A 55,113-nucleotide genomic window follows, 5' to 3' on the forward strand; every position below is an offset into this window, starting at 1 on the left:
GTGCGGCTCGAGGTCGGCCTGCCCGAGGTGACCCTCGGCCTGCTGCCCGGCGGCGGAGGCGTGACCCGCACCGTGCGCATGTTCGGCCTGCAGGACGCGCTCATGAACATCCTGCTCCAGGGTCCGCGCATGCAGCCGGCCAAGGCCAAGGAGATCGGCCTCGTCGACGAGATCGTCCCCGCCGACGAGCTGCTCTCCGCAGCGAAGGCGTGGATCGAGTCGGTGCAGGGCGACGCCGACGCGGCCACGCAGCCGTGGGACCGCCAGGGCTACCGCATGCCCGGTGGGACCCCGTCCAACCCGAAGCTGGCCGCCAACCTGCCCGCGTTCCCCGCCATGCTGCGCAAGCAGACCAAGGGCGCGCCCTACAAGGCGCCGCGCAACATCCTCGCGGCCGCCGTCGAGGGTGCGCAGGTCGACTTCGAGACCGCGAGCCGCATCGAGTCCCGCTACCTGGTGGAGCTCCTCGTCGGCCAGCAGTTCAAGAACATGACGCAGGCGTTCTTCTTCGACCTCGGCTCGATCAACGCCGGTGGCTCACGTCCTGCGGGCGTGGAGCCGAGGAAGTTCACCAAGGTCGCCGTCATCGGCGCCGGCATGATGGGCGCGGGCATCGCCTACGTCTCGGCGCAGGCGGGCATGGAGGTCGTGCTCAAGGACGTCTCGCGCGAGGCGGCCGAGAAGGGCAAGGCCTACAGCGAGAAGCTGCTGGCCAAGAAGCTCGAGCGCGGTCGCACCACGCAGGAGAAGGTCGACGCCTTCCTCGCGCGGATCACGCCCACCGACGACTACGCCGACCTGGAGGGCTGCGACCTGGTCGTCGAGGCCGTCTTCGAGTCGGTCAAGCTCAAGCACGAGGTGTTCGCCGAGATCGAGAAGGTCGTCGAGCCCGACGCCCTGCTCGGCTCCAACACGTCGACGCTGCCCATCACCGGTCTGGCCGAGGGGGTGGAGCGCTCGAAGGACTTCATCGGCATCCACTTCTTCTCCCCGGTCGACAAGATGCCGCTCGTGGAGATCATCGCCGGTGAGCAGACCGACGACGCCGCGATCGCCGGTGCGCTGGACTACGTGCAGCAGATCCGCAAGACGCCGATCGTCGTCAACGACAGCCGTGGCTTCTTCACCAGCCGCGTCATCGGCACCTTCGTCAACGAGGGCATCGGCATGCTGTCCGAGGGCGTCGACCCGGTCTCCATCGAGCGGGCCACCACCATCGCGGGCTTCCCCGCGCCGGTGCTCCAGCTCAGCGACGAGCTCAACCTCGAGCTGATGACGAAGATCCGCAACGAGTCCAAGGCGGCCGTCGAGGCCGAGGGCGGCACGTGGGTCTCCGACCCGGGCGAGCAGATCATCGACCGGATGATCGAGCTGGGCCGGCCGGGACGCCTCAAGGGTGCGGGCTTCTACGACTACGAGGACGGCAAGCGCGTCGGCCTCTGGTCGGGCCTGCGGGAGCAGTTCCCGACGGCCGACACGCAGCCCGACTTCGAGGACCTCAAGGAGCGTCTGACGTTCCGCATGAGCCTCGAGACGATCAAGTGCCTCGAGGAGGGCGTGCTGCGCACGGTGCCCGACGCGAACATCGGCTCCATCTTCGGCATCGGCTTCCCGGCCCTGCAGGGTGGCGCGATCCAGTACGTCAACGGCTACGAGGCCGCCGACGGCTCGATCGGCGTCGAGGCGTTCACGCGTCGCGCGCAGGAGCTGGCCGCCACCTACGGCGACCGCTTCGAGCCCCCGGCGCTGCTGCTGGAGAAGGCGAAGAACGGCGAGAAGTTCGTCTGACCACACCTCGACGAGGCCCCCACGACCGCATGGTCGTGGGGGCCTCGTCGTTCGGTGACGATCCGGTGTAGGACTTGCGTCACGTAGCCACTTCCGCTGAAGTGGCCCGATGGACGTCACCGGGATCGAACAGGCCATCGACGGATTCTTCGCCCCCGTGGCGGACTTCGTCTCCGGGATCATCTTCTTCGAGCTGACGATCGGCGGGGTCGCGTTCCCGCTCATCGTCTTCTGGCTCGTGGCGGGCGCACTGGTCTTCACCATCGCCTTCCGCGGCCCGCAGACGTGGGGGGTGGGACACGCGATCGAGCTGGTGCGCGGCAAGTTCGGCAGCAAGGACGACCCGGGCGAGGTCTCGCACTTCCAGGCCCTCGCCTCCGCGGTCTCCGGCACGGTGGGTCTGGGCAACATCGCCGGTGTCGCCGTCGCGGTGACCCTGGGTGGTGCAGGTGCGACCTTCTGGATGATCGTCGCGGGCCTGCTCGGCATGGCCACCAAGTTCGTGGAGTGCACGCTCGGCGTGAAGTACCGCGTGGAGCACGAGGACGGCACCGTCAGCGGTGGCCCCTTCCGCTACCTGCCCATCGCGTTCGAGCGGTTCGGCGCGGCGGCGGCCACGGTCCTGACCGGCATCTTCGCCGTCGCGATCTTCTTCTTCGGCGCGGTCGGCGGCAACATGTTCCAGGCCAACCAGACCTACGCGCAGGCCAAGAATGTGACCGGCGGCGAGGACGGCTTCCTCGGCTCCGACGGCGCGGCGCTCGCGTTCGGCATCGTCCTCGCGCTGCTCGTCGGCCTCGTGATCATCGGCGGCATCAAGTCGATCGGCAAGGTCACCGAGAAGCTGGTGCCCGCGATGGCCGCCGTCTACGTCCTCGCCTGCCTGGTCGTCATCGGCACGAACATCACCAACCTGCCCGACGCGGTCGGCCAGATCATCGGCGGTGCGTTCTCGCCCGAGGGCGTGACCGGCGGCGTGGTCGGCGTGCTGATCATCGGCTTCCAGCGTGCGGCGTTCTCGAACGAGGCCGGCGTCGGCTCGGCGCCCATCGCCCACTCGGCGGTCAAGACGAGCCGTCCGGCCAGCGAGGGCTTCGTGGCGCTCCTGGAGCCGTTCATCGACACGGTGATCATCTGCACCATGACCGCGCTCGTGATCGTGATCGCCGAGCCGCAGAGCTGGCTCGACGGCAAGGCCGCGGTGGCCGCCGGCGAGACGCCCAACCCGGACGGCGTGGTGCTCACCTCGGACGCGTTCGAGACCGTCGTCCCCTGGTTCCCGTACGTGCTGGCCATCGCGGTGGCACTCTTCGCGTTCTCGACGCTCATCACGTGGGCCTACTACACGCAGAAGGCCTGGACGCACCTGTTCGGCCGCTCGCAGTTCACCGAGCGCCTGTTCCAGGTGATCTTCTGCGTGTTCACCGTGTTCGGCTCCGTCGTCACGCTCAGCGACGTGATCACGCTGGCGGACTCGATGCTGTTCCTCTGCGCACTCGTCAACATCTTCGGCCTCTACCTGCTCCTGCCGGTGGTCCGCCGCGAGGTGCGCGAGTACTGGGCGGACAAGAAGGCCGACCGGCTGGTGCGAGCAGACTCCTGACGCGTCAGGGTGGTCGAGGGTGGGTGCCTACGGGGCGCCCGCCTCGACCTGGTGTGCGGGAGAGATGAGGCTGCCCTAAGTTAGTCTGGCCTACGGACCACCCACGAGAGGCCACCGTGACCAGCACCGCCGCACGCCCGACGACGTCGGACGCCCCGCCCCGCGGGCGCTCGGCGGCGGGTCTCGGACTGGGCGTGCTGGTGCTGCTCGGGGTACTCGCCGTCATCACGTTCGTCAGCATCACGATCGGCGCGCGCGGTGTGGGTCTGGGCACGATCTGGACGGCCTTCACCGACTACGACCGGGCGTCGGCCGAGCAGACCGTCATCCGCGAGCTGCGGGTGCCACGCACCCTGCTCGGCCTGCTCGTCGGCGCGGCCCTCGGGCTGGCGGGTGCGCTCCTGCAGGGCGTCACGCGCAACCCCCTCGCCGACCCCGGGATCATGGGCATCAACATGGGCGCGGCCACCGGCATCGTCGTGGCCGTCATGGTCCTCGACGGCATCAGCCAGTCCGCGTCGGTGTGGGTCGGCTTCGCGGGGGCCGGCATCGCCACCGTGGTGGTCTACGGCGTCGCGTCGTTCGGCCGCGAGGGAGCCACGCCGGTGAAGCTCGCGCTCTCGGGCGCCGCCGTGAGTGCCGCGCTCTACTCGGTCACGACCGGCATCACGATGACCGACGTCGGCGCGCTCAACGAGCTGCGCTTCTGGCAGGTCGGCTCGCTCAGCGGCCGGTACCTGCCGGTGCTCGAGCAGACCTACCCGTTCCTGGTGGCCGGCATCGTCGTGGCGATGCTGCTGGGTCGCGCCCTCAACGGACTGGCGCTCGGCGACGACCTGGCCGTGGCCCTCGGCCAGCGGGTCCGCCTGACCCGGGTGGTCATCTTCGTCACGGTCGCCCTGCTGGGCGGCGCCGCCACCGCTGCCTGCGGACCGATCGTGTTCGTCGGGCTGATCGTCCCGCACGTGGCCCGGGCGATCTGCGGACCCGACTACCGCTGGATCCTGCCCTACACGCTGCTGCTGAGCCCGGTCATCCTGCTGTCGGCCGACGTGCTCGGACGGGTGCTGGTGAGCCCCAGCGAGCTCCAGGTCGGCGTGGTGCTCGGGGTGCTCGGTGCGCCCGCGTTCATCGCGCTCGTCCGCTACAAGAACCTGGCCCAGCTGTGAGCACCGCGACCACGCCCCTGCGTCACGCCGTCCGCGCGCAGCGCCGCGGCCACCGAGCCCGGACGACGGCCATCACCGCAGGTCTCGCGGCTCTGGCGTTCGCGCTGTTCGTGGCGACCATGATGATCGGCACCTTCCGGCTCTCCGCCTGGGAGGTGGTCGGGAGCGTCTTCCGGCTCACGGACGACCCGAGCGTCGACTTCATCGTGCTCGACCTGCGCCTGCCCACGGCCGCCACGGCGGTGGGCGTAGGCCTCGCGCTCGGTGTCGCGGGCCTCGTCTTCCAGCGGCTGCTCGCCAACCCGCTGGCCTCGCCCGACTTCGTGGGCATCTCCGGTGGTGCCAGCCTGTTCGCCGTCTCGACCATCCTGTTCTCCACGTGGGGTGCCGTCGCGACGTCGGGCATGGCGCTGCTCGGGGCCGTGCTCGCCGCCGTCGCGGTGTACCTGCTGGCCTGGCGCGACGGCATCACCGGCTACCGTTTCATCCTCATCGGCATCGGCCTGTCCGAGCTGTTCGTGGCGCTCACCGGCTACGTGATCGCGAAGGCCGAGCTGAGCGACGCACGCGAGGCGATGACCTGGCTCGTGGGCTCGGTCGGCTCGGCCGGCCCGTTCGAGCTGCGCGCCCTGCTGATCGGCGTCGCGGTGCTCCTGCCGGTCGTGCTCGTGCTGTCGCGTCGGCTCGGCGCGCTCGAGCTCGGCGACGACGCTGCGTCGGCGCTCGGCGTCGACGTGGAGCGTTCGCGGCTCGTCCTCCTCGCGCTGTCGGTCGTGCTCGTGGCGCTCGCCACCGCCGCGGCCGGCCCCGTCGCCTTCGTGGCACTCATCTCCGGACCGATCGCGATCCGGCTCGTCGGCAACGCCGCCAGCCTGCCGGCGGCCGCGTTCGTCGGTGCCGTCATCGTGCTCCTGGCCGACCTCGTCGCGCAGCACGCTCTGCCCGTCGCCCTGCCCACCGGGGTGATCACCGGCGCCGTCGGCGCCCCCTACCTCATCTGGCTGCTCGCCACCGTCAACCGGGAAGGACGCGGAGGATGACCACCACCAGCACCGACCGCACCCATGAGCTGAGAGCGCAGGACCTCACGCTCGGGTACGCCGAGACCGACGTCGTGTCCCACCTCGACGTGGAGGTCCCGCCCGGCCGGATCACCGTCATCGTCGGCGCCAACGCGTGCGGCAAGTCGACGCTGCTGCGAGGGCTGGCCCGGCTCCTCAAGCCGCGCCACGGCACCGTCCTGCTCGACGGGACGTCGGTGCACGAGCAGCGCTCCACCGACGTCGCCCGCATCGTCGGCCTGCTGCCGCAGACGCCGGTCGCGCCCGACGGCATCACGGTGGCCGACCTGGTGGGCCGTGGCCGCTACCCCCACCAGGGGTGGTTCCGCCGCTGGGGCGCGGAGGACGACGCCGCCGTCGCCGAGGCGCTGGAGGCCACCGGCACGGCCGACCTCGCCGACCGTCCGATCACGGGTCTCTCGGGCGGTCAGCGCCAGCGCGTCTGGGTGGCCATGGCGCTCGCGCAGGACACCGACCTGCTGCTGCTCGACGAGCCCACCACCTACCTCGACATCAACCACCAGGTGGAGCTGCTCGACCTGCTCACCGACCTCAACCGCGAGCACGGCAAGACCATCGCGATGGTGCTGCACGACCTCAACCTCGCGTTCCGCTACGCCGACCACATCATCGCCATGAAGCACGGCGAGATCGTGGTGGAGGGCAGCCCGTCCGACGTCATCGACGCGGCCGTGGTGGAGGACGTGTTCGGGCTCGCCTGCCAGGTGGTGCCCGACCCCGTGAGCGGCACGCCGCTCGTGGTGCCGCGCAGCCGTCACCACGTCGGCGGGCTCACGTCCGAGGCTGAGTCGCCGGCCGCCGTCTGAGTCGGTCGACGTTCGTCCGCGGCTCACGGCACGTTCACGACCGCGCCCTAGCGTCGCCGCCATGGCCGGACTACGCGAACGCCTCGCCCGTCGGATCTGGACGCCACCGCCCCCACCGAAGCCTCCGCGCGACCCCGAGCTGGTCGCGCTCGACCGGCTGCGCGACGCGTGGAAGGACGGGCCCGTCCGTGACGACCGGATCAACGAGCACCTCGCGCTCGTGCTCGAGAAGTCCGGCGTCTCCGGCGGGCGCGTGCTCGAGATCGGCGGCCGAGGGCACCCGCGTCACCGGGTGTTCGACGCCGACCGCTTCGAGTACCTCGACCTCGACCTCGCCGAGACCGGACCGGGCGTCATCATCGGCGACATCACGCACTGCCCCGAGATCCCCGACGCCTCCTTCGACGTGGTGCTGAGCGTCGACGTCTTCGAGCACATCGACCGGCCGTGGCTCGCGGGCGAGGAGATCGTGCGGATCCTCAGGCCCGGTGGGCTCGTGTACACCTCGACGTTGTTCAGCTGGCGCTACCACCCCTGCCCGATCGACTACTGGCGCTACACGCCCGAGGCGCTCGCGTTCCTGATGCGCGGCACCGACACGATCGACCAGGGCTTCGACGCGACCGAGCGACGTCGCGACGTGCGCAAGAAGGCCGCGGAGGACCCGATGCCCTTCGACGCGCTGGGCGGCTGGCGCGAGAACGTGCGCGTCTTCCACGCCGGCGTGAAGCCCGCCTAGGCCTTCCCGGCGGCCTGGTCGCGACCCAGGCGCGAGTGGCTGCGTCCGTAGACGACGTAGAGGCCGACGCCCAGCACCATCCACACGAGGAACCGCAGCCAGGTCTCGACCGACAGGTTCACCATGAGCCACACGCACGCGGCGATCGCGAGGATCGGCACGAGCGGGACGCCCGGGACGCGGAAGGAGCGGTCGAGGTCGGGCCGCGTGCGGCGCAGCACGATGACGCCCGCCGAGACCACGACGAACGCGAACAGCGTGCCGATGCTCACGAGCTTGCTCAGCTCCGACAGCGGGACGAAGCCGGCGAGCACGGCCACGAACGCGCCGGTGATGATCGTGATCTTGTAGGGGGTGCCGAAGCGCGGGTGCACCTTCGCGAGGCCCTGGGGCAGGAGGCCGTCCCGCGACATGGCAAACAGCACGCGGGCCTGGCCCAGCATGAGCACGAGCACCACGGTCGTGAGCCCGGCGACCGCGCCGACGGAGATGATCTTGCTCGCCCACTCCAGGCCGTTGGCCGAGAACGCCTCGGCCAGCGGTGCGGCGGTGTTCATCCGGTCGTCGCTGTACTTGAGCATGCCGGTGACGACGAAGGCGACGGCCGCGTAGAGGACGGTGACGATCGCGAGTGAGCCGAGGATGCCGCGCGGCATGTCGCGCTGCGGGTTGCGGGTCTCCTCGGCCGACGTCGCGACGATGTCGAAGCCGATGAACGCGAAGAACACCACGGAGGCGGCGGCGATGATGCCGTAGATGCCGAACACGGTCGGCTCGACGCCGAAGACCGTCTGCAGGAGCGTGGAGTCCAGCCCCGACTCGCCGGAGCTGGGCTTCGACGGCGGCACGAACGGCGTGAGGTTGGAGGCCTTGATGAAGAACAGGCCGGCGACCACCACGAACAGCACCACGGCGACCTTGACCACCACGAGCACGCTGGTGAACCGGCCCGAGAGCTTGGTGCCGAGCACGCCCAGCGCGGTGAGGGCCACGACGATGGCGATGGCGCCGAAGTCGGGACGGGCCGCGTCGCCGGCGAGCCACGTCGGCAGGTCGAGCAGCGACTGGAGGTAGGCCGACCAGCCACGGGCGACGACCGCCGCACCCAGGGCGAGCTCGAGCACGAGGTCCCAGCCGATGATCCAGGCGATCAGCTCACCCAGCGTCGCGTAGGAGAAGGTGTACGCGCTGCCCGCGACGGGCACGGTCGACGCGAACTCGGCGTAGCAGACCGCGGCGAGCGCACAGGCGATGCCGGCGAGCACGAAGGAGATGACGATCGCCGGACCGGCGCTGCGGTAGGCCTCCTGGCCGGTCAGCACGAAGATGCCGGTGCCGATCATGACCCCCACGCCGAAGACTGTGAGGTCCCAGGCGGAGAGGTCCTTCCTCAGCCGGTGGTCGGGCTCGTCGGTCTCGGCGATCGACCGTTCGACGGACTTGGTGCGGAAGAGGCTCACCGGGTGATCCTGCACCCGACGATTGCAGCGCGCAACCGTACTCGGCGGTCAGGCGGTCCGCGCTGTGTCGAGCTGCTCCGCGGCCTTGGCGATGTTGCGCTGCATGGAGCCGAAGATGATGCCGTGGAAGGGCAGGATCGCCCACCAGTAGGCGTGCCCGAGCAGGCCGCGGGGGTGGAAGAGCGCGCGGTGGTGGAACGTCGTGGTTCCGCCCTCGGTCGAGCCCACCTGCAGCTCCAGCCAGGCCAGCCCCGGCACCCTCATCTCCGCCCGCAGGCGCAGGAAGGAGTGGTCGTCGGTGGCCTCCACCCGCCAGAAGTCGAGGGCGTCCCCGACCACGAGCTCCTTGTCGTTGCGTCGGCCACGACGCAGCCCAGGCCCGCCGACGAGCCGGTCCAGGATGCCGCGCACCCACCACGCGAGCGCCCAGGAGTACCAGCCGTTGCGTCCGCCGATGCCCTCGATGACCGTCCAGAGCGACTGTGGGGACGCGTCGACCTCGCGCGTGCGCTCGTCCTTGTACAGGGAACCGCCCGCCCAGTCCGGGTCCGACGGCAACGGCTCCGACGGCGCGCCGGCGGTCGCCGCCGACGACCAGCGGGTGGGGACGTCGAGGTTCTGGATCTTGGTGAGCGCGAGCTCGACGGCGCGGTCGAAGCCGATGAGACCCTCGGGCGGGTCGGGCACGTACTGCTCGACGTCCTTCTCGCTCGCGACCACGGTGTTCTTGAGCGACTCGACGAGCGGACGCGCGATGCTCGCGGGCACGGGGGTGATGATGCCGACCCAGTGGCTCGACAGGCCGGGCGACAGGATCGGGACGGGGAGCACCCGCCGCTTCGGCAGCCCGGCGACGGTGGCGTAGCGCTGCATCATCTCGAAGTAGGTGAGGACGTCGGGCCCACCGATGTCGAAGGCGCGGTTCACGTCGGCGGGCATGTCTGCGCTGCCGACGAGGTAGCGGAGCACGTCGCGGATGGCGATGGGCTGGATGCGCGTGTGCACCCACTTCGGCGTGACCATGACGGGCAGACGCTCGGTGAGGTAGCGGAGCATCTCGAACGACGCCGAGCCCGAGCCGATGACGATGCCGGCCTGGAGCACGGTGGTCGGCACGCCGGAGGCCAGCAGGACCTCGCCGACGCGCTTGCGGGAGGCGAGGTGCTCGGACAGCTGCTCGTCCTCGGGATCCATCCCGCCCAGGTAGACGATGCGGCTCACGCCGGCGTGCTGGGCGGCGTCGGCGAACGACTCGGCGATCCGGCGCTCGGTCTCGGCGAAGTCGTCGCCCGACCCGATCGAGTGCAGCAGGTAGTACAGGACGTCGACCCCGTCCATCGCGGCACGCACGTCGTCGTCGGAGGTCGCGTCGCCCTGCACGATCTCGACCCGCGGTGCCCAGTCGTGGGCCTCGGCCTTCTCGGGGCTGCGGACGAGCACGCGCACGTCGTGCCCGGCGTCGAGGAGCTGCGGGACGAGGCGCCCGCCGACGTAGCCGGTGGCACCGGTGACCAGGGAGAGCGTCATGTCTCCATCGTCGGGGACCCCGGGCACCGGGGCATCCCGACTGGTCCAGGTCGCACCGGCGTCCCCGGTGGAGTCAGCCGGCCCGGTGCAGCTGCTCGACGTCGTCGTAGGCGAACCGGTTGGGGAACTCCAGCGGCGTGGTGGGCCGGCCGGAGGGCTCGGCACGCTCGGGGTGCTCGACGTCGGCGCTGCACACCCGGTTGCCGCAGTCGTTGCGACGCACGAGCCGGTCGCCCACGACCGACCCGAGGTAGTGGCCACGCGCGTCGACGACGTCGGTGCCCTCCCAGGGCATCCAGCCGATCCAGCGGCCGGCCGTGTCGAACACGTGCTCGTCGTCCCAGGCGCGTCGGAACGCGATGACGTCTCCGTCGAGGTCGTACAGGTACACGCTCATGTGGTCAGGCTCCCGAGATGGTGCTGGTCTTCTCCCTCCTCGACGGTAGGACGACTCGATGATGACGCGGTGAGAACGCACCAAGATGATCCCGATGGACTAGTCAGTCCTGGCCAGCGCATGCTCGACGGCGGTCTCGACGTGGATCCGGGTGGTCGCGAAGACCGGCACCGGGCTGTCGTCGGCCGAGACGAGCAGCTCGATCTCGGTGCACCCGAGCACGATCCCCTCGGCACCGTCGGCCACCAGGCGGCCGATCACGTCGGCGTACGCGGCCCGTGAGGTCTCGCTGACGATCCCGCGCACGAGCTCGTCGTAGATCACCCCGTGCACGGTCGCGCGGTCGTCGGGACCGGGCACCAGGACCTCGATGCCGTGCCGGGCGAGTCGCTCGCGGTAGAAGTCCTGCTCCATCGTGAAGGCGGTGGCGAGCAGGCCGACCCGTCGGTGGCCGGCCTGCTGGATCCGTGCGGCGGCCGCGTCGGCGATGTGCAGCACGGGCACCGTCACGGCGGCCTCGACGACGTCGACGACCCTGTGCATCGTGTTGGTGCAGAGCAGCAGCAGGTCGGCCCCGGCGCGCTCGAGGCGCTGTGCGCGGTCGGCGAGGAGCGCGCCGGCCTCCTCCCACCGACCCGTCGACTGGAGGGCCTCGACGTCGGCGAAGTCGAGCGAGTCGAGCAGCACGCGGGCGGAGTGGACGCCTCCGAGCCGCTCGCGGACGAGCACGTTGGCGAGCCGGTAGTACTCCGCCGTCGACTCCCAGCTCATCCCGCCGAGCATCCCGATCGTGCGCATCGCGTCCTCGTTCCCGGGGCTCCCACCCCTGTTGCAGGATGGTGCCATGAGTGATGCCTCCGCGACCGAACAGCACCGTCAGGTGGGCCTGGAACGACTCGACCGCGGCCGCTACCGCGTCACCAACGCCCGCGGAGGGGAGATGGTGATCGGCGACGGCTCCGGCGACGCGTTCACGCCCGTCGAGCTGCTGCTGGCCGCGATCGCGGGCTGCACGGCCATCGACGTCGACCTCATCACCACCAAGCGGACCGAGCCGGAGCGGTTCGCGGTGACGGCGTCGGGCGAGAAGGTGCGCGACGACGACGGCAACCGGATGGACGACCTGCAGGTGCGCTTCGACGTGGCGTTCGGCGACGACGAGGAGGGCGCGAAGGCGTCCGGCCGGCTGGCGGACGCGATCGCGAAGTCCCACGACCGACTCTGCACGGTGAGCCGCACGGTCGAGCTGGGCACGCCCGTCGACACGCAGTAGCTAGAGACGCTTGGCGGGGTCGTGCGGACCCTTCGGCTCCACCCAGAAGTCGAGCGCCAGGTCCTCCTCGCGACCGCCGTTCAGGTAGACCGACAGGTCGGTGACGCCCTCGGCCTCGAGCACCTCGTCGTCGATGAAGAAGTTCCCCGTGCACTCCCGGCTGGGTCGCGTGAGGATCGCGTGGGCGGCGTCGGCCATGATCGCCGGCGTGCGTGAGCTGGTCTCCAGCCCGGCGCCCACGACGTTGCGCACTGCAGCCGTGTCGATCGCCGTGCGCGGCCACAGGGAGTTGCACGCGACGCCGTCCTCGCGCAGCTCCTCGGCCAGGCCGAGGGTCACGAGGCTCATCGCGTACTTGGCGATCGCGTACGCGGTGAACGTGCCGAACCACTTCGGGTCGAGGCTGATCGGCGGGCTGAGGGTGAGCACGTGGGGGTTCGCCGACGCGCGCAGGTGCGGGATGCACAGCTTGGACAGCAGGAACGAGCCGCGCGCGTTGATCTGCGTCATGAGGTCGTACTTCTTCATCGAGATGTCCTCGGTGCGGGACAGGTCGATCGCGCTGGCGTTGTTGACGACCAGGTCGATGCCGCCGAACGTCTCCACCGCCCGGGCCACGGCGTCCTCGACGAAGGCGTCGTCGCGGATGTCGCCCACGAGGGGGAGCGCACGTCCGCCGGCCTCCTCGATGGCAGCGGCAGCGGTGTGGATCGTCCCGGGCAGCTTGGGGTGCGGCTCGGACGTCTTCGCGAGCAGCACCACGTTCGCACCGTCGCGGGCGGCGCGCACCGCGATGGCCTCCCCGATCCCTCGGCTGCCTCCGGACATGATCATCGTCGTTCCGGCCAGGCTCATCGGGGGTCCTCTCGTCGTGGACGTGCGTCCTCGCTATCGTGCTGGGGACGGCAAGAACAGTCAAGGTTGATTGTTTCTCTGGAGGTGGCGGCACCGATGGCTCAGGACGTACCGGCCTGGTTCACGGCCGCCCTGGCGGAGCAGCCCGAGCACGCCTCGGTCGACGTCGGCGGCGCGCGCATCACCTACCGGGCGTGGGGCCCGGTCGACGAGCCCGTCACGGTGCTCGTGCACGGTGGCGCCGCGCACGCGGGCTGGTGGGACCACGTCGGGCCGCTGCTCGACGGCCGCGTCGTCGCCCTGGACCTGAGCGGGCACGGGGACAGCGACCACCGCGAGGTCTACGCCCTCGAGACCTGGGCGGCCGAGGTCATGGCCGTCGCGCAGGCGCAGGGCAGCACCCGTCCGCCCGCCGTGGTCGGACACAGCATGGGCGGGTTCGTGGCCCTCACCACGGCCCGGGACCACGGCGCAGCGCTGGCCGGTGCCGTCGCGATCGACTCGCCGGTCCGCGAGATGTCGAGCGAGGCGCGAGCGTGGATCGCCTCACACGGCGTCATCCCCGCCCCGAAGCTGCACCCCGACCGCGAGGCGATCCTCGCGCGGTTCCGCACGCTCCCGGCCGACGACGCCACGCTCGACTTCGTGCACCGCCACATCGCCGAGGGGTCCGTGCGCGAGGTCCCCGCGTCCGACGGTGAGCCCGGGGGATGGCGCTGGAAGTTCGACCCGCGCATCTTCCTGCGGTCGCGCATGGAGCCCGAGGAGCTCGCCGAGGCTGCCTGCCCCGTGGCGCTCCTGCGCGGGGACCGCGGCATGGCCACCACCGACATCACCGACGCCGTCGCCGAGCGTCTCGGGGGACACGTCCCGGTCACCGTCGTGCGAGACTCCGGGCACCACGTGATGCTCGACCAGCCGCTGGCGCTCACCGCTGCCGTGCAGGCCATCATCGGAGAATGGAGACGCCCGTGACGAGCGACCCGACCAGCACCGAGCTGCTGCTCGACACCACCGAGGGCATCCTCTCGATCACCTTCAACCGGCCCGACGTCATGAACGCGCTCGACGGCGTCATGCTCGAGCGGGCCGCCGAGGCCGTCGAGACCACCGACGCCCGCGTCGTCGTCGTGACCGGCGCGGGCCGGGCCTTCAGCGCCGGTGCGGACCTGCGTCGGCTGGAGCGGGGCGGCACGCACGAGAACGGCAACCGGCTCGTGCGCGCGCTGGTCTCGACGGACCGCCCGGTCGTGGCCGCGGTGAACGGCCCCGCCGCCGGCATCGCGATGTCGGTGGCGCTGGCCGCCGACGTGACCGTCGCCCACGAGTCGGCCTACTTCCTGCAGGCGTTCGTCAACATCGGCCTGATGCCCGACGGCGGCGCCACCGAGCTGCTCGCGGCGTCAGTGGGCAGGGCCCGGGCCAACCGCCTGTCGCTGCTCGGGGAGAGGCTGCCCGCCGCCGAGGCTGCGTCGATGGGACTGATCGACCGGTGCTGCGGCGACGACTACGCCGAGCAGGTGGCCGAGCTGGTCGCGAAGCTGGCCAACGGGCCCACGGCCGCGTACGCCGCCACGAAGCAGGCCATCACCGCCAACACGTTGCGCCACCTCGACGAGACGCTGGACCGCGAGCTGCGCCTGCAGCGGGAGCTCGCCGACACGGCGGACTCCAAGGAAGGCATCCAGGCGTTCCTGGACAAGCGCGCTGCTGGGTTCGTGGGCCGATGAGCGAGAGCCGGATGGAGGCCCTCGAGGCCCTCCTCGAGGAGCGCTGGAGCTGCCGCGGATTCACCGACGAACCGGTCGAGGCGGCCACCATCGAGCGGCTGCTGAACGCCGCGCAGCGCACCCCGTCGTGGTGCAACACGCAGCCGTGGCACGTGGTGGTGACGGCCGGGGGCGAGACCGAGCGGCTCAAGCAGGCCATGGCCGACGACGAGCGCTTCGGGCCCGACCTGACCTTCCCGGAGTCCTACGAGGGCGTGTACGCCGAGCGCCGGCGCGAGTCGGGCTGGCAGCTCTACGAGGCGGTCGGCGTGGTGAAGGGCGACCGGGCCGGGTCCGCCGCCCAGACGATGCGCAACTTCGAGTTCTTCGGCGCCCCGCACGTCGCGATCGTGACCACGACCCGCTCGCTCGGCGTGTACGGCGCGATCGACTGCGGCCTGTACGTGCAGTCGTTCCTGCTCGCGGCCCAGGCGCTCGGTCTCGGCGCCTGCGCCCAGGCGGCCCTGGCGATGCGCTCGGAGCTGCTGCGCGAGTGGTTCGACCTCGACGACGACCGCCAGGTGGTGTGCGGCATCTCCTTCGGCCACCCCGACCCCGACCACCCCACCGCCTCCTACCGCACCTCCCGCGCGTCGCTGGACGAGGCGGCCGAGCTGCGGCTCTGACGTCTCGTCCTGAGGGTGCGCGTCGGCGGGGTCGTGTTCTGCGGCGCCACTGCTCGGGTGGGTCTCGTCGTGCGGCTGCGCTGCCTCGGCTCCGCGTCGACCTGCGCTCCGAAAGGGGCCTCGACCGGTGGCGGGGTGCGTGCTCGGCCTGGGGTCTCGGGGCGCGGGTACGCCGGTGGTGCGTTCGGGTCGTCCTGACCACCTGACTGCCTCATCGTGCGTCGGTCGAGGCCGTCAGAGGTAGGTGGCGCGGGTTATCCGCAGGACGGAGGTAGGTGGGGCGCGGATACAGACCTCCAAACCGCGGGCCACCTACCTCTGACCCGCCGATTCCGCGGGCCACCTACCTCTGACCCGCCGATTCCGCGGGCCACCTACCTCTCACCCGGCCGGGGCAGTGAGAGGTAGGAGAAGCACCGAATACGAGTGCCTTGAGGTGCCTCACTCACCTCTGCCAGCCCGATTCGGTGCCTCACCTACCTCCGACGGCCCAGGACCAGCCCGCAGCACCGGGACTCGGCCGAGCGGCAGCCCATCCGCCGGTCGAGGCCCTCTCGCAGCGCAGGGCGAGACTCAGCCGAGGCAGCGCAGCCGCAGGTCCGGACCAGAGGCAGAAGCGCAGCCGAAGGACGAGACCCAGCCGGAGCAGCGCAGCCGCAGGTCCGGACGGAAGCAAGGAGCGCAGCCGCAGGCCAAGGCCCAGAGGAAGCAGCGCAGCCGCAGGCCGACCCCCACCCTCACCCCCGCAGCGCCCCCACGCCCAGCACCGCGGCGAGGCCGAGGGCCGAACGGGGGTGGTAGGCCGCTGTCCAGAGCCCGCCGTGGGCGGCGCCGCGCGCCTCGTCCTGCCACGGCTCGGGCTCGGCGGGCAGGTCGGCGCGGAGGTCGTGGACCAGGAGCGCGGCCATCAGGGTGTTCGACGTGGCGGGGTCGAAGATCTCGACGCCGAAGCGGTGCGCCCCGGCGTAGGCCGCCGCCAGGGCCTTGTTCTTCACGACCGACCGGGTGCGCGTGGCCGGCGCGACGTTGAGCGACACCGTGGTGCCGGCAGCGCGAGCCGTCGTGGCGCGCCAACGCTGCAGCCGCTTGGCGAACGCGTAGTTGGGACCCTGCTGCGGGACGAGGGCGTCGCAGATGCCCGGGTCGGCGCCCGGCGGGTAGTTCCGCTGCAGGAGCCGCCCACCGCTCGCCACGCGCGTGGCGTGGCGAGCCATCCGACCGAACCGTCCGGCGCGGTACGCCGCCTCCGACCGCGCCACGTCGTCGGCGCCGACGGCGAACACGTCGGTGGGCGTGGCCAGGAAGGCCAGCGCGGTGTCGGGGCGCTCTCGCACCAGGTGGTCGGCGAGCGCGTCGGCGGCCATCGAGACCCGGACGTGCTGCCCGCCGTCGGCGTAGCAGTAGTTGCCGAGCACGACGCGGGACTCGAGGGAGCTCAGCCAGTGGGCCAGCGCCGGCAGCTCGCGCACCAGGTCGGCGCCGACGTCGCTCCCACCGTCGGGCCGACCGTGGGTCACGATCCGGCTGGGCACGTGCACCCGGCCCGCTCCGCCCGTCGCGACCTCGGCGATGCGGCCCTGCACGTCGGCGCGGGGCAGGTCGACGGCGGCCACCTCGGCACCCCACCGCTGCAGCGCGCGGTAGGGACCCATCTCGGCCCCCGCCCCGAGCACGACGACGAGGTCGCCCTCGAGCCGCAGCCAGTCGGGGTTCGCCTGCACGGTGCGCACCGCGTCCGCGCACGACGGCGTGACCACGCCGCGGTCGAGCCAGTCGTCCAGCTGGCGCAGGAGCGCGTCGCCCCCCAGCCTCTCGCCGCGGTAGGGCACGGTCAGCTCGGTCTCCGGATCCGCCTCGCCCTGGACGGTGGTCGTGCTGAGCACCTGGTCGAGCGGTGTCACGGCCAGGGCCTCGTCGAGGGCGACGTCGTCGAACCGCATGGCGGCGTGGGCGCTGCGCAGACCCTCGGCCGCGATCGAGCGCGCAGCCGCCGCATCCCCGACGCCGGCCTCCACGGCTCGGCGGAAGTGCTGGAGGTACTGCCGGCGCCAGGCCGTCTCGTGCTCGACGGCGCGTGCACCGACCGGATCAGCGGCCCGCAGCGCGTCGGCCAGGACCTCCCTCGCCGTGGCGGACGTGCTCTCGGACCGGAACTGCACTCCCTCGCGCGTGGTCATGATGACAGCCTAGGAACCCTGTGAGCGCAGGGAAACTCGCGGCGAAAAGGTAACTGGGAGTGACACGGATCTTGTTCACGACACGCCGACGTGAACACTTTCTTGGATTCGGACCCATCCACGGCCACCACGGTCCCGAACTACGTGCATGAGCCACTCGATCGCCACCCAGACCACGCGGGCCACCGCTCCGTGGTGGACCGGTGCCGTGTCGGGCCTGCTCGCTGCGGTCGCAGGCGTCGCAGCCGGATCGGGCGTCGCCACGCTGCTGGGCGTCCCGACGCCGATCGAGTCGGTCGGCAACCGGGTCATCGACCTGGTGCCCCGCCCGCTCAAGGAATTCGCCATCGAGCAGTTCGGGACGAACGACAAGCCCGTGCTCATCGGCGGCGTCGCCGTGACCCTCCTGGTCGCCGCGGCCGTCGCCGGCTGGTTGGGCCTGCGTCGGCCGCGGCTCGCCCTCGGCATCACCGCCGTGCTCGGACTCGTGGCCCTGGTCACCGCGGTCCTCGACCGCACCTCGACGGCCAACGTCGTCGTCACCGCCATCCCCTCCGCCGTCACGCTGGTCGTCAGCGTGTTCCTCCTGATGCGCTTCCTCAGCGCCCTCGAGCTCGCACCGAAGGTCGGCGACGAGACGCCCGCCGGCTTCGACCGCCGCGCCTTCCTGCAGGTCGTCCTGGCCGCCAGCGCCGTCATGGCGATCGGCGGAGGAGTCACCCGCTTCCTCGGCTCCAGTGCCGGTCGTGAGTCCCGCGCCTCGGTGAAGCTCCCGAAGGCAGCCGTCCCGGCCAGCGCGGTCCCGGCCGGCGCCCAGGTCGAGCTGAAGGGCATCAGCCCCTACGTGACGCCGAACAAGGACTTCTACCGCATCGACACCGCCCTGCGCGTGCCGCAGGTCGACGCGAGCACCTTCAACCTGCGCATCCACGGCATGGTCGACAAGGAGCTCAACCTCTCCTTCGAGGACCTGCTCAAGGAGCGCCTCGTGGAGCGCCGCATCACCCTGACCTGCGTCTCCAACGAGGTCGGCGGCCCCTACGTGGGCAACGCCGCCTGGCTGGGCATCCCCGTGGCCGAGCTGCTGGCCCGCGCCGGCGTGAAGGACGGCGCCGACGCCGTCAAGACCACCAGCGCCGACGACATGACCATCGGCACCCCGCTCGAGGCGCTCACCGACACCGACCGCGGTGCGCTGATCGCCGTGGGCATGAACGGCGAGCCGCTGCCCCTCGAGCACGGGTTCCCCGTCCGCATGGTCGTCCCCGGCCTCTACGGCTACGTCTCCGCCACCAAGTGGCTCGTCGACATCGAGGTCACGAAGTTCTCGGACTTCAAGGCCTACTGGTCGACGCGCGGCTACTCCGAGGAGGCGCCGATCAAGCTGTCGTCCCGCATCGACGTCCCCAAGGCCTTCCAGGCGCTGCCCCGCGACAACGTCCGCATCGGCGGCGTGGCCTGGGCGCAGACCGTCGGCATCGAGCGCGTCGAGGTCAAGATCGACGACGGCGAGTGGCAGGACGTCGAGCTCGCGGACCAGGACGGCGTCGACACGTGGCGCCAGTGGTCCTGGACGTGGGAGGACGCCACCGAGGGGACCCACCAGGTGACCGTGCGAGCGACCGACGCCGACGGCACCACACAGACTTCCGACCGGGTGCCCATCGCACCGGACGGATCGACCGGCTGGCACAACGTCAGATTCCGCGTCGAGTAGCAGGAAACACCCAACCAAGGAGAAGAAACATGCGCACGACGACCAAGAGCAAGACCCTCGCGATCACCGCCGTGGCCTCGCTGTCCCTGTTCACTGCGGCCTGCGGCTCGAGCGACGACGACACCGCCGCGTCCGACAACGAGACCTCGGCGCCCGCGTCCGAGGACGCGTCCGACGCCGGTGCCGACCTCGTCGGCCCGGGCTGCGCCGACTACGCCTCGCAGGTGCCGGACGGCGCCGGCTCGGTCGAGGGCATGGCCCAGGACCCGGTGGCGACCGCCGCCAGCAACAACCCGCTGCTGAAGACGCTCGTCCAGGCCGTCTCGGGCGAGCTGAACCCCGACGTCAACCTGGTCGACACCCTCAACGGTGGCGAGTTCACCGTGTTCGCGCCGGTCGACGACGCGTTCGCCAAGCTGCCCGCGGAGACCGTGGAGACGCTCGGCACCCCCGAGGGCGCCAAGACGCTCGAGTCGGTGCTGACCTACCACGTCATCCCCGGCCAGATCGCTCCGGCGGACATCGACGGCACCTTCGAGACCGTCAACGGCGCCGAGCTGACCATCACGGGCGAGGGTGACAACATCCGCGTCGGCGACCAGGCCGGTGTGATCTGTGGTGGCGTCAAGACCGCCAACGCCACGGTGTACCTCATCGACACGGTGCTCATGCCCCCGGCCTGATCACCACGTGCCGATCACCTGAGGTGATCGACGGAGCGGTCGTGAACCCGACGTGATCGACCGCGCCGACGACTGATCGACGCGAGGCCCGGACCCTCCTCCAGGGGGTCCGGGCCTCGTGCTGTCCCCGGGGGCGGGGTCCCGTGAGGCTCGAGGCTGTATTCCTGTCAGTAATACGTGGCACGATGTCGCCATGACCACAGCGATCCGCACCGAGGGCCTCGTCAAGCTCTTCGGCGAGAACCGAGCGGTCGACGGTGTCGACCTGCAGATCCCGGCCGGAGGCGTCTACGGCGTGCTCGGGCCCAACGGGGCCGGCAAGACCACCACCATCCGCATGCTGGCCACGCTCATCAAGCCCGACGGCGGCCGGGCCGAGGTGCTCGGCCACGACGTCGTCGCCGAGTCGGCCGCGGTGCGCTCGAAGGTGGCCATGACCGGTCAGTTCGCCTCGCTCGACGAGGACCTCACGGGTCTGGAGAACCTCGTCATGCTGGCCCGGCTGTACGGGTACCGCGGTGCCGCGGCCCGCGACCGCGCCCACCAGCTGCTCGACGCCTTCGACCTCACCGATGCCGCGGGCCGCCAGGTCAAGGCCTACTCCGGCGGCATGCGCCGACGCATCGACATCGCCGGCAGCATCGTGGTGCGGCCCGAGCTGATGTTCCTCGACGAACCCACCACCGGGCTCGACCCGCGCAGCCGCAACCAGGTGTGGGACATCGTGCGCGCCCTCGTGTCCGCCGGCACCACCGTGCTCCTCACCACCCAGTACCTCGACGAGGCCGACCAGCTGGCCGACCGGATCGCCGTGATCGACCGCGGCACGGTGATCGCCGAGGGCACCACCGGTGAGCTCAAGGCCTCCGTGGGAGCGGGCGCGCTCAAGGTGCGCGTCGCGGACCAGGCCGACCGGCAGCGCGCGGCCTCGGTCCTGGCCGCGACCCTCGACGCCGAGGCCGTGCTCGAGAAGGACCCCTACGCCCTGTCCTTCTCGGTGCCGTCGCCGCAGGGCGTCCCCGACGCGCTCGTGCGTGTCGCCGAGCAGGGCATCGCGGTCTCGGAGTTCTCGCTCGGCCAGCCCAGCCTCGACGAGGTGTTCCTCGCCCTCACCGGCGAGCACGTCACCGACGTCGAGCCCGACACGACGGAGGTCCCGGCATGAGCACCACCATGGACGCCAAGGTCCGTGAGGCGGTCGGCAGCAGCGAACGTCCCGAGCCGGTGGGCCCGCTGGGCTCGTCGCTGATCTTCACGCACCGGGCCCTGCTCAAGATCAAGCACGTGCCCGAGCAGCTGTTCGACGTGACGATGTTCCCGATCCTGTTCACGCTGATGTTCACCTACATCTTCGGTGGCGCGATCGCCGGGTCCACCGGTGAGTACCTCGAGTACCTGGCGCCGGGCATCCTCGTGCAGACCGTCGTCATGATCACGATGTACACGGCCATGACCATCAACAACGACATCAAGAAGGGCGTCTTCGACCGCATCCGGTCCCTCCCGGTCTGGCGTCCGTCGCTCATGGTCGGGGCCCTGCTCGGCGACACGCTGCGCTACACGATGGCCTCGGTCGTGATCCTGGTGGTGACGATGCTCATCGGGTACCGACCGCCCGGCGGTCTCGTGGGCGTGGTGGCGGCCGTCCTGCTCCTGCTGGTGTTCTGCTTCAGCGTCAGCTGGATCTGGACGCTGCTCGGCATGAAGCTGCGCAGCCCGGAGTCGGTCATGGGGGTCTCGATGATGGTCCTGTTCCCGCTGACGTTCCTGTCCAACGTGTTCGTGCCCATCGAGACCATGCCCGACTGGCTGCAGCCGGCGGTCGAGAACAACCCGGTCTCGATCCTCGTCGACGCGGTCCGCAGCCTCATGGTCGGCGATCCGCACGGCGGGTCCATCGTCACGGTCCTCGTGATCTCGGGCGTGTTCGTGGCCGTGTTCGGGCCCCTCACCATGCGGGCGTACTCCCGCCGGTCCTGACGGGCGAACCCCCGTAGGCTGGGCGGGTGGAGCCGACCTCTGGGACCTTGCTCGCGGACGAGTTCGACCGCGCCGCACCCCGCTACGACCTGCTCACCTCGCTCAACCCCGGCTACGTCGACGCCTTGCGCGACGCCGCGCGCCGACTGGTGCTGAGCCTGCCGGTCACGGGCACGGCCCCCACGTTGTGGGACCTCGGCTGCGGCTCCGGCCTCTCCACCCAGGCGCTGGTCGACGCCGCCGGACCGGGGGCCCGCATCGTGGGCCTCGACGCGTCGGCCGGCATGCTCGCCCAGGCGCAGGAGAAGGACTGGCCCGACCACGTCAGCTTCGTGCAGGCGCGGGCCCAGGACCTGCCCGGTGTGGCCGAGGTGCAGCTCGACGGCCCGGCCGACGGCGCCTTCGCGGCCTACCTGCTGCGCAACGTGCCGCAGGAGCAGCGTGACGACGTGGTCGCGGCCATCGCCGACCAGGTGCGCCCCGGCGGCTGGATCGCGCTGCAGGACTACCACGTGAAGGGCTCGCGGGCGGCCGAGGCCGTGTGGAGCGCCGTCTGCTGGGGCGTGGTCACGCCGCTGTCCATGGCGGTGCGTGGCAACCCGGCGATCTACCGGTACCTGTGGCGGAGCGTGCTGCGCAACGACTCCACCGAGGAGCTGCAGGCGCGGCTCGAGCGGGCCGGCCTCACCGACATCACGTGGACGACGGCCGGCGGCTGGCAGCGGGGCATCCTGCACACCGTCCTCGCCCGACGTCCGCTCTGACGCGCGCCATGGCCTCACGTCCTGTCCCGCCCGGTCGCGACCGGAACGCCGTGCTCCACCGCGCTGCCCCCGGCTCCTCGCGGCTGGGCGACGACCGACACGTGGTGGTGGTCGGGGGCGGCATCGCCGGCCTCGGTGCCGCCGTGGTGCTGGCCGAGCGCGGCGCCCGGGTGACCCTGCTCGAGGCCTGCGACCAGCTGGGTGGCCGGGTGCGCGCCTGGCCGCTGGCTGACGCCGACGACACCGGATCCGGCGGGCCCGACGGCTCGCGCACGATGAGCCGCGGGTTCCACGCGTTCTTCCGCCAGTACTACACGCTGCGCTCGCTGCTGCGCCGCGTCGATCCCACCTTGTCGCACCTGGTGCCGGTGCCGGACTACCCGCTGCGACGCGGCGACGGGCTCACCGACTCCTTCGCGGCCCTGCCGGCCACGCCGCCGCTCAACCTGCTGACCTTCGTGCTGCGCAGCCCGACGTTCCCCGTCGCGGCCCTGCCGTCGGTCCACGTGCCGAGCGCCCTCGAGCTGGTCGACGCCTCGTACCCGGCCAGCCACGAGCGCTACGACGGGGAGTCCGCCCAGGACTTCCTCGACCGCCTGCGCTTCCCCGAGGGGGCGCGGCACCTCGCGCTGGAGGTCTTCGCCCGGTCGTTCTTCGCCCACCCCACCGAGTTCGGCGCCGGTGAGCTGGTCGGCATGTTCCACACCTACTTCACCGGCAGCTCCGAGGGACTGCTCTTCGACGTCCCCGACGACGACTACGACGCCGTGCTGTGGGCGCCGCTCGGCCGCTACCTCGAGGGGCTGGGCGCGCGGGTGCGCACCGGCGTGCGGGCCGACCGAGTCGCACCCGACGGTGCGGCACTCGACGGAGGGGGCTGGCTCGTGCACACGGGCGAGCAGGCCCTGCGGGCCGACGCCGTGGTGCTGGCGACCGACCCCCGCACCACGCGCACGCTCGTGGCCCCCCTGCCCACCGACGACGACGAGCGTCGCGACTGGCACCGCCGCGCTGCTGCCGGCCACAACGCCCCGCCCTTCGCGGTGCTGCGGCTGTGGCTCGACGGCACTGTGGCGGCGGAGCGGGAGGCGTTCCTCGGCACGAGCGGGTTCGACCTGCTCGACAACGTGACGGTGCTGGAGCGCTTCGAGCGCGGAGCCGCCGACTGGTCCGCCCGGCACGGCGGCTCGGTGGTGGAGCTGCACGCCTACGCCACCGACCCGGTACGTGACGCCGACCTGGCCGGCGACGGCGCCGGAGGTCTCGACGTCGCTCTGGTGCGGCAGCGGCTGCTGGCCGCCCTGCACGACGTCTACCCCGAGACCCGCACGCTCGGGATCGTGCACGAGGAGCTGCTCGTGGAGGACGACTGCGGACTGGTGGGCACCGGGCCGTGGCGCGACCGCCTGACCGTCGACACCCCCTATCCCGGGCTCGTGCTGGCTGGCGACGGGCTGCGGGTCGACTGGCCGATCGCGCTCATGGAACGGGCCGCCACCACCGGCGTGCTCGCGGCCAACCAGCTGCTCGCGGGGTGGGGCGTGCGGGGCGAGGACATCTGGACCGTCCCGCTCGACGGCCTGCTGCGCCGACGCCCGCGGCTGCCCTCGCTCTCGCGATGAGCGAGCCCACCCGGTCGCGACGTCGGGCCGTCCTGCCCGGCGAGGCGGACCACGGGACGGGAGTCCCGCGCGTGGAGCGGGTCGACGCCGGTGGCCGGCCCGGCGTCAGCACCGTCTGGCGGATCCGGTCGCTGGAGGCGGCGCGTCAGGTGCTGCGCGCCCGGCACGCCACGACCCAGGCGGGCTTCACGGCCGAGGCGATCCCGCAGGGCTACCTGGAGCACCACCCGATCCTGGTGTCCGACGGTCCGAAGCACGACGAGCAGCGCCGCAAGGTGGCGCGCTTCCTCGCACCGACCGTCGTGGCGGAGCGGTACACCGACCTCATGCACGCCGTGGCCGACCGGCTGCTCGCCGAGGCCGTCGCCGACGGCGGGTGCACCCTCGACGAGCTGGCGCTGCTGTACACGGTCGAGGTGACGGCCGAGGTCGTCGGGCTCACCGAGTCGTCCGTGCCGCGCATGGCGCGACGGCTGGAGGCGATGTTCAGCCAGCCGCCGTTCGACATCACCCGCCGTGACCTCGGCAGGTCCCGCCGGCAGTGGATGCAGGCGGCCTACCGCGGGCTGCTCCCCGTGGGCCGGCTGTTCTGGGCCGACGTGCGCCCCGCCGTTCGAGCGCGGCGCCGTGAGCCGCGCGAGGACATCATCAGCCACCTGCTGGCGGAGGGGTACTCGACGCCGAGCATCCTCGTCGAGTGCGTCACGTACGGCACCGCGGGCATGGTCACCACGCGCGAGTTCATCGTCATGGCCGCGCTGCACCTGCTCGACGACGACGCCCTGCGCGCCCGCTACCTCGTGGCACCCGAGGCCGAACGACTGGCGATCCTGGGCGAGATCATCCGGCTCGAGCCCGTCGTCGGGCACCTGTACCGGCGCGCGCAGCAGGAGATCGCGGTGACCGACGGCGACGACGCGTGGACGATCGAGCCCGGTGACCTCGTCGACGTGTGCGTGCGCCCCGGCAACGCCGACCCTCTCGCAGTGGTCGACGCCCCGCTCGACCTCTGCCCGGGCCGCTCCCTGCCCGCCGGCGTGGGTGACCCGGTGCTGGCGTTCGGCGACGGCGAGCACAAGTGCCCCGGGCAGCCGCTGGCCCTGCTGGAGTCCGACGCCCTGCTGCTGCGGCTGCTGGCGCTCGAGCCGCGGCTGGCTGCCGAGCCCGAGCTGGGCTGGGACCACCTGATCGCGGGCTACTGGCTCCGCGGGGCGAGGCTGGCCCTCGGCGAGGGCGGCAGTCCGCGACCCGGACCGCGCACCAGCACGTCGGCCAGGATCGCGACCTTCGTCCGCGGCCGGACCCGCAGGCGTCCCGAGAAGACGTCGTAGTCGGCCTCCTCGACGAGGTCGAGGATGCGCGAGTACATGCGCAGCGCGGTGGCCACGCAGCGTGCCCCGGGCTTCGGCAGCATGGCGACGCCCGGCGCCGCCTCGCGGTACAGCGCGCGGTTGCGCTCCACCTGCTCGGCCATCATCGACCGCCAGGCGGGAGTGACCCGACGCGTCCACGGGTCGGCGCCGTGACGCCTCAGGTCCTCCTGCGGCAGGTAGACCCGCCCGCGGTCGAGGTCCTCGCCGACGTCGCGCAGGAAGTTCGTCAGCTGGAACGCGTGCCCGAGCGCGCGGGCCGGTTCCCGCGCCGCCGGGGTGAGCGGCTGCAGGACGGGCAGCATCATCTCGCCGATGACGGCGGCCGAGCCCTCCATGTAGCCGTCGCGCAGGTCCTCCCACGTCTCCCACGTGGTGCGTGTCAGGTCGAGCTCCATGGCGCGGAAGAACCGGTCGAAGCACTCGGGGTCGGTACCGCGGCGCTGCAGGCTGTCGACGACGGCGGCCATCACGGGCTCGTCGGACCGGCCGGCGGCCACGCAGTCCCAGAAGTGCTGCTCGAACATCTGCAGCCGCACGCCCGGGTCGACCTCGCCGTGGCCCGGGACGGCCGGGTCGACGCGCTCGGGCTCGTCGACGATGTCGTCGGCGAGCCGGCACAGCGCGTAGACGGTGTAGACGTCGATCCGCTGCTCACGGGGGAGTAGCCGCGCACCCCAGTAGTAGGTGGTGCCGTGGCGCTTCGTCAGCTCGGCGCACCGCGCGTACCCCTCGGCCAGCCTGGGGTCGGGGTGCAGGGGGCGTGCCATGGTGCAGCCCAGCCTACTGAGGTGGGGGAGGATGGGCCGCATGACAACCGGTCCCGTTGACGTCGCGGTCGTCGGGCTCGGTCCGGCCGGCCGCACGCTCGCGTCGCGCTGCGCGGCCCTGGGTCTGCGCGTGCTGGCCGTCGACCCGCGGCCGGAGGCCGTCTGGACGCCCACGTACGGCGTGTGGGAGGACGAGCTGTCCGGCCTGCCGCCGACGGTGGTGCGGGCCCGGTCGGCAGCACCGCAGGTGCGGGCCACCGCCGTGCACCGGCTGCCGCGCACGTACGTGGTGCTCGACAACGCGGCGGTGCAGGCCGCGCTGCCGCTCGACGGGGTGGACGTGCGTCGGGACCGGCTCGACGACGTCGGCGTCGCGGCGCTGGCGGGGCAGGCCAGGATCGTCGTCGACGCACGTGGCGCCCGGCCCGATGGTCGGGTGGCCCACGACCCGGCGCCGGCGCAGACCGCCTTCGGCGTCGTCGTCCCCGCCGACGTGGCGGCTCCGGCGCTGCAGGGTGCGGAGTCGCTGCTGATGGACTGGCGCACCGACTGGGCGCCGGGCGGGGTGCCGCCCGCGGGTGCGACCCCCACGTTCCTGTACGCCTTCGACCTGGGCGACGGGACCGTGCTCCTGGAGGAGACCTGCCTGGCCGCCGCCCCGGGCATGGCCCTCGAGGAGCTGCAGGAGCGGCTGCGGCGTCGGCTGGCGGCCCGCGGTGTCGACCCCGCCGTGGTCGACGCTCCCCTGGCCCGCGAGGTCGTGCGGATCCCGATGCGGGGCCGTGGTCGACCACCGGTGCCGGGCACGCTCGCGCTCGGCGTCGCCGGCCGCGGCGGGCACCTCGTCACCGGCTACTCGGTGGCGCACGCGCTGCTGCGAGGTCGTTCCCTCGCCGAGGACCTGGCGGCCGGTCGCGTGCCGGACCAGGTCGACCCGGTGCGTCCGGTCGACGCGCTGCGCGAGGCGGGCCTGCGGGCCCTGCTGCGCCTCGACGTGGACGGCACCCTCGCCCTCTTCGACGGCTTCGGCCGCCTCCCCGCCCACCAGCAGCGTGCCTTCATGTCGCGCGACGCACCGCCGTCGGCCGTCGCCGGCGCCATGTGGACCATGTTCGGCCACATGCCGTGGTCGGGCCGGCGCGAGCTGGCCCGCGCCACCCTCGGCCGCTGACCCACCACCCCCGCCCTCACGTCCCTCCGTTTCGGACAGTTCCGGGGCACACGTGCCGCTCGGAATGCCCCGGACGTGTCCGAAACGCGAGGCCGTGCGGATGGGCGGGTCAGCGCAGGAGCTGGTTGACCCGCTCCGCGGCGAGGCGGCCCGACGGGAGCACCATCGGGACGCCGACACCGGGGACCGTGCCGGAGCCGGCGAAGACCAGGCCGGGGACCCGCTTGTCGACGTTGGCGGCGCGGAACGGGCCGGTCTGGGCGAACGTGTGCGCCAGCGCGAACGGCGTCCCGGCGGCCATGCCCTGCTCGTGCCAGTCCAGAGGCGTCACCAGCTCGTCGACGACGATGTCGGTCGGGTAGCCGGCACCCTCGAGGAACTCCATGAGGCGCTCCTTCATCGGCTCGCGCTCGGCCTTCCAGTCGATGCGGCCGACGTCGAGGTTGGGCGTCGGCTCCAGCACGTAGAGCGTGCTGTCGCCGTCGGGTGCGGCCTCGTCGTCGTCGAGGGAGTGGATGGTGACCAGTCGCGACGGGTCGCGCATGAGGGTGCCGCGCTTCATGAGGTCCTCGAACGCCCCTGCCCACTCGTGGCCGAAGTGGATGTTGTGGTGGGCCTTGCCCTGCGGCATCCCCTTGACGCCCACGTGCCACACGACGCATGACGGCGAATAGTCCCCACCGAGGCGTCCGCCGATGCCGCGGACGGCGCGGGGGAGCTTCAGCTCGGGCAGCAGCCACTCGTAGGCCGTGGGCAGGTCGATGGTGCACACGACGGCGTCGGCCGCGATGGTCCCCTCGCCCGTGGCCACGCCACGCACGCGGCCCCCGGAGTCGCGCACCAGCGCGGTGACGGTGGTGCCGTAGCGGAGGTCCGCGCCGGCGTCGGAGGCGGCGTCGGCCAGGGCCTGCGGCACGGCGCGCATGCCGCCCTTCGGGAAGTAGACGCCCTCGATGGAGTCCATGTACGTGATGACGGCGTAGAGCGAGAGCGCGTCGTCGGGGGCCAGGCCCGCGTACATGGCCTGGAACGAGAACAACCGGTGCAGCCGCTCGTCGGCGAAGCGTCGCCGGATCATCGGCCCGAGGCGGGTGAACCCACCCATCGCCAGCAGACGGGCGGCGGCCATGGGCCGGGAGAGCAGATCGGTCGGCCGGTCGAAGTTGCGGTCGATGAAGTGCGGCATCTCGGTCAGGTAGAGCTTGCGGAGCCACACCACGAACTCGTCGAACGCGGCCGCGTCGACGCTCCCGCACTCGCGGTGGATCTCGGCACGCATCGCCTCGTGGCCGTGCCGGACCTGCAGCGTGGAGCCGTCGGCGAAGAAGGCCCGGTACGCCGGGTCGAGCAGACTCAGCTCCAGCCGTTCGGCCAGGCTCGAGCCGGCGGCGCGCAGCGGCCGGTCGATGAGGTCGGGCATCGTCAGCACCGTCGGGCCGGTGTCGAACGTGAAGCCCTCGCGGGTCAGCCGGCCCGCGCGCCCGCCGGGCACGTCCTCGCGCTCGAGCACCGTGACGCGGTGCCCGTCGCCCACCAGGTGGCAGGCGGCGGCGAGGCCCGCCAGCCCCGCTCCGACGACGACGACGTGGCTCATGCGGACCTCCAGGAGATGGTGCGGGCGATGTCGCGCAGACCGACGACACCCTCCGCGCTGAACGGGGAGTCGAGCAGGACCTGCTCGGCTCGGTCGGTCTCGGCCCGGATGCGGTCCTCGACCTCCTGCTGCACGCCCGCGTCGGCGAGGGCCCGCTGCAGCAGCGCGACGTCGCCGTCGCGGGCGTCGGGGGTGCCGACGCGCGCCATGGCAGCGGCGGCCCCACCCGTCAGTCGCTCGGCGCCGAGCACCCAGATGAGCGTGGTCTTGCCCTCGCGCAGGTCGTCGCCCGACGGCTTGCCCGTGACGGCGGGGTCGCCCCACACGCCGAGCACGTCGTCACGCCAGGCGAACGCGCGCCCGAGGTGCGCGCCGAACCGTTCGAGCGCGTCGCGCTGCGACGCCGTGGCGCCGGCCGCGAGAGCGCCCAGCTGGAGCGGGCGGCCGATCGTGTAGGCGCCGGACTTGAGCGCGGCCACGGCCTCGGCGTGGGCCAGGTCGGTGCGACGCCCCGCGGCCCCGGTCAGGTCCGCCCGCTGGCCGACGATCAGCTCGAGGTTGAGCTCGTACCAGTAGTCGCGCAGCGCCAGGGGCAGCGTGTGGACGAGCCGGTCGGCCTCGCTGTGCGCGAGGTCGCCCAGCAGGATCGCGATGTTCTGGCCGAAGCGGTCGGGGTCGCCGTGGCCGCCGACCTCGCGGTGGCGGTGCGCCGCGACCACGTGGGCGGCGGCCGCACCCCGGCGCTCGACGGACTGGTCCATGACGTCGTCGTGCACGAGGGCGAACAGGTGCAGCGTCTCGAGGGCGGCCGCGGCGCGCACCACGTCGTCATGAGCGGGTGTGCCCACCTCGCCCCCCGCCGCCACGAAGCCCCAGTGGCACATCCGCGGGCGCAGGCGCTTGCCCCCGCCGAGCACCAGGGAGCGCAGCCAGCCGGGGAGATCGCCGGGACCTCCCGCGAGCGGGCCCGCGCCACCCGGAGGGACCAGCGCGTCCCACACCGACTCCACCCACGTCAGCTCGGCGGCGAGCAGATCGGCGACGGCCGTGACGGTGTCGGCGTCGGTGCCCGTCGTGGGTCCGACCGAGGTGGCGCTGTCACGCAGGGGGAGGTGGGCGCGGCGCGCGTCGAGCTGCGGCACCTGCAGCACCGACCACGGGCTGTAGACGCCTGGTGTGGCGGTCGCGGCGGCCACGAGGTCGGACCAGGCGACCCAGAGGTGCTCGCCCACCTCCGCCGGGTCGGGGGCGAGGCTGCCTCGTACTCGGCCCACGAGGACGGGGCAGATCTCGTTCTCGACCACGCCGCTGGCGTCGACGGCTCGGTACCGGAAGTCGGGGAGCACGACCTGCAGGTCGTCCACCTCGACCCCCAGCTCCTCGCGCAGACGTCGGCGCACGGCGTCCTCCAGGGCCTCGCCCGGTCGGGGGTGCCCGCAGCACGAGTTGGTCCAGACGCCCGGCCAGGTGAGCTTGCTCAGGGCGCGTCGGGTCAGTAGCACCCGGCCCTGGTCGTCGAACAGGTGCAGCGAGAAGGCTTGGTGCAGCGGGGTCTCGGTCCCGTGGACCGAGAGCCGGGGTGCCGTGCCGACCGGGGTGCCGTCGTCGTCGAGCAGGACCACCAGGTCCTGCCCTGACTCGACGTGTGCTGCCTCCAACGCGGTCACCGGCGTGTCGTCCAGACGTTCATGATCCCTCCATCTTCGACGCAGCGCGCCGACTTCGCAGCGCAAGCCACCCGGGCGGCTCCCGGCCCGCCGACCCGCTAGCCTTCCGAGGTGGGCGCCCTCCATCTGATCCGGCACGGCCAAGCCTCCTTCGGAAGCGACGACTACGACCAGCTGTCCGAGCGCGGCACCCGGCAGGGCTCCTGGCTCGGCATGGCGTGGGAGGCGTCGGGCTTCCGCCCTGACTGGTCGGTCGCGGGCTCCATGAAGCGCCACGCCCAGACCGCGGTGGCCGCGCTCGACGCGATCGACGGCGACCTGTACGACGTCGACGCCGGCTGGAACGAGTACGACCACCTGGCGCTCGCCGGCATGGACGTGACCCCGACGACGGACCTGCGTGCCTTCCAGCAGCGGCTCGACGACGCCCTGGGCGCGTGGGTGAGCGGGGCGCCGTCGTCGGTGGAGACGTTCGCCGAGTTCTCCGAGCGCGTGCTGCGTGCCCTCGACGCCGCCGTGGCCGAGGCCGGGACGGGCCGACGGGTGGCGGTGTTCACGTCCGGAGGACCGATCGCGCTCGTCGCCTCGCACCTGCTGGCCGGGGACTCGTCGCTGTTCGTCACCCTCAACCGGGTGGTGGTGAACGCCTCGGTCACGACGCTGATCGTCGGGCGCGGCGGCACCCGGCTGCTCACCTACAACGAGCACGGGCACGTGCCCGCGGACCAGGTGACCTTCCGCTAGCCGCGTGCCGAGCCTGTCGAGCTGAGATCGGGCGGGTCACTCCCACTTCATCGCGAAGCCGAACGCCGCGACGATGAAGCCCATGCCGATGACGATGTTCCAGTCACCGAGGTCGGAGTAGACCGGGATCTGGATGTCGGTGCCGGAGATGACGTAGAAGACCACGATCCAGAGCAGGCCGACCACGGCCGAGGCGATCATCAGCGGCGCGGCGTACCGGTTGCCGGTGGGAGCGCCCGGCTCGGGCTCCGGACGGGTGCGGTCGGCCACCGACGACGCGGCGAACGCGAGGACGGCGGCGATGGCGAAGTTCCAGCCGCCGAGGCGGAAGAGGCCGGGGATGGCGCCGACGTTGGGGAAGGAACGGTCCGAGACCGTGAAGAAGGCGCCGACCGCCCACGCGATCGCCGCCACCAGCAGCAGCAGGGCGAGCGGGTGCAGCCAGCCACCTCGGGGGGTGCGGACCTTGCTCGGGTTGCTGTTCTTGGCCACGGGGATCTCTTTCGGCTGCCTACGGGACATTCTGGGCTAGCGTAGTCGCCGACGTGGACATCGTCGGACTGGGGAGAGGGACACGCATGTCAGGGTCGCGTGCGCGGTCGCAGGTCCGGTCCCGCCGGGGCTGGTCGGTGGCGGTGCTGCTGGTCTGCTCGGTGGCCGGCCTGACCGCTGCTGCCGCCCATGCGACCTCCGACGGCGAGGACCTGCGCCCGGCGGGTGGCGACATCGCCTCGCTCGTCTCCGACCGCACGCTCCGGGTGGAGCAGCGCCAGCAGCAGGCCGACGACCTGCAGCGCGAGATCGACGACGTCCTCGACGCCGCCGACCGCAGCAGCGGCATCGACGCGGTCACCCGACAGCTGCGGGCGCTGCGCGACGTCGCAGGACTCAGCACGGCCCGCGGGCCGGGCATCCGGGTGACGCTCGACGACGCCCCGCGCAGCGAGGCCACCTCCGGGGTGGACCCCAACTACCTCGTGGTCCACCAGCAGGACCTCCAGGCGTTCGTGAACGCGCTGTGGGCCGGCGGGGCCGAGGCGGTGAGCCTGCAGGGTCAGCGGGTGGTCTCCACCACGGCGATCGTGTGCGTCGGCAGCACGGTCATCATCGACGGCCGGCCCTACTCGCCGCCCTACGTCATCGAGGCGATCGGTGACCGTCCGGGCATGACGTACTCGCTCGGCACGTCGCCCGAGGTCGTCAACTACGAGCGCTACGTGACCAAGTATCGACTGGGCATGGAGGTCGAGTCGAGCGACGACCTCGTGATCGGCCCCTACACCGGCACGACCGCGCTGCAGTACGCGCGCGCCGTGTCCTGAACCCGGCTACTGACCCAGACCGTCGGCCACACCGTCGGCGCCGGCATCGGCGTCGGCCTCGCCGTTCGCGTCGGCGTCACCGTTGCCCGGGCCCCCGTCGTCGCCGGGGTTGCTCGAGACGGTGATCTCGATCGACGAGCCCGGCGGCACGGTCTGCCCGGCCGGTGTCGACTGCCCGGTGACCTGGTCCTCGGGGGCGCTCGACGTCGGGTCCTCGGTAACGGAGACGTCGAGGTCGAGGTCCTCGAGCGCCTTCTGCGCCTCGTCGCGCGACATGCCGACGACGTTGGGCACGGTGACCTCGCCCTCGGACACGATCACGGTGACGGTGGCGCCGACGTCGACGCTCTGTCCGGCCGGAGGGTTGGTGTTGATGACGGTGTCCTTGGCCTCGTCGGAGGCGCGTTCCTCCTTCTTGACCTTCAAGCCCTCTCCCTCCAGGGCGTCCTTGGCCTCGTCGTAGTTCAGTCCGACGACGTTGGGGACCTGCACCTGCTCGGGCCCGGACGACACGACCAGCTCGATCTCCGAGCCGTCGGGAGCCATGGAGTCGCCCTCGGGAGTCTGGGAGACGACGTTGCCGCTCTCGACGTCGGCGTCGGGACGTTCCTCGGTCGTGACGGTGAATCCCTCGCCCTCGAGGGTGCGCTGGGCGGCCACGGCGTCCTGGCCGACCACGTCGGGCACGCGTACCTGGGCCGGGGCCTCGGGGTCGTTGCCGGCGAGCAGGAAGTACGCCAGGCCGGCGATGATCAGGGCGGCGAGGATGCCGAGTGCCCACCACAGGGCCTTGTTCTTCTTCTCCTCCTCGTCGTCGGCCACGGCGGGCTGGGTGCCCGTGGCGGCAGCGGCGGCGACGGCGGGGGCCACGGCGGTGGCGGCCGGGATGGCCGAGGTGGCCTGCGTGGGAGCGTCGACGTGCTGGCCGGCGATGGCGCGCTCGAGGTCCTTGCGCATGTCAGCGGCCGACTGGTAGCGGTCGTCGGTGCGCTTGGCCAGGGCCTTGGCGACGATGTGGTCGACCGGCTGCGACACGTCGGGGTTCAGCTGCGACGGGGGCCGGGCCTCCTCGCGGACGTGCTGGTAGGCCACGGAGACAGGGCTGTCGCCGACGAACGGCGGGCGCCCGGTCAGCAGCTCGTAGAGCAGGCAGCCGGTGGAGTAGATGTCGGAACGGGCGTCGACGGTCTCGCCACGCGCCTGCTCGGGGGAGAGGTACTGGGCGGTGCCGATGACGGCCGCGGTCTGCGTCATGGCGCTGGAGGAGTCGGCGATCGCGCGGGCGATGCCGAAGTCCATGACCTTGACCTGGCCCGACGGCGTCAGCATGACGTTGGCCGGCTTGATGTCCCGGTGGATGATGCCGGACCGGTGCGAGTAGTCGAGCGCGCTGAGCACGTCGGCGGTGATCGACAGCGCGCGCTCGGGCAGGATCTTGCGGTCGTCGCGCAGGATCTCGCGCAGCGTCTGGCCCTCCACGTACTCCATGACGATGTACGGGATGTGGTTGCCGTGCTTGTCGGTGGAGTCGCCGGTGTCGTAGACGGCGACGACAGCCGGGTGGTTCAGGGCGGCCGCGGACTGGGCCTCGCGCCGGAAGCGGGCCTGGAAGGTGTCGTCGGAGGACAGGTCGGCCCGCAGCTGCTTGATCGCCACGGTGCGGCCGAGACGCAGGTCGCGGGCCACGCGGACGTCGGCCATGCCGCCGCGCCCCAGCAGTCCGCCGAGCTCGTAGCGCTCGCCGAGCAGGATGGGCTCGTCGGGGGAACCGGTCATGGTGTCACTCTCCCTGAGGGGTCGAAGTCACTCACCGAGCACCGCCTCGATGACGGAGCGTGCGATGGGGCCGGCGAGACGTCCGCCGGCGATCTCGTTGCGGGCGGTGTCCGAGGACTCCACGACCACGGCGACGGCGACCTGGGGGTCGTCGGCCGGGGCGAGGGCCACGAACCAGGCGTAGGGGGGACGGTCCGCGGTGGACTGCGCCGTCCCGGTCTTGGCGCCGACGTCGACGCCGGGGATCTGGGCCGAGGTGGCCGTCCCGGACTCGACCGTGGCGACCATCATGTCGCGCAGCTTGGCGGCGTTGTCGGAGGTCATGGCCTCGCTGAGCTCCTCGGGCTCGAGGGACTCGATGACCCGGAGGCTGGGCGAGCGCACGGTCTTGACGACCTGCGGCTTCATGACGACACCGTCGTTGGCGATGCCGGCGCCGACCATGGCCATCTGCAGCGGGGTGGCCGCGACCTCGAACTGGCCGATGCCGCTCTGGGCGAGCTGGGGGGCCTCGAGGTCGGTGCCCTCGACCGTGAAGCGGCTGGCGTTGTTGCGCAGGCCCTCGATCGGGTCGGTGCCGAAGCCGAACTTGCGCGCCTGCTCGGCGAGCTTGTCCTGCCCGATCTTGCCGGCGAGGTCGCCGAAGGAGACGTTGCAGGAGACCTGCAGTGCGCGCTCGAAGGTGATCTCGTCGCCGCCGCAGTTGCCGCCGTTCTCGTTGGGCAGCGTGTACTCGATGCCGGGGAACGACAGACGCGCACCGCCCTTGACGTCGTCGTCGGGCTCCAGGCCCAGCTCGTCGAGCGCCGCCGCAGCGGTGACCAGCTTGAACGTGGAGCCGGGGGGCAGGATCTGCTCGGTGGCCCGGTTGGTGAGAGGGTCGTCCTCGTCGCCCTGCAGCGACTCCATGGCGTCGGCGACCTCGCCGAAGTCGTGGCTGGCCAGGGCGTTGGGGTCGTAGGACGGCTGGCTGACCATGGCGAGCACCGCGCCGGTCTTCGGGTCGAGGGCGGCGACGGCGCCCTTGGTGTCCTTGCCGAGCGCCTCGAGCCCGCTGGCGGCCACCTTCTGCGCCTGGGGGTCGATGGTCAGCTCGACGCTGCCGCCCTGGGGCTTCTTGTTGGCGAACAGGTCGATGACGCGGCTGACGAACAGCCGGTTGTCGTTGCCCGAGAGCACACGGTTCTGCGACCGCTCGAGGTTCTCGCTGCCGTACAGGTAGGAGAAGTAGCCGGTGAGCGGCGCGTACAGCTCGGCCTGCGGGTAGGTGCGCTGGTACTTGTACTGGTCGTCGCTCGGCTCGCTCTCGGCGACCGCCTCGTCGCCGACGAGGATGGCCCCGCGGTCGCGCGAGAAGTCGGCGTCGATGACGCGCTTGTTGCCCTGGCGGTCGTTGAGGTCGGTGGCCTGCACGAACTGGACCACGTTGACGTTGATGAGCAGCGCCGCGAACAGCACGAGGCACGCGACGGCGAGGTTGCGGATGGGCTTGTTCACGACAGCTTCACCACCTGGGTCTCCTCGTCGTGGTCGAACTGCGACACCTCGGGCGCGGGGCGTCGGGTCTGGTCGCTGATGCGCAGGAGCAGCGCGATGATGGCCCAGTTCATGACCACCGACGAGCCGCCTTGGGCCATGAACGGCGTCGTGAGGCCGGTGAGCGGGATGAGCCGCGTGACGCCGCCGATGACGACGAAGATCTGCAGGGCCATCGAGACGGCGAGGCCGGCCGCGAGGAGCTTGCCGAACGCGTCGCGGCAGGTGAGGGCGATGCGCATGCCGCGCTCGACCACGAGTCCGTAGATCACCAGGATCGCCATGAGACCCGTGAGGCCGAGCTCTTCGCCCATGGCGGCTGCGATGAAGTCCGAGAACGAGAACGGCGTGAGCTGGGGACTTCCCTGGCCCCAGCCGGTGCCGAGGATGCCGCCGTAGGCCATGCCGAACAGGCCGTTGATGATCTGGCCGTTGCGGTCGGGGTCGGCGAACGGGTCGAGCCAGGCGTCGAAGCGCACGCGGACGTGGCCGAACGCCAGGTAGCCGAAGTAGGCCCCGACCACGAACAGCCCGCCGCCGACCACGAGCCAGCCGGGGCGCTCGGTGGCGATGTAGAGCATGACCACGAAGAGGCCGAAGAACAGCAGCGAGGAGCCGAGGTCCCGCTGGAAGACGAGGATGCCGATGCTGATGAGCCAGCCGACGCCGATGGGTCCGAGGTCGCGGCCGCGGGGCAGGTCGATGCCGGCGAAGCGGCGACCTGCGAGGGCGAGCGCGTCGCGCTTCACGACCAGGTAGCCGGCGAAGAAGATGGCCAGGCAGATCTTGGCGGCCTCGCCGGGCTGGAAGCTGAACGGCCCGAGGTTGATCCAGATGCGGGCGCCGCGGATGTTCTGCCCGATCACCGGCAGCAGGGGCAGGACCAGCAGCGCCAGGGCGACGAAGCCGAAGGTGTAGGTGTAGGCCTGCAGTCGTCGGTGGTCGCGCACCACGAGGAGCACCACGGCGAACGCGACGATGCCGAGGGCCGACCAGATGAGCTGGGAGTTCGCGAGCGGCGCGTAGTCGCCGCCGAGGCACAGGTCCTCGCAGCCGAGGTCGATGCGGTAGATCATCGCGAGGCCGAGCCCGTTGAGGCAGATGACCAGCGGCAGGAGCACGGGGTCGGCGTAGGGCGCGACCTTGCGGACGAACAGGTGGGTCGCGATGGCGGCGACCACGAGGCAGCCGGCGAGCTTGAGGGCGCCCGCCGGGATGCGTCCCTCCGAGCCGAGGCCGACCGCGCAGTACGCGGCCACCCCGATGCAGATGGCGAGCAGCGTGAGCGTCAGCTCGGCCCCGCGGCGCTTGCGCGGGACGAGGGTGGGGGTGGACATGACCTAGGCCCCCTGCTCGTCGTCGGCCGAGGCGCTCGCGCTGGGCGTGGGGGACGGCGACGGCGTGGGCTCGGGCACGACGGCGAGGTCGCGCAGGTTCTCGACGATCTGCTCGGCGTTGGCGCGGCTGTCGGCCTCGAGCCCGCCCTCCACCTGCTCGGCGCGGAACGCCGGCAGGGTGTCGAGCTCGATGTCGGTCACCTCGTCCACGTGCTGCAGCGTGACGAGCGGGATGTCGGCCTGGACGCCGCGGTAGATCGTGACCTTGCCGTCGGAGGCGGCCACGTAGTACTGGTCCTGCGTCCACTGGTAGGCGTAGAAGAGTCCTGCGGCGATCGCGCCGACGACCACGGCGAGCGCCACGAGCCGACGCACCCAGCGCCACCTGCTGGGCGGGACCGGCGCGTAGCGCAACTCCTCGGGGTCCGGCTCGCGCTCGCGCTTGGCCTCGCCGCGGGTACGCGACTTGCCGGTGCCGCCGGAGGCCTGCCCGGTCCGCGGACGCGGTCCGCCGGACGCCGCGCCGACGAGCTGCGGCTGGCCGTCGGACGACGACAGGTTCTCGTCGGGCTCGCCGCCGGCCTCCACGAGCTCGCCGATGACGACCGTGACGTTGTCGTACCCGCCGTTCTCGAGGGCCGTGCGGACCAGCTCGGAGGCGGCGGCGTCGATGGTCTCCGAGGACAGGAGGCGCTCGATCGTGGCGTCGTCGACCATGTCGGACAGGCCGTCGCTGCACAGCAGGAAGCGGTCACCCGCCTGGCCCTCGAACCAGTCGAAGTCGGCCTCGTTGTCGTCGCGGCCGAGCATGACGCGCAGCAGGAGGGAGCGGTGCGGGTGCACGCGCGCCTCCTCGGGCGTCAGCTTGCCCTCCTCCACGAGGCTCTGCACGAAGGTGTGGTCGGTGCTGATCTGGGTGAGCTCGCCGTCGCGCAGCAGGTAGGCGCGGGAGTCGCCAATGTGGGCGGTGGCGAAGCGTTCGCCGTCCCACAGCATCGCCTCGAGCGTGGTGCCCATGCCCTCGACCGAGGGGTCGTCGCGCACCAGCTCGCCGAGCCGGTGGTTGGCGTGGGCGACGGCCTTCTCGAGGGCCTCGAGCGGGTCGATGTCGGGCAGCTCGCGGTCGAGCTGGCGGATGACGTTCATGGCCTCGGCGGAGGCGAGGTCGCCGGCCGCGGCGCCACCCATGCCGTCGGCGACGGCGATGAGCCGGCCGCTCGCGTAGCCGGAGTCCTGGTTCATCGATCGGCGCAGGCCGACGTCGGTCAGCGCGACGTAGCGCAGGGTCAGGGAGGTCATCGCCCTACTTCCGCAGCTCGACGATCGTCTTGCCCAGGCGGACCTGCAGTCCGAGGCCGACGGGCGTGGGTGAGGTGATGCGCTGGCTGCCCAGGTAGGTGCCGTTGGTGGAGCCGAGGTCCTCGACGAACCACTGCTCGCCGTTGGTGGCGAAGCGTGCGTGGCGCGTGGACACGTAGTCGTCGTCGAGGCGGATGGCGGCGTCGGTGCCGCGGCCGAGCAGCACCGGGCCCTCGCCGAGGGGGACGCTCTGGCCGGAGTTGGGACCCGAGACGACCTGCAGCTTGGTGGGCGAGCCGCGCGGGGTGCGCTGCTTCTTGCCGCCCTTGGCCGGCTTGGGCGCCGCCGCGGCCTTGGGCTGGCGCTTGGCCTTGGCGGCGGGGGCCTTCGCGCCGAAGATGTCGGAGCGGATGACGGAGACGGCCGACAGCACGAACAGCCACAGGACGGCGAGGAAGCCGATCTTGATCAGGGTGAGGGTCAGATCCGACATCAGGCCTCGCTCGTCGTGATGCGGATGGTGAGGGTGGTGTTGCCCAGGCGGATCTCGGACCCGTCGCGGACCGACGCGGTCTGCACGCGCTGCCCGTTGAGGATGACACCGTTGGTGGACTGCAGGTCGGTGACCGTGACGCTCGTGTTGCCGCCGGACTCGTGGACCTTGATGTCGGCGTGCCGGCGCGAGATGCCCGGGTCGTCGATGCGCAGGTCGGCCTCGCTGCCGCGCCCGACGACCACACCGGGCGGGGTGAGCGGGTGCTTGAGGCCGTTGACCTCGAGCACCACCTGCGAGCTGCGGACGGCGGTCTCGGTCATCCGCTGGCCCTCGACGGGGCGGACCGACGCGTTCGTGCGGCTGCGGACGCGGAACCGGCCGGTGCCCAGCTCGGTCGCCATCACCAGCTGGATGCTGAGTGGGCCCGCCAGCGTGTACCGCTGCTCGGTCACGTGCTCCTGCACGAGCGTGGACAGCTCGGTGGTGAGCGTGTCGCCGAAGGGCGAGAGTCGCTCGTGGTCGACGGCGGACAGCTCGACGGTGAAGTCGTTGGGGACCAGCATCCGCTGGCGCGACAGCACGTGGGCGGAGTTGTCGACCTCGCGCTGGATGGCGGCGGCGATCTCCACGGGCTGCACCGCGCTGCGGAAGGCGCGGGCGAACGCACCGGTGACGGCGCCCTCGAGTCGCTGCTCGAAGCGGCTCAGCACTCCTGCCATCAGGTGTCGCTCCTGCCGGGTCGGGTCGCGGGTGTCGTCGGTGGTCCCGACGATCGTATCGGCAGGGCCGCAGCACGCGAACTCGCACGCGAACGCGTTCCACCCCCTCATCGGTGGATTCGCAACATCAGGCCCTCCGGACGGCCCCCATCGGTGGATGTTCAACCCCAGCGGCGCGTCTGCGGTTGAGGATCCACCGATGACGGCGACGGTGGGCGGCCGCCCCGCGCCCCGCGGGAGATCCGACGGCACGCATCCTGTTAGACTCGGCGATCGGTTCCTCCGGGAACCATGCGCGAGTGGCGGAACGGCAGACGCGCTGGCTTCAGGTGCCAGTGTCCGCAAGGGCGTGGGGGTTCAAATCCCCCCTCGCGCACACCGATCGATCGGGCCCCGACAGCACTGCTGTCGGGGCCTCGTTCGTTGCAGTGGACCGGTGCTGGCGTGTGCCTCGAGGGTGCGGGGATGTGAGGAGAAGGTCGCTCAGCGACCGACGGAGTCCCCCTCGCGCACGTGAAAGTGGGAGATCTCCACCACCTTCGGGGTCGTGAGGATCGTCTGTTCACTCCCAGCTGGCGGTGCCGGCGACGAACTCGCCGATCTGGGTCTGTCCGTCCTTCTCGTAGACCGGCAGGACGGTCTCCTCGGAGTTCTTGCCGGGCGACTGCGCCGCAATAGGTGAGGGCGGGTCGTCGGCGTTGATCGCGAGGTTCCGGTACGACCGCGAGGGCGGGACATCGAATGTCGACTCGAGGGGCGACGTCGCTCTCGTGGGCCGGTCGTCCGGTCGTCCGGACCTCGGTCACGCCACTCCCCTCCGCATGAGTCTGGTGAACGCTGCACGTTGTCAGTCGAAGGTGAAGGGCTCGTCCTGCTTGTAGGTGCCGGGCGTGAACGTCGCTTCGGCTGCCGCTTGCCGGATGTACTCCTCCTGCTCGTCCGTGAGGTCCGTGGTCAGGGTGGCGACGAACTGAGCGAAGGATCCGGCGATCCTGGCGATGTTGTCGGTCCGAGGTGGCTCGTCCTCGTCGGCCTCCGCCTCGTGGTCCCAGAACCAGACCGAGCCGGCCTGCTCGTATCCGGTGTCGAGCAGGATGAGGTTGCTCGAGCTGTCGACGGCGATGGACAAGAACCCGTGGGGGTAGCGGCCGGCGTAGGTTTCTAGGAAGTGGGCGAGGTCGTAGCCGGCCGACCCCTGGGGGTCGTCGACGGTGAGGAACGCGCGGACGCTGGCACCAGAGGAGTCGTCAGGCAGGTGGGCGGACTCACTCAGTGCGCCACCGTTGTACTCGAGCATGAAGGTCCGATACTCGGTCGGCAGTCCTCGGCCGGCGATTTCGTCGAGCCGCGCGGCGTCGAGCGTCGGCCCGGTGCTGGAGAACGAGAAGGGCATCTGCGGTCCTTTACTTCGGTAGCTTCATCGCGGCGACGCCACCAGTGTGGCGGACCGCGTAGTGGATGTCCTCGGGCACGAGCTGCATCGTCCGAGCATCTTCGACGTGATGCCAAACCCAACCCCGGGGGACCTCGGGTAGGCCGTTCGGGAACGCTTCGCTGCGGTAGGCGGCGTTGGCGATCTTGGCATCAACGGTGTAGTCGCCAGTGAGTCTGCTGGAAGTGATGTCGCCGCGCGAGTAGCGGCTGAAGTCGGGGAAACCGTCGGCGGTGAAGGGGACTCCGTCGGGGTACTTGGCCTGGAGATCGTCGAACCATCTACGCGCACCGTTGCTTCTCCACTCGGGGCCGCCGTAGGTCTTGTCTGCCCATCGATAGTTCATGGGTCGGCGACCGTTGATGCGTGGGAGCCCGTCGGCGTGGCCGCGGGTGCTTGACCTCTCTCGTCGAGGGGCTGCGCTCGACGCCAGGCGCGCTGCTGGGGGTCAGGTGCTGAATGGCCTTCCCGGGCAGCCAGGCAGAGAGTGCGAGGGTGCCGGCGTCGAGCAGGAGTGATCCGGGCGCCGCGTTGGCCCAGTAGCGCTGGATGGTGCCGACGGGGTCGCGGATGAAGTCGGCCGTCTCGTCTGCATCGTCGGCAACGGTCCACGCGCTCGCGCCGAGGGAGAGTCCGGCGAGGGCTGTCGCGGTGCCTCGTCCGAACACGAGTGCGGGTAGGGCTGCGACGGCGCCGATGGCGAGGAATTTCTCAGGAGCTCGGTGTGGCGCAGGGCGTCGACCTATGTGGTGTGGCAGGCGGGACTACTGGCGTTCGTGGTCGTCGATCTAGCGCCGCGCTATACGCCTTCGCCCGGTAGCCGGGCCCAGGATGTCGCGGAGCCTCCGACGGGGCCTGTCAGTAGTGCGACGGCTCGACCCGAGAGAGTGACCGCGGCGTCGGCGATGATCACCGCTATGCGACGCAGCGGTAGACCTTCGTTGGGAAGGACCCCTGTGACGAGTCTCGCGAGTCGTCAAACGCGCCGGAGAGTCCTGCTCGAGATCCTGAGCCTCGCCGTCCCACTCGCATCTGCTGTGTTCTTCTCCGGCGAGAGTCTTGGCGATTGGTCGCTCTCCACGAGCTTGCTGGCCTCCGGTGTCACCGTCGCCGCATCAGCGACATTCCTCATCTGGCATCGAAAGCGGTTCCCGGCGGACATCAGCCCGTGGCCGAAGTCCGACGAAGCGGATAAGGACGTCGACAGTGAAAGTGGTTGGTGGGATCCGCTCACCATTCTGCTGTTCCTGGTGAGCGTCGTGGTCGTGGTAGTCGTGGGCGTCTTCGCCCGCTTCATCCACTCGATCCTGGTGATCGTGTTCTTTGCGGTGATCTACGGGCCGGCGCTTGGGGACGTCGCCGTCGTTGTGGGCGCGATGTTGGGTGTGTCGCTCGTCTTGGAGTTTGGCATCGCAATCCCGCTGTGCCGCTGCTGGAACTTGGATCCGGATCCCGAGCCTGAGTCGTTGGACCAGTTCTGCCCGACCCCGAGCCAATGACGCGAAGGGATGCACTCTTCAGCGAGAAGGACTCTCGTGCTTCCGGCCTGATGTCGGTCGACGATCGTCGGGACTTCTCCGCTGGCGCTGGGTGGGATAGGCGGTCCGACACTGCAATCGCGCCGATCGCGGAAACGGAGTAGCGCACCTGAAGTGGGAGATCTCCCAAATCTGCGTGTGTGAATCCCCCCTTCGCGCACACGACGGGATCGAGACTCGACAGCACTGCTGTCGGGGCTCGTTCGTTCCTGTGGCCCGTTTGTTCCGTGGGCTGGTTCGTTGCCGGGGCACGTCCACCGCGCGGCCCACCACGCCGGCGACGGCTGCCGTGTTTGGGACGGCACCCTCGTCAGTCGTCGAGTGCGTCCAGCTGCTCCAGCGCCTCGCGGGCCCGGGCGCGTCGGGCGTCGGGGTCGTCCTCCCACCAGCGCGGTCCGCGTTCGCCGAGTCCGTGCTTGGCGAGGTCGACCCGGCGACGCGCGGCGGCCACGGCCTGGTCGTCACCGGCCTTCTTCGCCACGCGGACGCCGGAACGGCCGCGGCCGAGGTGCGACGTGAGCGCCTCGACCACGTCGTCGGGCAGGCAGGGGTCGGTACGACGCCACCGCCGGCCCTTCACCACGAAGAAGTGGTCGTCCTCCACCGGCCCGTCACCCATGACGGCCTCGCCTCAGTGCGGGACCTTGACCGCCACGACCGGCGCGTCGGCCTCCAGCAGGATGCGCTGGGACGTGCTGCCGAGCACCAGCTTGCCCACGGGCGAGCGGCGACGCTGCCCGATGACCACGAGGGAGACGTCGTCGGCCTTCGCGTGGTCGAGGATCGAGTCGGCGGCCCCGCCGGCGCCGCGGAAGTGCACGACCTCACCGGTCACGCCCTCCTCGGCCAGGCGCGACTCGAGCGCGTCGATCTGCTGCTCCTCGGAGATCGCCTCATCGGTGTCGGCGCCGGGCGTGGCCACCACGACCACCCGCGAGCCGTCCCTCTTGGCCTGGGCCAGGGCCCACGCCAGCGCGGCCTCGCCCTCGGGGGTCGGGACGTATCCCGCCACGATCGTGCTCATGTCATCTCCTCGTCGTCGACGTCTCCCACCGTAGTCGCCGTGGCCACGCCGGTCGTGACGAAAGCCCACGGGCGTCCCACCGACGGGACCGGGAGGTAGCCCTGGTCGAGCCGGCCCGTCGCGAACCCGGCCTGCGCGAGGGCCTCGACGGGGTCGCGCGTGAGGTGGCAGCCTCCGAACAGCCGCTGCTGCAGGCCGTCGAGCCGACGCTGCCAGCGCACGACGCCGACGTCGGGAGCGAGTCCGTGCTCGACCAGGTGCAGGCTGCCGTCCGGGCGCAGCACGCGACGCGCCTCGGCCAGCACGGCGGCCGGGTCGTCGACGGTGCAGAGCGTGAACGCGACCAGCACCGCGTCGACCGACCCGGTCCCGACGTCGACGCGGGACCCATCGAGCCCCACACGACGGACCGCCGCCGTGCAGTCGGCACGCCGTCCGGCGGACCGCTCCCACGCCACGTCGGACGGCTCGACGGCCAGCAGCTCGTCCACCGCCGGGGGCAGGAACCCACAGCTCGTGCCCGAGCCGAAGCCGATCTCGAGCACACGGCCGCGCAGGCCGCGGGTGGCCCGCTCGCGGGCGTCGTCGAGCTGCACGTCACTGCAGGCGCGGTCGACGATCCGTGGCACGACGTGCCGGTCCCACCAGCCCATGGGGTCACCGTAGGCCGCCGCGGGTTTCAGGCGGGGCGGGAGTCAGGCGGGGCGGGGCCGCGCGAGCAGGGCGTCGACGCTCCAGCGTCCGGGCCCGACGAGCGCCAGCAGGAAGGCCGCGGCCGCCAGCACGATCACGAACTCGGCGCCACCGTCGGCCACGAGGAACGCCTCGCGGTGGGCGAACCAGGCCGCGCCCAGCATGGCCACGCCGAGCAGCGGTGCCACGACCGTGGTCAGTGCGCCGGCGACGAGCAGGGCGCCGCCCGCCACCTCGAGCGTGGCCAGGAGCACGGCGGTGACGTCGGCCAGCGGCACGCCCATCTGAGCGAACCCGTCCTGCGTGCCACCGATCCCGGCCGGCCACTTCTGCCAGCCGTGCACGACGAAGACGACGCCGACGACCACCCGTCCGAGGAGCAGGCCGGCGTCGCGGGCGACGGCGGGCCGGTGGTGGTCGAGCGTGCGAGCGATGCCGGACGTGGCCCGGGTCGACGTGGACTGCGTGGACTGCGTGGACATGGGACCCCCGAGGTCGTGTGGACGGTACGAGAGGTGGGACGAACGGCCCGCCTCGACCGTTCCGGGGGCCTGCGCCCACGCCGCCCAGGGCCCGGCACCCCTGCCGTGTGAGCCGAGTCGCGCCGACGCCGGCCTCGGCCCCGTCGGAAGCGGTCACGACCACGGTCGCGGGGCCCTACGCTCGTCCCGTGGCCACGTACCTTTCCTTCCTGGCGTTCGCGGCGCTGCTCGCCGTCGCGCCGGGACCCGACACCTTCCTGACCCTGCGCGCCAGCGTCGTGGGCGGGCGTCGGCGCGGGCTGTACACGGCCGTCGGCATCACGGCCGCCGGTGCGGTCCAGGGACTCCTCGCCGCGATGGGTCTGGGTGCGGTGCTCGCCGCCTCCGAGCCGGTGTTCCTCACGATCCGGTGGGCCGGGGTCGTCTACCTCACGTGGCTCGGGGTCACGGCCCTGCGCTCAGCCCTGCGCCGCGACGGGAGCGCCTGGGCCGTCGGATCGGGCCGCGCCCAGGTGCGACGTCGCACCGCCGTGCGCCAGGGCTTCGTCTGCAACATCACGAACCCCAAGGTGCTCGCCTTCAACCTCGCGGTGCTGCCGCAGTTCGTGGGCCGCGACCAGGGCGTGGCCGTGCTCGCGGCCTACGCCCTGACGCTGGTGGCGGTCGGCGCCGTGGTGCTGCTCGTGGTCGTGCACGGGGCGTCCGCCGCCGCGTCACGGATCGCTCGCCCGGGGTTCCGGCGCGGCATCGACGGCGGCACGGGTGTGGTCATGCTCGGCTTCGCGACCGCCCTGGCCGCCGAGTCCTGACGCTCAGGCGCCGGACCAGCCGAAGCTCGTGGGACCGTCCTCGAGGGCGGCGGCCACCCGACCGCGCATGTCGGCGGTCATGTCCGGCAGGTCGTCGAGGGCGAACCAGCGCGCCTCGGTGTTCTCGCCGTCGGCGGGGTGCGGCTCGCCCGACACCCACCGCAGGCCGAAGGTGATGTCCGTGTACTGGGTCCGGTCGCCGTTGGCGTAGACGACGACGTCGGTGACCCCCACGCGCGCGACGCGCACCGGCTCCGCCGTGACACCGGCCTCCTCCAGGGTCTCCCGCACCGCGGCGTCGGCAGGCTCCTCGCCGGGGTCGATGATGCCGGTGACCGGTGTCCACGAGCCGTCGTCGGCCCGGCGGACGAGCAGGACCTCGTCGCCGCGCGTGGTCACCGCCGTGACGCCGGGGAGCCACAGCGGGTCGGTCCCGATCTTCTCGCGGAGGGCGAGGATGAAGTCCGGGGTGCTCATGGGACGAGGGTAGGCGGCAGGACTCCGCGGGGAGCCTGGATGGAATGGTCCGCCGCCCTGGTCCGTTGACCATGACATGCGTGCCATGACCTATGCCCAGTACGGAGACAACGACGTCCTCGAGCTCACCGACCAGCCGACCCCCAAGGTCGGACCGGGCGAGCTGCTCGTGGAGGTGCGAGCCGCCTCCGTGAACCCCGTTGACTGGAAGCTCATGAGCGGTGGTCTGGACGCGCTCATGGACGCCCGGTTCCCCGTGGTCCCGGGCTGGGACGTCGCCGGCGTCGTGGCCCAGGTGGGCATCGACACGCCCGAGTTCTCCGTGGGCGACGAGGTCGTGGCCTACAACCGCAAGGACTACGTCCACGGCGGCACCTTCGCCGAGTACACGACCGTCCCGGTGCGCGCCGCCGCCCGCAAGCCCGTCGACGTGTCGTGGGAGGAGGCCGCGTCGCTCCCGCTCGCCGGCCTCACCGCGTTCCAGGCGCTCGAGCGGCTCGAGGTCGGCCCGGAGGACACGGTCCTCGTGCACGGCGCCGGCGGAGGCGTCGGCTCGTTCGCGGTGCAGCTGGCCGCGCGGGCCTTCCGCGCACGGGTGATCGGCTCGGCGTCCAGCAGCCAGCACGACCGCATCCGCGAGCTCGGTGGGGAACCGGTCGAGTACGGCGACGGCCTGGTCGAGGCCGTGCGCGGGCTCGCCCCCGACGGCGTCTCCGTGGTGCTCGACCTCGTGGGCGGCGTCGTCGAGCAGACCACGGCGCTGCTCGAGGAGGACGGCCGTCATGCCTCCATCGCCGACGACGCGGTGCTCGGTGCCGGCGGCGCCTGGCTCTGGGTCCGCCCCGATGCCGACGACCTGGGCCGGCTCGTCGGTCTGGTCGACGACGGCACGCTGCGCATCGAGGTGGAGGACACCTACCCCCTCGAGGAGCTGCCCGCGGCCTTCGCCCGGAGCCAGGAGGGCCACGTGCACGGCAAGCTCGCCGTGCGCGTCAGCACCGACTGATCTCGTCACGGCCGATGCGCCCTCCTCGCGGAACGATCGGCGGGGAGGGCGCCGTCGTGTCGGCGCGGCGGCGGTCACTATTCATTTCGTGAATACATGATGTGTATAGTGACACCATGGCCCTCTCCCACGTGCTGCTCGGCATCCTCGCCGACGGCCCCGCGCACGGCTACGACGTGAAGCGCGCGCACGACGCACGTTTCCCGGCGGCCAAGCCGCTCGCCTATGGGCAGGTGTACGCCGCGCTCGGCAAGCTCGCCGACGACGGCGGCGTCGAGGTCGTCGAGACCCCCGACGCCTCCGGTGGACCCGAACGGACCACCTACGCCCTCACCGACGCGGGACGCGAGCGCCTGCGGGCCTGGCTCGAGGCGGTCGAGCCCCCGGCGCCGACCGCGGCCGACGACGTCGTCCGCAAGACGATCACCGCCCTGCACGCCGGCGGTGACGCCGTCGAGTACCTGCGCCGCCAGCGGGACGCCCACCTCGAGGCCATGCGTCGTCTCGTGCGTGAGCGGGACGCGACCACCGACGTCGCTGCGCGGGTGTCGGTCGACCATGCCGTCGCCCACCTCGACGCCGACCTGCAGTGGCTCCACGCCGCCGCCGACCGCTTCGCCCGCACCTCGACCGCAGGAGAGACCCGATGACCGCCCAGCCCACCGACTCGCCCGCCTCGTCGTCCACCTCGGCCGAACGTCTTGCCGCACCCGTCGCCCGCCTGCGCGACGTCCACCAGTCGTACGGCCGAAGCCTGGCCCTCGCCGGCGCCGCCCTCGAGGTCGCACCGGGCGAGCGGGTCGCCGTCACCGGCCCGTCCGGATCGGGCAAGTCGACCCTGCTGCTGTGCCTCGCCGGCGTGCTCCGACCCCAGTCCGGCGACGTCGAGGTGGTCGGCCGCGACCTCTCCACCCTCGACGACGCGGCTCGCACCCGGCTGCGCCGCCGCGAGATCGGCCTGGTCCTGCAGTTCGGGCAGCTGGTGCCCGAGCTCACCGCCGTGCAGAACGTCGCGTTCCCACTGCTCCTGGAGTCGTCGGGTCGGGCCGAGGCGGAGGCCGCCGCCGTGCACTGGCTCGACCGGCTCGGCGTCGCCGACCTCGCCGGGGAGCGACCGGGGGCGCTCTCCGGGGGTGAGCAGCAGCGTGTCGCGATCGCCCGCGCGCTGGTCACGTCGCCGGCCCTGGTCCTCGCCGACGAGCCGACCGGCGCGCTCGACACCGTCACGGCCGAGGAGGTGCTGGCGGTCATGCGCGACGCGGCGTCGGCGTCGGGTGCCGCGCTGGTGGTGGTCACGCACGACAACCGGGTCGCGGCGTCGCTCGACCGCGAGGTCGTGCTGCGTGACGGTCGCGTGGTCGGCGACGAGGGATCGCGATGAGGACGTTGTTCCCGGCGCTCCTACGCGCCGGCGGCACCCGACGAGCGGGTGCGGTCGTGGCTGCCACGGCCGTCGCCACGGCAGTGCTCCTCGCGGTCGGATGTCTCGTGATGCTGTGGTTCGACGGCGTCCCCCGGGGGTTCCAGGACCTCGGCGACGGAGGCTTCACGATGGTCGCGCCCGACGTGAACGAGATCGTGGCCGATCCCGACACTCGTGTCGGCGTGCTCTTCGGTGCGCTCGTGCTCGTGCTCCCGCCGCTCATGCTCCTCGACCAGGCCGTACGTCTGGGCACCACCGCGCGGACGCGTCGTGACGCCGCACTGCGCCTGGCCGGTGCCACGCGGGCCGACGTGCGCAGGCTCGCGGCGCTCGAGGTGGGCCTGCCCAGCCTCGTCGGTGCCGTGATCGGTCTCCCGGTCTTCCTCGTGCTGCGCGCCGCTCTGGCCGCGCCGGGGTTCCTCCCCGCCTCGGGCTTCCCGCCCGCGTGGTGGGTGGTCGCCACCGTGGCTCTGGTCGCCCTCGTCGGTGCGGTGGTCGGTGCGCGATCGGGGCGAGCCGACGTGCTCGGCACGACGCGCCGCACCGAGTCCAGGTCAGGCCTCGGCTGGTGGGGGCCCGCTGCGCTCGTGGTCGGCGCCCTGCTGTACGTGTATGCCGTCCTCGGCTACGGACGTCAGCTCGCCGACGTGGCGGTCTTCGCGGGCCTCGGACTCCTCGTCGTCGGCCTCCTGGGGTGCGCGCCCTGGGCGGCCTACCTCGTGGCCCGCCGAGCAGAGCGCCGCGCCCGCACCGCAGCCGAGCTGCTCGCCGCCCGGCGAGTGCTCGTGGCTCCGGGGGCCGCCGGCCGAGCCGCCGCGGGAGTCGCGGCGGTCGGTCTCGCGATCGGGGCCGCCGCCGTGTTCTCGGCCGACATCGTCGCCATGGGCTACTGGGCCGAGTCCGGTGGGACCTACGACGACGGCGCCCTCGCCACCGTGGTCGCCGCCCTCCTCGCCCTCGTCGTCATCGCGGGGTCGCTCGCCGTGCACGCCGTCGAGACCCTCTGGGAGTCGCGACGCGAGCTCGCGACGCTGGCCGCCACCGGGACGCCGCAGCTCGACCTCGACGAGGCACTGCTGCGCCAGGTGCGTCTCGTGTCCGTGCCGCTCGGGACTTCGGGAGCGCTTCTCGGCGCCGGTGGCTACGCGGTCCTGGGTGGCGCGGACGCCATGGAGCTGGTCGCCGCCGCGCTCGGGGTGCTCGCCGTGTGGGCCGCCGTGCGGTTCGCCGCCTCGGCGGCCACGCGCCTGGTCAGGCCCGTTGCCCGCGCTGCGGCCGGCCCGGTCCACCTGCGCACCGAGTAGGCCCCCAGGCCCACCACGGCTGAGCCGCTCGACCCTCGCGCCGTCACGACCGGGCGCGACACAGTGGACAAGACGACGAGAGGAGGCACCGTGGAGCGCATTGCCGCACCTGCACACCGCAGGTCCGAGATAGAGCGACGCCGCCGCCAGGTGCGCCGCGTCGTCGCCACGGCCGCGCTCGAGGCCGCCCTCACCCATCCGGCGACGGCGGGACACCGTCGCCGGCCGACCGTGCTCTCCGGACACGGTCGTTCCTGAGGCCGCGTCGTCGCCCTCCTCCAGGGGGCGGCGACGCGTCCGGTCCGAGACGCCCGTCCGCATCGGGGGGACGGGCGTCGTGATGCGAGTCGCAGCGTCCGTGGCTACCGTCGGGATCATGCCGTCCAGTGCCCCGCAGAAGAAGCCCAGCACCTCCGCCAAGGTCCTCTACCGGCCCGTCGGGCTCGTGAGCTCCATCGTCGGCGGCCTGTTCGCCAGCATGATCTTCAAGCAGGTCTGGAAGCGGGTGAGCCCCTCGACGGACGACAGCGGCGACGTCCCCGGTCCGCTGCAGAGCGAGTACCCGTTCAAGGAGATCATGCTCGCCGCCGTGCTCCAGGGCGCGATCTACGCCGCCGTCAAGGCCGTCATCGACCGCCAGGGCGCACGCACCTTCGAGAAGGTCACCGGGGAGTGGCCCGGCTCCTGAGACTTCGACGACCCGAACGACGAGGCGCCGCCCGCTCCGTGGAGCAGACGGCGCCTCGGCGCTGTACGGGACGTCGTCGGGGGGTCTCAGCCCGCGAAGACCTCGACGAGCTTCGCGTCGAACGCGGGCAGGTCGTCGGGGTTGCGCGAGGTGATGAGGTCCCAGCCGTTCGCCGGGCAGTGGAAGACCTCGGCGTCCTGCCACGTACCACCGGCGTTGCGGACGTCGGTGGCCAGGGACGGGAACGACGTGAGCGTCTTGCCGGGCAGCACGCCGGCCTCGACGAGGATCCAGGGGGCGTGGCAGATCGCCGCGATCGGCTTGCCCGCGTCGACGAAGGCCTTCACGAGCGCGACGGAGTCGGCGTCCGCGCGGACCGTGTCGGCGTTCACGGTGCCGCCGGGCAGCACGAGCGCGTCGTAGTCGGCCGCCGCGGCGTCGGCCACGGCCACCGTGGCCTCGAAGGTGGCGTCCTTGTCGACGTCACCGACCATCGACTGCACGCTCGCGGCCTCGGGGGCCACGTGCACGGGCGTGCCGCCGGCGTCGAGGACGGCCTGCCAGGGCTGCTCGAGCTCGGGCTTCTCCACGCCCACCTGCGCGGTGAGGAAGGCGATGGTCTTGCCGTTCAACGGGGTGTCGGACATGGCTGTCCTCCTGTTCGTGTGGGTCGACGTCTCACGCGACGTCGTGGGTGCGTGGTCGACGCTCGAGGATCTCGCGGCGCTCGGCCTCGCTCAGACCGCCCCAGACCCCGTACGGCTCCTGGACGGTGAGCGCGTGCTCGCGGCACTGCTCGATGACCGGGCAACGGGCGCAGAGCGCCTTCGCCGCCTCCTCGCGTCGGGCCTTCGGTGTACCGCGCTCGGCCTCGGGGGAGAAGAACCCCTCCGGGTCGACGTCGCGGCAGAGACCGTCGTACTGCCACTCGTACGTCTCCTGCAGTGGCATGGGAAGTCGTTTGATGCTGACCATGATCGTGCCCCCTCTCGGCGGACGTCGGAAGCTCCGACCTGTCTCACCTCGATGGGCCCGAAGCGGTGTGCTCCACCTCGAACGCAACTTCTTCACAACCTATCCACCCGTCTCCCCGAATGGCAACCCTGCGCAAGAGGCCTACAGTGGCAGCAAGGCCCGACGCGGCCGGGAGGTGACGTGGTGAAGGACTCGCCGGGACGTCCCGACGAACCGCGCCCGCCGGCCGGGGAGTGGGTCGACGTCGCTCACGCCGGAGGCGATCTCACGTGGGGCGTCGGTGCCGTGTCCTCCCGCCTGGGCGTCGCTGCCTCCACCCTTCGCACCTGGGAGCGCCGCTACGGGATCGGTCCGAGCCATCGCACCCACGGCGGCCACCGGCGATACACCGAGCGCGACATCAGCCGGGTCGAGCTGGTCCGCCGCATGGTGGCCCGCGGGGTCTCCGCCCAGGACGCCGCCCGCGTGGCGCGCCACCTCGATCGCGACGACCTGTCGTCGGCCCTGCGAGGGGAGACGCCCAGCGAGACCGACCTCGCGACCGACGACCTGCTCGACTCCGTAATCGCCGCGGCCACGGCGGCGGACGAGCAGCGACTCCACGACCTGCTGCGCGCCATGCTGGTTGGCACCCCGGTCCTGGAGGTCTGGCGTGACGTGCTGTCGCCGACCCTCTGCCGACTGACCCACGAGGTGTCCCGCGGTGCGGTCACGGCGGAGTCCCAGACGATGGCCCGCAAGATCGTGCTCGAGCACCTGAACGACGTCCGCGGCGCCCAGGACGCAGGTCGCAACGGCGTCAAGGCGCAGGTGCTGCTCGCGACGTTCGTCGACGAGGCGAAGGCGCTGCCGTTCGTGGCGTGGGGGGCGGCGCTGGCCCAGGCCGACGTCGGCCTGCGGATCGTCGGCCCCGACGTCGACCTGCGCGAGGTGCTCGACCTCGCCACCCACCTGTCGCCCTCCGTGGTGGTCACGTGGGGTGCCCCCGCCGAGTCCGCGGCGCTGGTCCGCCGCCACCTCGACTCCGGCCAGTCCGGCTCCTTCATCCGGGCGTCCGGTGCCTGGCCCGACGAGATGAGCATCCGGTTCGGTCTGGAGGCCCCCGAGATCCCCACCGACGTCCACGGTGCGGTCCGGCAGGTCCTCGACCGCGTCCGCTGACGGTCGACCCGGCACTACCGGCGGGTAACCTGAGGTCATGACCAGTGCCGCCGTCACCACCCGCATCGAGGGCCACCTCGCCTACGTGAGCCTCAACCGGCCCGAGAAGCTCAACGGGGTCGACTTCGGGGTGCTCGACGGGCTGCTCGAGGCCGCTGCCGGGGTGCGCCGCAACCGCGACGTGCGCGCGGTCGTGCTCCAGGGCGAGGGCAGCTCCTTCTGCGCCGGGCTCGACTTCGCGACGGTCAGCCCGCAGCGCAAGAAGGTCGCCGCGTTCTTCCTCACGCCGCCGTGGCGGGCGACGAACGGCTTCCAGCAGGCGCTGTGGGCGTGGCGGGAGCTCCCTGTGCCGGTCATCGCCGTGACGCGGGGCCACGTGTTCGGGGCGGGGATCCAGCTGGCCCTCGCAGCCGACTTCCGGTTCACCACGCCCGACGCGCAGTGGTCCGTCCTGGAGGCCAAGTGGGGGCTGGTGCCCGACATGAGCGGGACGGTGCCCCTCGTGGAGCTGGTGGGCGCCGACGTCGCCAAGCGGCTCGCCATGACGGGCGAGGTCGTGAGCGGGTCGGAGGCGGTCGAGATCGGCCTGGCGTCCGGCGTGGCCGACGACCCGCTGAAGCCCGCTCTGGAGCTGGTCGACGCCATCGTCGCCCGGTCGCCCGACTCGGTCGCCGCGACGAAGAAGCTGCTCAACGACGTGCGGCTCGGTGGCCTGCGGTCGGCGTTCCGGCGTGAGCGGGTCTACCAGCTGCGGATGTTCCGCTCGCCCAACACGGCCATCGCTCGCCGTGCCGGCATGAAGCGCGAGACCCCCGAGTTCGGCCCCCGCACGTTTGGCTGAACCCGAGCGAGCGCAGCTGGGGGCACCTCCCGCTTGCGGGGGCGCGAGCGGTTCAGCCACGTGGAGCCGTCGCAACCAGGGCGTAGCCGCGACGGACGAGTGGTCCACCGGCGAAGCCGGTCCAGCATGGAGCCGCCGCATCGAGGGCGTAGCCGCGGCGGAGATCGAGATCCAGCAAGCGTCCAGACCCAGCCGCCGACACGTCAGCGCCGCTGAACCCGTGCCGAGTGGTCTCGCTCCGTCGCGGCTACGCCCATGGTGCGACGGCTCCATCGCGTCGACGAGCTCGCTGGCGCTCGCCGTCGGCGCTACTCGACCAGCGGGAGCGGTGGCTGCGCTACTCGACCAGCGGGAGCGGTGGCTGCGCTACTCGACCAGGGGGAGCGGTGGCTGCGCTACTCGACCAGGGGGAGTCGTCGGCACCCCTCGGCGCCGGTCGAGGCGCTGGCTGCCGTTGTTAGGCTGACGCGCGTGACGGACGAGAAGCGCAAGAAGGTCGCCGACCAGTACGACCGCGGCTACGACTACACGACGTACTGGGACAACCGCGACTACGAGCACGCGGCCGAGGAGGCCGCGATCCGACGTCTGCTCGACGGCCGGCACTTCGGGCGCGCCGCCGACGTGGGTGGCGGCTTCGGCCGGCTCTGCCTGCTGCTGCGCGAGTACGCCGACCACGTGACGCTGGCCGAGCCGAGCCGCACCCAGCTGGAGGCCGCCGAGCGCGTCCTCGCCGGCACCGACATCGCCCAGGTGCAGATGCAGGCCGACGACCTGCAGTTCGACGACGCCTCGCTCGACCTGCTGACGATGGTGCGGGTCATGCACCACATCCCCGAGCCGTCGACGGAGTTCGGCGAGATCGCGCGCGTGCTCAAGCCCGGCGCGACCGCGCTGATCGAGGTCGCGAACTACGGCCACTTCCTGAACCGTCGCCGGTTCAAGAAGCAGGGCACGCCGCTGCCGAAGGAGCCGGTGAGCATCCGCACCGCCACGGCCGAGGAGCCCGACGCCATCGCCTTCGTCAACCACAACGTCGACACCGTGGTCGCCCAGCTGTCCGACGTCGGCCTCGGTCTCGAGCGCAAGCTGTCGGTCTCGAACCTGCGCAGCGAGAAGCTCAAGAAGGCCCTCCCCACGCGGCTGCTCGTGTCGGTGGAGAAGGCGCTGCAGGAGCGGCTCGCGGCCAACGACTTCGGCCCCAGCATCTTCCTGGAGCTGCGCCGCCGCTGAGCAGCACCACCCGACGCGCACGACCACGGGCCGGTCCTTCCGCGGAAGGACCGGCCCGTGGTGCGTCTCGGTGAGGTGTCAGCGGCGCTTGGCCCAGGCGGCGCGTGCCGCGACCGCGGTGTCGGGGTAGTCGGCGAACACCCCGTCCACGTCGGCCTCGAAGTAGCGCCGCAGCTCGGTGGCCACGTC

At 71.9% G+C, this 55,113-nt stretch carries 55 protein-coding genes, 1 tRNA gene and 2 pseudogenes (2 of these 58 only partly in view); 31 read left to right on the forward strand and 27 right to left on the reverse strand.

Annotation, left to right across the window (positions count from 1 at the left end):
- The 6 genes from NUV38_RS05465 to NUV38_RS05490 all read left to right on the forward strand — a co-directional run.
- Window positions 1-1,788: the 3' portion of a 3-hydroxyacyl-CoA dehydrogenase NAD-binding domain-containing protein gene (locus tag NUV38_RS05465; RefSeq protein ID WP_257728147.1), read on the forward strand. The gene continues 399 nt to the left of window position 1, outside the view; the window shows 1,788 of its 2,187 coding nt (coding positions 400-2,187); its start codon lies beyond the left edge, outside the window; it ends in the stop codon at window positions 1,786-1,788.
- Between the two features lie 109 nt (window positions 1,789-1,897).
- Window positions 1,898-3,391, forward strand: a complete 1,494-nt coding sequence (locus tag NUV38_RS05470) for a sodium:alanine symporter family protein (protein ID WP_257728148.1) — start codon at window positions 1,898-1,900, stop codon at window positions 3,389-3,391.
- A 116-nt stretch (window positions 3,392-3,507) separates the two neighbouring features.
- Complete coding sequence (locus NUV38_RS05475; protein WP_257728149.1) at window positions 3,508-4,560, forward strand: iron ABC transporter permease; 1,053 nt, start codon at window positions 3,508-3,510, stop codon at window positions 4,558-4,560.
- The gene (locus NUV38_RS05480) at window positions 4,557-5,600 is read left to right on the forward strand and encodes an iron chelate uptake ABC transporter family permease subunit (RefSeq protein ID WP_257728150.1); all 1,044 of its coding nucleotides are present in this window, start codon (window positions 4,557-4,559) and stop codon (window positions 5,598-5,600) included. The genes NUV38_RS05475 and NUV38_RS05480 overlap by 4 nt, the downstream gene beginning before the upstream one ends.
- Window positions 5,597-6,448: an ABC transporter ATP-binding protein gene (locus tag NUV38_RS05485; protein ID WP_257728151.1), complete on the forward strand. Its 852-nt coding sequence runs from the start codon at window positions 5,597-5,599 to the stop codon at window positions 6,446-6,448. Before NUV38_RS05480 ends, NUV38_RS05485 begins: the two co-directional genes overlap by 4 nt.
- 61 nt (window positions 6,449-6,509) lie before the next feature.
- On the forward strand, window positions 6,510-7,187 hold the full coding sequence (locus tag NUV38_RS05490; protein ID WP_257728152.1) for a class I SAM-dependent methyltransferase: 678 nt from the start codon (window positions 6,510-6,512) through the stop codon (window positions 7,185-7,187).
- Here the strand turns inward: NUV38_RS05490 and NUV38_RS05495 are convergent.
- The 4 genes from NUV38_RS05495 to NUV38_RS05510 all read right to left on the reverse strand — a co-directional run bounded on the left by NUV38_RS05495 (window position 7,184) and on the right by NUV38_RS05510 (window position 11,369).
- The gene (locus NUV38_RS05495) at window positions 7,184-8,647 is read right to left on the reverse strand and encodes an amino acid permease (RefSeq protein WP_257728153.1); all 1,464 of its coding nucleotides are present in this window, start codon (window positions 8,645-8,647) and stop codon (window positions 7,184-7,186) included. The genes NUV38_RS05490 and NUV38_RS05495 overlap by 4 nt on opposite strands.
- 48 nt (window positions 8,648-8,695) lie before the next feature.
- A complete protein-coding gene (locus NUV38_RS05500) occupies window positions 8,696-10,174 on the reverse strand; it encodes an SDR family oxidoreductase (protein WP_257728154.1) in 1,479 nt (492 codons plus the stop codon).
- A gap of 73 nt (window positions 10,175-10,247) precedes the next feature.
- Entirely contained in the window at window positions 10,248-10,571 is a 324-nt protein-coding gene (locus tag NUV38_RS05505) for a 4-fold beta flower protein (RefSeq protein ID WP_055962160.1), read from the reverse strand.
- Between the two features lie 99 nt (window positions 10,572-10,670).
- Entirely contained in the window at window positions 10,671-11,369 is a 699-nt protein-coding gene (locus NUV38_RS05510) for an aspartate/glutamate racemase family protein (RefSeq protein ID WP_257728155.1), read from the reverse strand.
- Window positions 11,370-11,415: 46 nt separating this feature from the next.
- Between NUV38_RS05510 and NUV38_RS05515 the strand changes: the two genes are divergently transcribed.
- Window positions 11,416-11,844, forward strand: a complete 429-nt coding sequence (locus NUV38_RS05515; RefSeq protein WP_257728156.1) for an OsmC family protein — start codon at window positions 11,416-11,418, stop codon at window positions 11,842-11,844.
- Here NUV38_RS05515 and NUV38_RS05520 read toward each other — a convergent pair whose 3' ends face one another.
- Window positions 11,845-12,699: an NAD(P)-dependent oxidoreductase gene (locus tag NUV38_RS05520; protein WP_257728157.1), complete on the reverse strand. Its 855-nt coding sequence runs from the start codon at window positions 12,697-12,699 to the stop codon at window positions 11,845-11,847.
- Between the two features lie 96 nt (window positions 12,700-12,795).
- Between NUV38_RS05520 and NUV38_RS05525 the strand changes: the two genes are divergently transcribed.
- From NUV38_RS05525 to NUV38_RS05535, 3 genes are read left to right on the forward strand one after another with little or no spacing between them, the layout of a single operon-like run.
- Window positions 12,796-13,674 (forward strand): alpha/beta fold hydrolase, encoded by an 879-nt coding sequence (locus NUV38_RS05525; RefSeq protein ID WP_257728158.1) that lies wholly within the window; start codon window positions 12,796-12,798, stop codon window positions 13,672-13,674.
- The gene (locus NUV38_RS05530; RefSeq protein ID WP_257728159.1) at window positions 13,659-14,429 is read left to right on the forward strand and encodes an enoyl-CoA hydratase-related protein; all 771 of its coding nucleotides are present in this window, start codon (window positions 13,659-13,661) and stop codon (window positions 14,427-14,429) included. The genes NUV38_RS05525 and NUV38_RS05530 overlap by 16 nt, the downstream gene beginning before the upstream one ends.
- On the forward strand, window positions 14,426-15,094 hold the full coding sequence (locus NUV38_RS05535; protein WP_257728160.1) for a nitroreductase: 669 nt from the start codon (window positions 14,426-14,428) through the stop codon (window positions 15,092-15,094). The genes NUV38_RS05530 and NUV38_RS05535 overlap by 4 nt, the downstream gene beginning before the upstream one ends.
- Window positions 15,095-15,831: 737 nt before the next feature.
- Here the strand turns inward: NUV38_RS05535 and NUV38_RS05540 are convergent.
- On the reverse strand, window positions 15,832-17,271 hold the full coding sequence (locus NUV38_RS05540; RefSeq protein ID WP_257728161.1) for a hypothetical protein: 1,440 nt from the start codon (window positions 17,269-17,271) through the stop codon (window positions 15,832-15,834).
- A gap of 148 nt (window positions 17,272-17,419) precedes the next feature.
- Here NUV38_RS05540 and NUV38_RS05545 point away from each other — a divergent pair, with 148 nt between their 5' ends.
- The 7 genes and pseudogenes from NUV38_RS05545 to NUV38_RS05575 all read left to right on the forward strand — a co-directional run.
- Window positions 17,420-18,988: a molybdopterin-dependent oxidoreductase gene (locus tag NUV38_RS05545; RefSeq protein WP_257728162.1), complete on the forward strand. Its 1,569-nt coding sequence runs from the start codon at window positions 17,420-17,422 to the stop codon at window positions 18,986-18,988.
- A 29-nt stretch (window positions 18,989-19,017) separates the two neighbouring features.
- Complete coding sequence (locus NUV38_RS05550; RefSeq protein WP_257728163.1) at window positions 19,018-19,671, forward strand: fasciclin domain-containing protein; 654 nt, start codon at window positions 19,018-19,020, stop codon at window positions 19,669-19,671.
- Between the two features lie 193 nt (window positions 19,672-19,864).
- Complete coding sequence (locus tag NUV38_RS05555; RefSeq protein ID WP_257728164.1) at window positions 19,865-20,836, forward strand: ATP-binding cassette domain-containing protein; 972 nt, start codon at window positions 19,865-19,867, stop codon at window positions 20,834-20,836.
- Window positions 20,833-21,651, forward strand: a complete 819-nt coding sequence (locus tag NUV38_RS05560) for an ABC transporter permease (protein ID WP_055962123.1) — start codon at window positions 20,833-20,835, stop codon at window positions 21,649-21,651. The genes NUV38_RS05555 and NUV38_RS05560 overlap by 4 nt, the downstream gene beginning before the upstream one ends.
- Window positions 21,652-21,677: 26 nt before the next feature.
- Entirely contained in the window at window positions 21,678-22,415 is a 738-nt protein-coding gene (locus tag NUV38_RS05565; RefSeq protein WP_257728165.1) for a methyltransferase domain-containing protein, read from the forward strand.
- 8 nt (window positions 22,416-22,423) lie between these two features.
- Entirely contained in the window at window positions 22,424-24,037 is a 1,614-nt protein-coding gene (locus NUV38_RS05570; RefSeq protein ID WP_257728166.1) for an FAD-dependent oxidoreductase, read from the forward strand.
- A gap of 749 nt (window positions 24,038-24,786) precedes the next feature.
- A pseudogene (locus tag NUV38_RS05575) lies at window positions 24,787-25,161 on the forward strand (cytochrome P450); the annotation flags it as partial.
- Between the two features lie 71 nt (window positions 25,162-25,232).
- Here the strand turns inward: NUV38_RS05575 and NUV38_RS05580 are convergent.
- The gene (locus NUV38_RS05580) at window positions 25,233-26,177 is read right to left on the reverse strand and encodes a phytoene/squalene synthase family protein (RefSeq protein ID WP_257728167.1); all 945 of its coding nucleotides are present in this window, start codon (window positions 26,175-26,177) and stop codon (window positions 25,233-25,235) included.
- Window positions 26,178-26,217: 40 nt separating this feature from the next.
- Here NUV38_RS05580 and NUV38_RS05585 point away from each other — a divergent pair, with 40 nt between their 5' ends.
- Window positions 26,218-27,348 carry a lycopene cyclase family protein gene (locus NUV38_RS05585; protein WP_257728168.1) on the forward strand — a complete coding sequence of 377 codons (1,131 nt, stop codon included), beginning with the start codon at window positions 26,218-26,220 and terminating at the stop codon, window positions 27,346-27,348.
- Between the two features lie 109 nt (window positions 27,349-27,457).
- Here the strand turns inward: NUV38_RS05585 and crtI are convergent, their stop codons facing one another.
- The 3 genes and pseudogenes from crtI to idi all read right to left on the reverse strand — a co-directional run.
- Complete coding sequence (crtI, locus tag NUV38_RS05590) at window positions 27,458-28,942, reverse strand: phytoene desaturase family protein (RefSeq protein WP_257728169.1); 1,485 nt, start codon at window positions 28,940-28,942, stop codon at window positions 27,458-27,460.
- The gene (locus NUV38_RS05595; protein ID WP_374626232.1) at window positions 28,939-30,084 is read right to left on the reverse strand and encodes a polyprenyl synthetase family protein; all 1,146 of its coding nucleotides are present in this window, start codon (window positions 30,082-30,084) and stop codon (window positions 28,939-28,941) included. The genes crtI and NUV38_RS05595 overlap by 4 nt, the downstream gene beginning before the upstream one ends.
- Window positions 30,061-30,625, reverse strand: a pseudogene (idi, locus tag NUV38_RS17100) (isopentenyl-diphosphate Delta-isomerase); the annotation flags it as partial. The gene NUV38_RS05595 and the pseudogene idi, both read right to left, overlap by 24 nt.
- Before the next feature lie 95 nt (window positions 30,626-30,720).
- Here idi and NUV38_RS05600 point away from each other — a divergent pair.
- Window positions 30,721-31,353 (forward strand): histidine phosphatase family protein, encoded by a 633-nt coding sequence (locus NUV38_RS05600; RefSeq protein WP_257728171.1) that lies wholly within the window; start codon window positions 30,721-30,723, stop codon window positions 31,351-31,353.
- A 36-nt stretch (window positions 31,354-31,389) separates the two neighbouring features.
- Here NUV38_RS05600 and NUV38_RS05605 read toward each other — a convergent pair whose 3' ends face one another.
- Window positions 31,390-31,875, reverse strand: coding sequence for a cell division protein CrgA (locus tag NUV38_RS05605; RefSeq protein WP_257728172.1), 486 nt, complete (start codon window positions 31,873-31,875; stop codon window positions 31,390-31,392).
- Window positions 31,876-31,931: 56 nt separating this feature from the next.
- Here NUV38_RS05605 and NUV38_RS05610 point away from each other — a divergent pair, with 56 nt between their 5' ends.
- Entirely contained in the window at window positions 31,932-32,675 is a 744-nt protein-coding gene (locus NUV38_RS05610; RefSeq protein WP_257728173.1) for a DUF881 domain-containing protein, read from the forward strand.
- Between the two features lie 6 nt (window positions 32,676-32,681).
- Here NUV38_RS05610 and pknB read toward each other — a convergent pair whose 3' ends face one another.
- Genes pknB through NUV38_RS05640 form a run of 6 tightly spaced genes read right to left on the reverse strand, consistent with a single transcriptional unit; the run spans window position 32,682 to window position 39,838 of the window.
- Window positions 32,682-34,451: a Stk1 family PASTA domain-containing Ser/Thr kinase gene (gene pknB / locus NUV38_RS05615; protein ID WP_257728174.1), complete on the reverse strand. Its 1,770-nt coding sequence runs from the start codon at window positions 34,449-34,451 to the stop codon at window positions 32,682-32,684.
- Window positions 34,452-34,478: 27 nt separating this feature from the next.
- The gene (locus NUV38_RS05620; RefSeq protein WP_257728175.1) at window positions 34,479-35,948 is read right to left on the reverse strand and encodes a penicillin-binding protein 2; all 1,470 of its coding nucleotides are present in this window, start codon (window positions 35,946-35,948) and stop codon (window positions 34,479-34,481) included.
- Window positions 35,945-37,324 (reverse strand): FtsW/RodA/SpoVE family cell cycle protein, encoded by a 1,380-nt coding sequence (locus tag NUV38_RS05625; protein ID WP_257728176.1) that lies wholly within the window; start codon window positions 37,322-37,324, stop codon window positions 35,945-35,947. The genes NUV38_RS05620 and NUV38_RS05625 overlap by 4 nt, the downstream gene beginning before the upstream one ends.
- Before the next feature lie 3 nt (window positions 37,325-37,327).
- Entirely contained in the window at window positions 37,328-38,623 is a 1,296-nt protein-coding gene (locus NUV38_RS05630; protein ID WP_257728177.1) for a PP2C family serine/threonine-protein phosphatase, read from the reverse strand.
- A gap of 4 nt (window positions 38,624-38,627) precedes the next feature.
- Window positions 38,628-39,116 (reverse strand): FHA domain-containing protein, encoded by a 489-nt coding sequence (locus tag NUV38_RS05635; protein WP_257728178.1) that lies wholly within the window; start codon window positions 39,114-39,116, stop codon window positions 38,628-38,630.
- The gene (locus tag NUV38_RS05640) at window positions 39,116-39,838 is read right to left on the reverse strand and encodes a DUF3662 and FHA domain-containing protein (protein ID WP_257728179.1); all 723 of its coding nucleotides are present in this window, start codon (window positions 39,836-39,838) and stop codon (window positions 39,116-39,118) included. The genes NUV38_RS05635 and NUV38_RS05640 overlap by 1 nt, the downstream gene beginning before the upstream one ends.
- A 293-nt stretch (window positions 39,839-40,131) precedes the next feature.
- Here NUV38_RS05640 and NUV38_RS05645 point away from each other — a divergent pair.
- Window positions 40,132-40,214 (forward strand) — tRNA-Leu (locus tag NUV38_RS05645).
- Between the two features lie 471 nt (window positions 40,215-40,685).
- On the opposite strand, the gene NUV38_RS05650 is transcribed toward NUV38_RS05645, so the two are convergent.
- Both NUV38_RS05650 and NUV38_RS05655 read right to left on the reverse strand, forming a co-directional pair.
- The gene (locus tag NUV38_RS05650; protein WP_257728180.1) at window positions 40,686-41,231 is read right to left on the reverse strand and encodes an SMI1/KNR4 family protein; all 546 of its coding nucleotides are present in this window, start codon (window positions 41,229-41,231) and stop codon (window positions 40,686-40,688) included.
- Between the two features lie 10 nt (window positions 41,232-41,241).
- Entirely contained in the window at window positions 41,242-41,616 is a 375-nt protein-coding gene (locus NUV38_RS05655; RefSeq protein ID WP_257728181.1) for an HNH endonuclease, read from the reverse strand.
- Window positions 41,617-42,226: 610 nt separating this feature from the next.
- Between NUV38_RS05655 and NUV38_RS05660 the strand changes: the two genes are divergently transcribed.
- Window positions 42,227-42,769, forward strand: a complete 543-nt coding sequence (locus tag NUV38_RS05660; RefSeq protein ID WP_257728182.1) for a hypothetical protein — start codon at window positions 42,227-42,229, stop codon at window positions 42,767-42,769.
- Between the two features lie 349 nt (window positions 42,770-43,118).
- Here the strand turns inward: NUV38_RS05660 and NUV38_RS05665 are convergent, their stop codons facing one another.
- The 4 genes from NUV38_RS05665 to NUV38_RS05680 are packed head-to-tail and all read right to left on the reverse strand — an operon-like array spanning window position 43,119 to window position 45,007.
- Window positions 43,119-43,427, reverse strand: a complete 309-nt coding sequence (locus tag NUV38_RS05665) for a hypothetical protein (RefSeq protein ID WP_257728183.1) — start codon at window positions 43,425-43,427, stop codon at window positions 43,119-43,121.
- 12 nt (window positions 43,428-43,439) lie between these two features.
- Window positions 43,440-43,832: a universal stress protein gene (locus tag NUV38_RS05670; protein ID WP_257728184.1), complete on the reverse strand. Its 393-nt coding sequence runs from the start codon at window positions 43,830-43,832 to the stop codon at window positions 43,440-43,442.
- Window positions 43,829-44,485: a class I SAM-dependent methyltransferase gene (locus NUV38_RS05675; protein WP_257728185.1), complete on the reverse strand. Its 657-nt coding sequence runs from the start codon at window positions 44,483-44,485 to the stop codon at window positions 43,829-43,831. The genes NUV38_RS05670 and NUV38_RS05675 overlap by 4 nt, the downstream gene beginning before the upstream one ends.
- Before the next feature lie 42 nt (window positions 44,486-44,527).
- On the reverse strand, window positions 44,528-45,007 hold the full coding sequence (locus NUV38_RS05680; protein WP_257728186.1) for a DoxX family protein: 480 nt from the start codon (window positions 45,005-45,007) through the stop codon (window positions 44,528-44,530).
- 188 nt (window positions 45,008-45,195) lie between these two features.
- Between NUV38_RS05680 and NUV38_RS05685 the strand changes: the two genes are divergently transcribed.
- Window positions 45,196-45,816 (forward strand): LysE family translocator, encoded by a 621-nt coding sequence (locus tag NUV38_RS05685; RefSeq protein WP_257728187.1) that lies wholly within the window; start codon window positions 45,196-45,198, stop codon window positions 45,814-45,816.
- Between the two features lie 3 nt (window positions 45,817-45,819).
- Here NUV38_RS05685 and NUV38_RS05690 read toward each other — a convergent pair whose 3' ends face one another.
- The gene (locus NUV38_RS05690) at window positions 45,820-46,293 is read right to left on the reverse strand and encodes an NUDIX domain-containing protein (RefSeq protein WP_257728188.1); all 474 of its coding nucleotides are present in this window, start codon (window positions 46,291-46,293) and stop codon (window positions 45,820-45,822) included.
- Between the two features lie 85 nt (window positions 46,294-46,378).
- On the opposite strand from NUV38_RS05690, the gene NUV38_RS05695 reads away from it, so the two are divergent.
- The 5 genes from NUV38_RS05695 to NUV38_RS05715 all read left to right on the forward strand — a co-directional run bounded on the left by NUV38_RS05695 (window position 46,379) and on the right by NUV38_RS05715 (window position 50,714).
- On the forward strand, window positions 46,379-47,299 hold the full coding sequence (locus tag NUV38_RS05695) for an NADP-dependent oxidoreductase (protein WP_257728189.1): 921 nt from the start codon (window positions 46,379-46,381) through the stop codon (window positions 47,297-47,299).
- 116 nt (window positions 47,300-47,415) lie between these two features.
- Window positions 47,416-47,949, forward strand: coding sequence for a PadR family transcriptional regulator (locus tag NUV38_RS05700; RefSeq protein ID WP_257728190.1), 534 nt, complete (start codon window positions 47,416-47,418; stop codon window positions 47,947-47,949).
- Complete coding sequence (locus tag NUV38_RS05705) at window positions 47,946-48,680, forward strand: ABC transporter ATP-binding protein (protein WP_257728191.1); 735 nt, start codon at window positions 47,946-47,948, stop codon at window positions 48,678-48,680. Before NUV38_RS05700 ends, NUV38_RS05705 begins: the two co-directional genes overlap by 4 nt.
- The gene (locus NUV38_RS05710) at window positions 48,677-50,026 is read left to right on the forward strand and encodes an FtsX-like permease family protein (RefSeq protein ID WP_257728192.1); all 1,350 of its coding nucleotides are present in this window, start codon (window positions 48,677-48,679) and stop codon (window positions 50,024-50,026) included. Before NUV38_RS05705 ends, NUV38_RS05710 begins: the two co-directional genes overlap by 4 nt.
- Before the next feature lie 376 nt (window positions 50,027-50,402).
- Entirely contained in the window at window positions 50,403-50,714 is a 312-nt protein-coding gene (locus NUV38_RS05715; RefSeq protein ID WP_257728193.1) for a DUF4235 domain-containing protein, read from the forward strand.
- 86 nt (window positions 50,715-50,800) lie between these two features.
- Here NUV38_RS05715 and NUV38_RS05720 read toward each other — a convergent pair whose 3' ends face one another.
- The gene (locus NUV38_RS05720; protein ID WP_257728194.1) at window positions 50,801-51,361 is read right to left on the reverse strand and encodes a DJ-1/PfpI/YhbO family deglycase/protease; all 561 of its coding nucleotides are present in this window, start codon (window positions 51,359-51,361) and stop codon (window positions 50,801-50,803) included.
- Window positions 51,362-51,392: 31 nt separating this feature from the next.
- Window positions 51,393-51,689 (reverse strand): WhiB family transcriptional regulator, encoded by a 297-nt coding sequence (locus NUV38_RS05725; protein WP_257728195.1) that lies wholly within the window; start codon window positions 51,687-51,689, stop codon window positions 51,393-51,395.
- Window positions 51,690-51,872: 183 nt separating this feature from the next.
- Between NUV38_RS05725 and NUV38_RS05730 the strand changes: the two genes are divergently transcribed.
- From NUV38_RS05730 to NUV38_RS05740, 3 genes are all read left to right on the forward strand, one after another.
- The gene (locus NUV38_RS05730) at window positions 51,873-52,850 is read left to right on the forward strand and encodes a MerR family transcriptional regulator (RefSeq protein ID WP_257728196.1); all 978 of its coding nucleotides are present in this window, start codon (window positions 51,873-51,875) and stop codon (window positions 52,848-52,850) included.
- Between the two features lie 37 nt (window positions 52,851-52,887).
- On the forward strand, window positions 52,888-53,691 hold the full coding sequence (locus NUV38_RS05735; RefSeq protein ID WP_257728197.1) for a crotonase/enoyl-CoA hydratase family protein: 804 nt from the start codon (window positions 52,888-52,890) through the stop codon (window positions 53,689-53,691).
- A gap of 471 nt (window positions 53,692-54,162) precedes the next feature.
- Window positions 54,163-54,924, forward strand: coding sequence for a class I SAM-dependent methyltransferase (locus tag NUV38_RS05740; protein ID WP_055961861.1), 762 nt, complete (start codon window positions 54,163-54,165; stop codon window positions 54,922-54,924).
- A 78-nt stretch (window positions 54,925-55,002) separates the two neighbouring features.
- On the opposite strand, the gene NUV38_RS05745 is transcribed toward NUV38_RS05740, so the two are convergent.
- Window positions 55,003-55,113 carry the 3' portion of a glycerophosphodiester phosphodiesterase gene (locus NUV38_RS05745; RefSeq protein WP_257728198.1) on the reverse strand. Its footprint extends 1,020 nt past the window's final position, so the window shows 111 of its 1,131 coding nt (coding positions 1,021-1,131); the start codon falls outside the window, past its right edge — the gene reads right to left on this strand; it ends in the stop codon at window positions 55,003-55,005.

It is taken from the genome of Aeromicrobium sp. 50.2.37, assembly GCF_024655735.1.
Classification (GTDB): Bacteria; Actinomycetota; Actinomycetes; order Propionibacteriales; family Nocardioidaceae; genus Aeromicrobium.

Coding starts and splice junctions, on each gene's coding strand:
- NUV38_RS05555 (WP_257728164.1), top strand. CDS start 19,865: ATGACCACAGCGATCCGCACCGAGGGCCTCGTCAAGCTCTTCGGCGAG.
- NUV38_RS05535 (WP_257728160.1), top strand. CDS start 14,426: ATGAGCGAGAGCCGGATGGAGGCCCTCGAGGCCCTCCTCGAGGAGCGC.
- NUV38_RS05675 (WP_257728185.1), bottom strand. CDS start 44,485: ATGGGCTGGTGGGACCGGCACGTCGTGCCACGGATCGTCGACCGCGCC.
- NUV38_RS05715 (WP_257728193.1), top strand. CDS start 50,403: ATGCCGTCCAGTGCCCCGCAGAAGAAGCCCAGCACCTCCGCCAAGGTC.
- NUV38_RS05520 (WP_257728157.1), bottom strand. CDS start 12,699: ATGAGCCTGGCCGGAACGACGATGATCATGTCCGGAGGCAGCCGAGGG.
- NUV38_RS05655 (WP_257728181.1), bottom strand. CDS start 41,616: ATGAACTATCGATGGGCAGACAAGACCTACGGCGGCCCCGAGTGGAGA.
- NUV38_RS05710 (WP_257728192.1), top strand. CDS start 48,677: ATGAGGACGTTGTTCCCGGCGCTCCTACGCGCCGGCGGCACCCGACGA.
- NUV38_RS05635 (WP_257728178.1), bottom strand. CDS start 39,116: ATGTCGGATCTGACCCTCACCCTGATCAAGATCGGCTTCCTCGCCGTC.
- NUV38_RS05560 (WP_055962123.1), top strand. CDS start 20,833: ATGAGCACCACCATGGACGCCAAGGTCCGTGAGGCGGTCGGCAGCAGC.
- NUV38_RS05650 (WP_257728180.1), bottom strand. CDS start 41,231: ATGCCCTTCTCGTTCTCCAGCACCGGGCCGACGCTCGACGCCGCGCGG.
- NUV38_RS05510 (WP_257728155.1), bottom strand. CDS start 11,369: ATGCGCACGATCGGGATGCTCGGCGGGATGAGCTGGGAGTCGACGGCG.
- NUV38_RS05530 (WP_257728159.1), top strand. CDS start 13,659: ATGGAGACGCCCGTGACGAGCGACCCGACCAGCACCGAGCTGCTGCTC.
- NUV38_RS05515 (WP_257728156.1), top strand. CDS start 11,416: ATGAGTGATGCCTCCGCGACCGAACAGCACCGTCAGGTGGGCCTGGAA.
- NUV38_RS05610 (WP_257728173.1), top strand. CDS start 31,932: ATGTCAGGGTCGCGTGCGCGGTCGCAGGTCCGGTCCCGCCGGGGCTGG.
- NUV38_RS05720 (WP_257728194.1), bottom strand. CDS start 51,361: ATGTCCGACACCCCGTTGAACGGCAAGACCATCGCCTTCCTCACCGCG.
- NUV38_RS05585 (WP_257728168.1), top strand. CDS start 26,218: ATGACAACCGGTCCCGTTGACGTCGCGGTCGTCGGGCTCGGTCCGGCC.
- NUV38_RS05550 (WP_257728163.1), top strand. CDS start 19,018: ATGCGCACGACGACCAAGAGCAAGACCCTCGCGATCACCGCCGTGGCC.
- NUV38_RS05540 (WP_257728161.1), bottom strand. CDS start 17,271: ATGACCACGCGCGAGGGAGTGCAGTTCCGGTCCGAGAGCACGTCCGCC.
- NUV38_RS05670 (WP_257728184.1), bottom strand. CDS start 43,832: ATGAGCACGATCGTGGCGGGATACGTCCCGACCCCCGAGGGCGAGGCC.
- NUV38_RS05680 (WP_257728186.1), bottom strand. CDS start 45,007: ATGTCCACGCAGTCCACGCAGTCCACGTCGACCCGGGCCACGTCCGGC.
- NUV38_RS05470 (WP_257728148.1), top strand. CDS start 1,898: ATGGACGTCACCGGGATCGAACAGGCCATCGACGGATTCTTCGCCCCC.
- NUV38_RS05490 (WP_257728152.1), top strand. CDS start 6,510: ATGGCCGGACTACGCGAACGCCTCGCCCGTCGGATCTGGACGCCACCG.
- NUV38_RS05505 (WP_055962160.1), bottom strand. CDS start 10,571: ATGAGCGTGTACCTGTACGACCTCGACGGAGACGTCATCGCGTTCCGA.
- NUV38_RS05700 (WP_257728190.1), top strand. CDS start 47,416: ATGGCCCTCTCCCACGTGCTGCTCGGCATCCTCGCCGACGGCCCCGCG.
- NUV38_RS05630 (WP_257728177.1), bottom strand. CDS start 38,623: ATGACCTCCCTGACCCTGCGCTACGTCGCGCTGACCGACGTCGGCCTG.
- NUV38_RS05525 (WP_257728158.1), top strand. CDS start 12,796: ATGGCTCAGGACGTACCGGCCTGGTTCACGGCCGCCCTGGCGGAGCAG.
- NUV38_RS05665 (WP_257728183.1), bottom strand. CDS start 43,427: ATGGGTGACGGGCCGGTGGAGGACGACCACTTCTTCGTGGTGAAGGGC.
- pknB (WP_257728174.1), bottom strand. CDS start 34,451: ATGACCGGTTCCCCCGACGAGCCCATCCTGCTCGGCGAGCGCTACGAG.
- NUV38_RS05580 (WP_257728167.1), bottom strand. CDS start 26,177: ATGGCACGCCCCCTGCACCCCGACCCCAGGCTGGCCGAGGGGTACGCG.
- NUV38_RS05695 (WP_257728189.1), top strand. CDS start 46,379: ATGACCTATGCCCAGTACGGAGACAACGACGTCCTCGAGCTCACCGAC.
- NUV38_RS05690 (WP_257728188.1), bottom strand. CDS start 46,293: ATGAGCACCCCGGACTTCATCCTCGCCCTCCGCGAGAAGATCGGGACC.
- crtI (WP_257728169.1), bottom strand. CDS start 28,942: ATGAGCCACGTCGTCGTCGTCGGAGCGGGGCTGGCGGGCCTCGCCGCC.
- NUV38_RS05735 (WP_257728197.1), top strand. CDS start 52,888: ATGACCAGTGCCGCCGTCACCACCCGCATCGAGGGCCACCTCGCCTAC.
- NUV38_RS05485 (WP_257728151.1), top strand. CDS start 5,597: ATGACCACCACCAGCACCGACCGCACCCATGAGCTGAGAGCGCAGGAC.
- NUV38_RS05625 (WP_257728176.1), bottom strand. CDS start 37,324: ATGTCCACCCCCACCCTCGTCCCGCGCAAGCGCCGCGGGGCCGAGCTG.
- NUV38_RS05545 (WP_257728162.1), top strand. CDS start 17,420: ATGAGCCACTCGATCGCCACCCAGACCACGCGGGCCACCGCTCCGTGG.
- NUV38_RS05570 (WP_257728166.1), top strand. CDS start 22,424: ATGGCCTCACGTCCTGTCCCGCCCGGTCGCGACCGGAACGCCGTGCTC.
- NUV38_RS05725 (WP_257728195.1), bottom strand. CDS start 51,689: ATGGTCAGCATCAAACGACTTCCCATGCCACTGCAGGAGACGTACGAG.
- NUV38_RS05705 (WP_257728191.1), top strand. CDS start 47,946: ATGACCGCCCAGCCCACCGACTCGCCCGCCTCGTCGTCCACCTCGGCC.
- NUV38_RS05605 (WP_257728172.1), bottom strand. CDS start 31,875: ATGTCCCGTAGGCAGCCGAAAGAGATCCCCGTGGCCAAGAACAGCAAC.
- NUV38_RS05500 (WP_257728154.1), bottom strand. CDS start 10,174: ATGACGCTCTCCCTGGTCACCGGTGCCACCGGCTACGTCGGCGGGCGC.
- NUV38_RS05640 (WP_257728179.1), bottom strand. CDS start 39,838: ATGGCAGGAGTGCTGAGCCGCTTCGAGCAGCGACTCGAGGGCGCCGTC.